Here is a 57,671-nt window from a genome sequence, read left to right as displayed (position 1 = left end):
ACCGACCACCCTTACGGACACGGCAAGGTAGAGTTTATTACCGCTGGCATTGAGGGGATGCTCATCGCTATCGCTGGAGTACTCATCCTCATCGAAGCTATTTCGTCACTTATAGAGGGAATACATCTCGATAAATTAGGCTGGGGGATTGCCCTTTTTGGGTCTACCGCCATAGTGAATTACACTATGGGGTATATTTCTTACCAAAAAGGGAAAAAAGAGAACTCTTTAGTACTAATGAGTGCGGGCAAACACTTGCAATCAGATACTTTTGCCACTTCAGCTATTGTACTGAGTTTGGTGTTGGTACACTTCACCGGTTGGTTATGGCTCGACCCTCTAATTGCTATTAGCTTTGGTAGTTATATCATAGTAATAGGGTGGAAGATTGTACGTAAAGCCCTTAGTGGTATTATGGACGAGCGCGACGAAGCCCTCTTTGCCGAACTCGTAAATATATTGCAAGCTAACCGCAAAACCGAGTGGATAGACATTCACAATATGCGTATTCAGCAGTTTGGGGCTCACTTGCATATTGATGCCCATATCACTCTGCCTTACTATTATTCTTTAAAAGAAGCACATCAAGAAATGGAAAAGGTGATTCATTTATTGGTAGAAAAAGTAGATAGAACTATAGAATTCAACTTTCACTTAGACTATTGCAAGCCTTTTTCTTGCAAAATATGCGCTATCGACTGTCCCTTTAGAGAAAAACCTTTTGTACAGACTATACAGTGGGACGTGAAAAACATCGCTGGAGTAGCGAAACATAAAATAAATGATCAATAAGAAATAAACAATATGATAGTTACTTTCTTTTCGGAAAACCTATGGTTTACAGCTTTTTTTGTGTGCCTCCTTTCATTAGGAGTAACTTACTTTTCTTTGCCAAGTGTTATCTATGTCGTAAAACAAAAAAACTTGATGGATAAACCCAATGCGCGTAGCTCCCACAAAGAAAAAACTCCTACTTTAGGAGGACTTTCTTTTTTTGTAAGCTTGATTTTTACCTTGTTCTTGCTTCGTCCGTTTGATAACGATAGTGTGGGGATTAATATTCTATCAGGGGTTGGTGTATTGTTTTTCGTAGGTTTAAAGGATGACCTCACAGGTGTAAACCCCAGTACAAAAATCATAGGTCAAATCATCGCTACTCTCATTCTTTTCTTTGGCTCAGGACTTAAAATCACCACATTAAACAATTTTTTAGGTATCACTGATATTCCTTATTGGTTTTCTATACTCATCAGTTGTGCTATAGTGATGGCTATTGTCAATTCTTACAATCTGATCGATGGCATTAATGGTTCAGCAGCAATGGTAGGCATTGTGATTTTTGGAGCTTTTGCCTATGTTTTCTACGATGCCGAAATGTACTTCTACTTTCTGTTATCACTGTTGAGCATCAGTTTTCTATTGGCTTTTTTGCGTTATAACCTATCGGCTAAAAAACGGGTGTTTATGGGCGATACAGGCTCTATGATTGTAGGGTTCCTCATTGCTGTATTGGCTATCAAATACTTTTCGCTCAATACAGAGTTGTTAGAAAGTGCTGTTATCACCCCTTCCAACAAAGTGTGGGTGCTACTCTCTATCATCTTCATTCCCTTTTTTGATACTACTCGCGTATTCACCACCCGCTTGTTGCGCCACGGACAACCTTTTAAAGCCGACCGCAGTCATATCCACCACGTGATGATAGATTATATGAAATTGTCGCACTCACAAGCAAGTTTGCTGTTAGCTTTGATTAATCTCGCTGTTTTTGTAACAATTTTATTTTTTAATACAAGAATATCCCCTTTGATGCTGGGAATTTTGTTTATAGCTTTCTCTATAGTTTTAGCTATTGTTTTATTTATTGTGAATCGAGGATATCACAATCTTAAAAACAAACAAAAAATTAGACATCTTATCAATGAAATTCATAAAAAGCACTGAAATAATTTATTGTTTTAAAAAGATATAATTATGAAAATATTTTATCATAGACCAACTTGTTTATTTATTAATGTGGGCGGTATTCTTGAAAAATTGTTAGAGGAATCAAATATCTCTAAATTTTATAGAATTATCAAATATGATATTTCCAAGAAAAAAAGAACCATTTCGAGTATTGTCAATAAGCTAAAAATAGCAATTATTGTTATTGAAACTTCAAAAATCAAAGAATATCCTGATGATATCATTAGAGAAATTATTGATTTGAGGACTAAAGGTATTATTGTTTATGAAGCAGAAGAATTTTACGAAAATATCAACAAGCGTATTCCTATCGTAAAATTAGAAGCTAAAAAATATATTGGCGATGATATTTTTTCTATAAAACAAAGAATTAGACACCGATTGATCAAACGTTTTTTTGATTTATCACTTGTTTTCTTAGCTCTTCCTATAGCATTACCTTTAACTATTATAGGAGTTTTTCTTACTCTTTTAAGTTCAAAAGGAGGTGCTTTCTTTGCGCAGACACGTGTAGGAAGAGAAGGAAAAACTTTTAAAATATACAAAATCAGAACTATGGTATTAAACAATGGAGGTTTTACTCAGGCAAATGACTCACGTATTACCCCTATTGGAAAAATATTGCGCTTTACTAAAATAGATGAACTACCTCAATTATACAACGTATTGAGAGGTGATATGAGTATTATAGGCCCTCGCCCTGAAATTCCTGAATATGTAGAAAAATACGCAGAACAAATACCTTTTTTCAAACTACGCCATATGGTAAAACCAGGAGTTACAGGTTGGGCTCAAATTCATATCCCAAAAGCCACTCCTGAAGATAGTATTAAAAAATTAGAATATGATTTGTACTACATCAAGCGATATTCATTATTCCTTGATATTAAAATAGTACTTGAAACTACAAAAATTATACTTACCTTAAATAGTAACTAATTTTTTTCGTATCTTTGCGCCCTATCTCATAAGAAATGCTCAAACAGAATTTACAACTTAAACTCTCACAGAAACTCTCACCTCAGCAAATACAGCTGATGAAACTCGTGCAACTCCCCACTCTTGCCTTTGAACAGCGCGTAAAACAAGAGTTGGAAGAAAACCCCGCCTTAGAATCGGGGCGCGAAGAAGATGCCCTCGATGAGTTTCACGATGAGTTCGACAACTCTGCCGATGAATATAACGACAACGATGTAATTGATATGGACGATATCAACATCGATGAATACCTTAGTGATGACGAAATTCCCGACTATCGTTTGCACGCTAATAACTACAGCGACGACGATGAGGATCGCGATATTCCTTTCAGTGCGGAGATATCGTTCCACCAATCCCTTATCAACCAATTAAACACCTTTACCCTCTCGGATGAAGATTACCTCATCGCTGAGTTCCTCGTGGGTAGCATAGACGATACAGGCTATATACGCCGCTCTATTCAAGACCTTACCGATGACCTTGCTTTTACCCAAAATATCTATACTGAAGAGGAACACGTAGAGCAAATACGCCAACAGATTATCTTCCAATTAGACCCTGCAGGAGTAGGCGCTGCCGACCTGCAAGAGTGCTTGCTCATACAACTGCGCCGCAAAAAACAAACCCCTGCTATAGAATTGGCAATCAAAATGCTTACCGAAGCCTTTGAGGCATTCACTAAAAAGCATTATACCAAACTGCAACAGCGCTTTTTGGTAACTGAAGAACAGCTAAAAGAAGCGGTACAAGAGGTGGAACGCCTGAATCCTAAACCTGGAAGTTCCTACGTGGGCAACAATGTGCATATAGAGCAAATTATCCCCGATTTTACCGTAAAGGTGGTAGATAACGAGTTGGAACTCTCCCTCAACGGACGCAATGCTCCTGAACTACACGTTTCTAAGGAATACAGCACTATGCTCGACACTTATAAGAAGAGTAAGGAAAAGAGCAATTCACAAAAAGAAGCAGTGTTCTTTATCAAACAGAAGTTGGATTCGGCTAAGTGGTTTATAGATGCTATTCGTCAGCGACAACAAACGCTCCTCATCACAATGGATGCTATTATGGAACACCAACGCGAATACTTCCTCACAGGTGATGAACTAAAAATCAAACCGCTTATTCTCAAAGATATCGCCGACAAGGTAGGTATGGATATTTCTACCGTTTCGCGAGTAGCGAGCAGTAAATATGTAACTACCCCTTATGGCACAAAACTCATTAAAGATTTCTTTTCGGAATCTATGAAGAACGACCAAGGAGAAGATGTTTCTACCCGTGAAATCAAGCAGATATTACAACATATCATCGCTAAGGAAGACAAGAGTAAACCCCTCCCCGATGATGAATTGGCACAGCTCCTCAAAGAGAAAGGTTACCCCATTGCACGCCGCACTATCGCGAAATACCGCGAACAAATGGATATACCTGTAGCACGCCTCAGAAAAGAACTATAGTCTAATGACGAGTTACGGTGCGAGCCGCACGGGCAAAAGTGCGAGCCGCACGGGCAAATATAAAACTCCAGTATAGTGAAAGACTGTACTGGAGTTTTTGCTATATGAAAAGTAAAAAATATTTATTCTAAAGTGAAATCTACTGTGCTTTTAATGTCGCCAGAAGAGGTGCCTACTAACGCTTTAAAAGTTCCTTTTTCGGCTACCCAAGCGTGTTGGTTGGGCTCGAAGAAGGAAAGGTCTTGCTTGGTGATGTGGAAAGTTACGGTTTTGGTCTCTCCTGCCTTCAAGAATACTTTCTCAAAACCTTTGAGTTCTTTATACGGACGTAACACTGAGGCTTCTTCGTCGTGCAAATAGAGTTGTACTACTTCAGCGCCATCACGTTTGCCGGTGTTCTGTACTGTTACCGAGAAGCTGATATCGCCGTTGGTGGTTTTCTTGTCGGCGGTGAGTTTGCCGTATTTAAAAGTAGTATAGGAGAGTCCGTGACCGAAAGGAAATAGCGGTTTTATCCCTTTGGTATCGGTGTAGCGGTAGCCTACCAAAATGCCTTCGTGATAGGTAACCTCTTTATCACCTGGGTATTCACCTAAGGCTATGGCTGCATTGTCCTCCAAACGCACTGGGAAAGTGAAAGGCAATTTGCCCGAAGGGTTTACATCACCGAAGAGTACATCGGCGAGGGAGTTACCCGCTTCGGAGCCTAAATACCAATCTTGTACGATAGCGGGTACGCTTTTCACCCAAGGCATCGCCATTGCATTACCCGAAATGAGTACTACTGCCAAGTTTTTATTGGCTTTTGCCAAAGCCTCAATCACAGCATCTTGTCCGTAAGGTAAGCCATATTGTTTGCGGTCGTTACCTTCGCAATCCTGACCGTCGTGTTTGTTGAGTCCTCCTATAAAGATAACTACATCAGCTTGTTTAGCGGTTTTTACAGCTTCGGCAAGGAGTTCTTGCGCCGGACGTTTATCGGTGATGTCGTTGGCAGCAAGCCCGTCTTGGTCTTTGTAATCGTCGCTGGCATAGCCACGAGCATAGAGCACTTTGGCTGTATTGCCTACACGGTTTTTAATTCCGTCTAAGGGGAGTATCTCGTGAACGGCTTTCAGTGAGGAACTTCCTCCACCTACGGTCATCATTTTGATAGCATTCTCACCTATCACGGCTATGGTTTTCGCTTTTTTAACATCGATAGGCAATATACTTTTATCGTTTTTGAGCAATACGATACCTTCTTGCCCTATCTTGCGGGCTATAGCAAAGTGTTCTGGTGAGGCGAATGACCCAAAGGGGCGATTGGCTGCCATATTGGTGCGGAATATGAGTCGGAGGATATTGCGCACCTTTTCATTTACTACTTCTTCTTTTATTTCTCCTGATTTCAGTTTTTCGAGAAAAGGTTGAGCAAGGAAGTAATGGTCGTAAGCATTGGAGCGGTTTTCAGCCATTCCGTCAGTCCACGTACCAAATTCCATATCCAATCCGTGGAGGGCAGCGCCATCGGTGTTGTTCACTCCACCCCAATCGGATACTACGGCGCCGTCAAAACCCCATTCTTTGCGCAAGATGTCTTGCAATAGGTATTGGTTTTGGCAAGCCCATTGGTCTTTGTATTTGTTATAAGCTCCCATTATGCTCCACGCTTTTCCTTCTTGTACAGCAGCTTTGAAAGCAGGGAGGTAAATCTCATACAGGGCGCGGTCGTCTACCTTTACATTCACAGTATGACGGTTGACTTCTTGATTGTTAAGCGCATAGTGTTTCACACAAGCAGCCACGCCATTGGCTTGCACGCCTTGTACATAAGGCACGACCATTTTGGATGCCAAATAAGGGTCTTCACCCATATATTCAAAATTGCGCCCATTGAGAGGGGTACGATAGATGTTCACCCCAGGACCTAAGAGTACGTTTTTGTTGCGATAGCGGGCTTCTTCGCCTATAGCTTTTCCGTAGGCTTTGCTGAGAGCGGGATTCCACGTAGCAGCAAGGCAAGTGAGGGCAGGAAAAGCGGTACATTTATCATTTGTCCACCCCGCTTGATTCCACTCGTCCCAGAGTACTTCGGGACGTATGCCGTGAGGACCATCGGTCATCCAGTTTTCGGGGATACCCAAACGGGGCACTCCAGGTGAACTAAACTTAGACTGAGCGTGGCACATAGCTACTTTTTCCTCTAAGGTCATTCGCGAGAGGGCATCGTCTATACGCTTCTCAATGGGTTGCGAAGCGTCTAAATAAACGGGCGTTTGCTGGGCTGAGAGCGTACCTACGGCACAGCAAAGCAGTAAAGTTTTTATATTTTTCATATTGTATTGATTTGTCGATTTGTCAATTTGACTTTGTCAAAGTCCCTAGACTTTGACAAAGTATAGGGACGCTTGTTAATTGTTAATTATCAATTGTTAATTGTTATTTCTTAACTGCTGTAAGATAGGGTTTGATAATAGCTGTCCATAGTTTGTAGCCTTCGGCGTTCATATGGAGGTTGTCTTCTTTAAAGATATCGGTGCGGAGGTTGCCCGCTTCATCGTACATTACTTTGGTGATATCAATATAAGTATAGCCTTGTGCTGTGGCATTTTCCTCTAAAAGAGCATTTACCAATAGCTGGTCTTTCAGTTGGTCGGCTTTGTGTTGTGAGGGTTTTAACGACACTACAAACAAGGGGGTAGTTGGGTAGTCCTTTTTCAATCGTGCGATAAAAATACGGAAAAGGTCGAAGCATTTTACGGCATTCACGCCTTCTTTGTGGCTTCCGAGATCGTTTTCTACGTAAAGAACAATGCTTTTAGGTTTGTATCCTTGTGCGATGGTGTTATAGTTATAAATCATATCGCGCAAGGTTGCCCCTCCATAAGAACGGCGGATGAGTTTCAGCGGTGCAAAATCTTCATAGATAGTATCCCATAGATTGATAGACGAACTACCGAGGAATAGCGCGTCGCAAGAGAGGTCTTTGAGGCGTTTGTTTTCCTTTTGGTAGTAGTTAATATCTCGTTGGTAGCGAGTAATCCAAGGAGTTTCATCGGTTTGTTCAAAGGGGATTACCGTCTTGATTACGGTAGTAGGGGTTGCGGTTTGCGCTTTGGCGAATGCTACAGAAGCAATTGCGAATAGTGACAATAATATTCTTTTCATTTGTATAATTAATTATTTTTAAGCCCCCGTCCCCCCGAAGGGGGACAATCCGTAGAAGAGGAGCTATTCTACTCTATTTGATTTGACTTTGAGAAAGTTTGTAATTTCTACTTATATTTTGGGTATCAAAAAGGATACCACGCTGTTAGCAGGCACTTCATAAGAGAAATAGTGCTTGCCGGTGCTTAGGGTCAGATAGGTTGCTTCTTTCTTTTTATTCAGCAACACACAAGCCAAAGAGCCGTCGGGGTTCTCGAATGCAGTACATTGTACGTTGTCGTCGGTGGTTTTCTCAACGCCTATACGGGTCGCTCCCTGCTTGATGACTGCCGAAAGATGACTTATGACATAGTAGTGCGAATTGCGTTGCATCGTCTTATAATCGGATGTTTGGATATCGACCGCACCAAAACAAGTTTTACAACCGCCTTCACGATTAGGAGCTCCGTGCTCGTTGAGCATCAAATTCCACACCATCACCGCCTTGCAATGATTGTTGAGGGTTTTGATACCGAGCTCTTGCATATCTTCGGTGAGACGGCGTTCGAGGTTGCGACCATCGTTCCAAGTACCTATAGAGCTTTCTGTAAAGATGAGTTCTTTATTGGGATATTGGTTATGAATGTTGCTCAATTCGTTGGGATTTCCCCCATAGTTATGGTAAGCAGCCCCCGCAACGTACTGAGAGGCATCGGCATCTTTATAGATATGCAAGGGGTATTGCTGTTGTGAAGGCTTATTATCGTAGTTGTAGTTATGATCGAAGAGGTAGATTTTAACCTCAGCAAAGCCTTTGTTGCGCAGAGTTTTCCCTAAGGCGTTTTTGATAAAGGCAAGCTGCTCGTCCCATCCCATATACATAGAAGCCGAGTTGCCTCTGTTGAGAGGTTCGTTTTGTATAGTGATGGCATTGACGTTCAAGCCATTGTCTTTCATCGCTTGCAACCATTTGGCAAAATAAAGCGCATAATCCTGATAGTGAGCGGGGTTTAGCTGACCGCTTGTCCATTGGTTATGAGGTTGCAAATCGGTAAGGTTATTGACCTTCATCCAGCGTGGAGGTGTCCAAGGAGAGCCTATGATTTGCACTTTGGGGTTGATAGCGAGAATCTCTTTGAGTATAGGAATCACGTATTGTGTTTCCTCTTTGGTGAGGGCAAAATGCTCTATTCCCTTGGTATCGCAAAGGGTGTATTCACTTAGAGAAAAGTCGGAACAGCCGATGGATATACGCACAAAATTCTGTCCAAAACCTTCAGTTTCGGAGAAGGTTTCGGTGAGGAACGCCTTTCTATCGGCGGGGGACATCTGCATCAAGTTATAGCAGGTAGAACCTGTAATAGCAGCCCCGAAACCATAGATAGTTTGGAATTTTTCAGCAGGTTTTAGGGTGATACTATAAGATGTGTTAGGGTTTTTGATGAGCTTTAGGTCGGTTTGCTCTTTGTAGAATTCTTTTTGGCGATTGGCTGTAGTCAGCAATACGCTCACTTTACCTACTGATGGCTCAACAACAGGGGGAGGAGTAGGTTCCTCCCCTGTGTTGGATTTTTTCTGGCAGCTGCAAGAAGCGATGCTCCAGAGTATTACAAGTAAAAAAGACGGGAATAATTTCATTAGTAACCAGGGTTTTGAGTGAGTTTTTTATTGTTTTCTAATTCAGTTTGTGGGACAGGGTAAATGGAACTATTCTCTGTTAGCGGGTATACTCGTGGTAAACGACCTTCATCACGTGCATTAAGTGTATTCATTGTTTCAATGGCTTTATCGTTACGCACCAAATCGAACCAACGGAAGCCTTCAAAAGCCAATTCAAGGCGACGTTCTTTGAGTACGGCTGCTTTCATTTGTTCTTGTGAAAGAGAAGAGGAAATAGCAGCAAGTCCTACCCTTGCACGTACTTGATTTACTAAGGCAGCCGCCTGAGCAGTTTGACCTAAAGCGGCATAAGCTTCAGCTTTGAGCAAGAGGATATCGGCTAAACGCAACTTGATGATACTACTGCCTCCTGAACGTATTTTGTACATAAAAGGATAGTGGTTAGAGGGGTAATAAATATTCCAAGAGGGTTGCCCGTAAACGATAGCTTGGTTTTTGCGCACAGTATCGCCCTCAGCATCAAAAGCAGCGATGAGATCGCGTGAAGGGGTTACCCATTTCGCCCAATTGTAAGTGCTATTGGGGTTGGTGTAGTTTAAGCCGAAGAGCCCTGGTAACCACGTTTGTCCGCCTTGAGAGTAGGTAATCTCAAAAATAGACTCAGCAGAATTACGCACTTTTACATCGGTTTTAGCATCGTTGATTTGAAATAAATCGGCGTAATTAGGCAAGAGGGAAAAACCATCGGCTTCTACGGCTGCGCAATACTGAATGGTTTTGTTGTAATCGCGTATAGGTTTTTCGGCATATACGTGTGCTAAAAGCGCATTAGCAACCGCGCGACTGAAGAAGAACTTATCGTTAGCCTTCACTGCAGGAGCATCGACGAGAGCCTCCTCAAGGTTGGTACGAATGATGTTGTACACCTCGGCAACAGATGTGCGTTCAGGAAAGAGCAATTTATAGGTTTGTTCTACATTTTCAGATGATATTTCAGGGATTTCCATCGCAGGAATAGGTATAGCACCCCAAAGTCGTGTCATATCAAAAAGCATCCACGCTTTAAATATTTTAGCCTCAGCTTTCCACTGTTTGCGTTCAGTGGTTGTAAGGGAAGCATCGGGCACTTTATCTACATTGGCAATTACTACATTGGCTAAGTTGATAGCTTCAAGATATTTTTGCCAATCACGTTTGATATAGGCATTAGCAGCATCTTGGCTATTTTGTTCAATAGAAGCTATATTTACAGAAGTTTTAATGCCTGCATATGAATTATCAGCACGGGTTTCGGCGTGTTGTAGAAAATCCAATGTCCAGAACTCTTGTGCTGATCCACGCACAAAGGCATAGAGAGCTTCATAGCGTGTTTTCATTTGTGCTTTGTTCTCTATAGCAGAGGAACTTTTGCCCTCGGTAGTTGTATTTTTTTCGTTGAACTCCGAAATAGGGTCTTTATCTAAACTGCAAGCTGTTAGCGTTGCTAACGAAAATGCAAGGTATATGTATCTTTTCATTTTTGTATAGGTATTAAAAATCAATGTTTAAGCCAAAGATAAAGGTTTTGGTTTGAGGATAGGTACCCCAATCGATACCCATCGTAGGACCTGAAAGCCCTTGGTTTACTTCGGGGTCAAAGCCTTTGTAGTTTGTAAGAGTCCAAAGGTTTTGAGCGGTGAAGTAAGGTTGTATCTTGCGGATACCATATCTCAACAATTCCTCATTGGAGAGGTTGTAGGCTAAAGTAAGTGTTTTAAGGCGCAAGTACGAACCATCTTCTACCCAACGAGACGATGCTTTGATATTATCGGTACCTTGTTTTGCACGAGGTATATCGGTAATATCACCAGGTTTTCTCCAGCGATTGAGCACGGCAGTTGATTGGTTTTGGTCTTTGTACATCCCCTCAGTTTCTATACGAGAGGCGTTGTAGATATCATTGCCATAAGAGCCTTGGAAGAAGACACTGAGAGTAAAGTTTTTATAAGCGAAGTCGTTAGTAAGCCCAAAAGTAAAATCGGGGTTAGGGTCGCCTATATAAGTTTTATCGGACACTGAGATTTTACCATCACCATTGAGGTCTTTGTACTTGATATCGCCTGTTTGAGGGTCTACACCTTCACTTATCAATCCCCAGAACTTGCCTAAAGGTTGTCCTTCGGTAATGCGCACCACTTGTTCAGTAGTAGCATCGGAGGTAGTGGCGTAGTAATACACTTTTTGAAGGGTGAGTTTGGTAAGTTCATTGCGGTTGAACGAGATATTGAAATTGGTATTCCAAGTAAAATCACCTGTGAGATTGCGTGTATCGAGCGCAAATTCAATTCCTTTGTTAGTCATTTCACCTTCGTTGCGATAAATAGAAGGTATGGGTGAAGTAGAAGGAAGAGGTACATCCATTAGCAAATCGGTAGTTTTTTTGAGGTAAGCATCGACTGCTAACGAAATACGATTTTTAAACAATGAAAGGTCGAGCCCTATATTGCTTTGAGTGGTAGTTTCCCAAGTGAGGTTAGGATTAGAAAATGAATTAGGACGCAAAGTTACCATTGCATTACCTTTGCCTGCCTCCCACCAGTTTTGACGGGTGATAGAAAAGCGTTGCAAGTAGCCGTAATCGGATATACCCGCTTGGTTACCTGTTTGTCCCCAGCCACCGCGCAATTTGAGTTCGCTAAGCCAATCTACATTCTTCAAGAAGTTTTCTTGTGAAAGTCTCCACCCTACAGATACTGAAGGGAAGTACCCCCAGCGTTTTCCTGGTGCCAATTTTGAAGAACCATCAGCGCGGAAATTAGCCGTGAGAAGGTATTTGCTATCGTAGTTATAAGAAATACGACCTAAGTAGGACATAATCGCCCATTCGGCAGCATTCGAACCACTACCTTGTTCTATTTTATTGGCTGCGTTGAGGGTTTTAATATCTGAAGTAAGGAAGTGTGAAGCATATAAATAGCTTTCGTTCCATTTAGATACCGTTCCTGAAGTACCCGCCAAAGCAGAAAGATTGTGTTTTCCGAAGCTCTTGTCGAAAGTAAGCAAGTTGTCGTAGGTCATCACGGTGTTATTAGTACGAATATCGTCGGCAGAACCGAAGAGCTTACGTCCATATTCGGTGAGTTTAGGGTCTGTCCAATGGGTTTGAGTGCGTCCTAAACGGTCGATACCTACTGTAGATTTGAACTTCAAGCTAGGGAGGAAAGTTACGATAGCCGATACACTTCCTACCAAGCGATTGCTCTTAGAGGTATTGTCGGCATTACGAGAGATGTTCTCTACAGGGTGAGTGAGGTTAGCTCCATAGAAATTGTAGTAATACCAACCTTCTTCGCCAGATTTATCACTCCAGATGGGGGCGTATTTAGGCGTATTGATTACCGAAAGCACTACCCCAGCACGGTTAGAGCCTGTACCAGTAATAATACCATTAGACGAGTAATCAGCATAAGATAGATTGGTTTCAAAAGTGAGCCATTTACGCATTTTAGTTTCTAAGTTGAGACGCAAATTATAACGTTCAAAATAAGAAGATCGGATAACCCCTTCATCTTTAGAAGTTCCTGCTGAGAGGTAATACTTTGTATTTTCGGTTGCATTTGAGATAGAAAGTTGCGTGTTGCGTATCAGGCTCTTGCGGAAGGTTTCATCAAACCAATCAGTTTTATCAGTAAGCCCTGAAGGAAGAGTAACAGCACCTGTTTCGTCCATTAGTTCCTTGTATTGAGCCGTATTTAAGGACTCGATGCGTTTGGCTACCTGAGAGATTCCTACATACGTATTAACTGATATTTTAGGTTCATTGCGTTTACCTTGTTTGGTAGTGATAAGCACTACCCCGTTGGCGGCGCGTGAACCGTAGATAGCTGCTGAAGAAGCGTCTTTGAGCACTTGCATACTCTCAATATCGGTAGGGGCAATCCCGTTGATGTCTTGCACAGGGATACCATCTACTACATATAGAGGGTCGTTGGACGCGCTGATAGAGGTATTTCCACGGATGCGTACTGCCAAACCAGCACCTGGAGCACCATTAGGTTGCACTACTTGAATACCCGCTGCACGCCCTTGAATGGCTTGTGCCGCTGAAGTTACAGGACGTTGGTCGAGGTCTTTAGTTTTTACTGAAGTGATTGCCGTAGTTACATCACCTTTCTTTTGAGTACCATAGCCCACTACTACCACCTCATCGAGGTCTTGAGTAGCTTCGGAGAGCTTTATTTTTAAAGAAGTGCCAGAGGCTTTTACATCAAGGGTTTTATACCCCACTGATGAAAACTCTAATACAGCACCTTTTGGCACATTGTTAAGTGAAAAGTTACCATCAAAATCGGTAGCGACCCCCTTGGTAGTACCTTTTATTACTACGGAAACACCAGGAAGAGGCATTCCTTTGTCATCGGTTACAGTACCTATTAGCTGACTAATATTTTGTGCTTGGGCAAAACCTACATAGCCTACTAACAGTACCATCATTAGCATTAAATGTTTTTTGAGTACTTTCATAAAATAAAAACGTTACATTTGTTAGTTTTTTCTTTGTTGCTTTTCGGAAAGTTATTTTTATCTTTCCAACGCCCCAAAAGTATAGCAAAAAAACATCAATATTTCATCAGGTATTAGAAAAGTACTTTTTAAAAAAGTTATTTAACTGAATATTAACAAAATAAGTTCTGAAAAAGCCTTAAAAAAGTACTGAATTTTCAGTTATTAGTCGCAAAATAGCCCCTAAATCTCAGAAAGGAGATAATCAAAAAAGTATGTTTTTACATAGAAAAAACGGTTTTTATACATTTTTTTGATCAGTCGCGTATTTGTTTAACTTTTTCTTCAAAAGTATCGCGTTCACCTTTCGCTTTATTCCGTACTTTAGTGCGATAGTTGTACACCGTACGAAGAGAATAGCGCAAGAATTCGGCTATCTTACTGCTATCGGTGATGCCTAAGCGAATGAGGGCAAAGATGCGCAATTCGGTATTCAGTAGTTCACCTTTTTTAGGGAAGATTTGCTCTCCTTCTTCTAAAAGAGCATTGAAGTGGGTTACAAAATGTGGATATATGTTGAGGAAGATAGTGTCGAAATTCTTATAAAGTTCCTCTAATTCTTGTTCTACCACAGTGGTAGATTTTAGCACCTTGGTAAGGTCGTCAAACTGATGTTTAGCCGCCTTTTTGTAGAGTAGTTTTCGGTAGTTTTCAATCTTATCGATATAAGCTGAACAGAGGTTGAAGAAATGAGCAATATACTCTTCTTTGATGAGATTTGCCTCCTCGAGGTTGAGGTTTGCCTCTTCGAGGTTTTGGTTCATCAGTTGTAGGTCGGTGTTGAGTTTTTCGAGTTGCTGATTACTGTAAGAGAGTTCTTTACGTATCTTTATCAATCGCTTAACTTGTTTGTACACATATACCAAAGCGATAATCAAGGCTACTGATAATACGCTGATGAGTACCAAATACAATTGTAATTCTTTCTTTTGTTTAGCTTCTTTCTCTTGATAGGCGGTGTTGATGATGGAATAGAAAGAGGCTCCTTCTTCGGCGCGGTGTCGCACATTACAGAAGGCAGCATCATCGATAGCCATTTTGATAAACTGATAGGCTTTGCTTATATTCCCTCGTTTGTAGTAAGTAAGCGCTAAGCTCTGTAAGGAAGCGTTATCTTTGATTGCGTTTTTGATGTCGGCGATAGCAGAAAGGGCAAAATAGTATTCTTGAAGGTCGTCATTTCCTTTTTCTCGTTCTACAAGACCTAAATAATAAGCTATTATAGCACGTTCAGGTTCCTCTTCGGTAGTTTGAGGCAATAGTTGCTGAAACTGTTGCATAGCACGGTTTTTGTCTCCTGTAAAGAACTCATCGATAGCGCTGTTCACCTTAAAGGTAAGCGACTGTTTATCAGTACACAAGAGCAGAGAATCACGGTATTGATTGGAGGCACTTAGATAAGTGCTATTATTGATGCTTTGCCCGTAATGACTGCACAGGGCATAAAACGAATCGTAATATTCACACAGTGATTCCTTGGGTAATCGGTGTTTATCGATAGCATTTAGCAGTTGCAACGCTTCTACGTACATTCCTTTTACCGAGTAGACTTTAGAGAGCAAAATATGGGTTTCATCCAGTTTTTCGGTGTTGTTTATATCATTTGCTATCTGCTCGTTTTTCAGCAAATAGGCTATAGCCGAATCGACCTTAAATTTTCGGTATTCGGTATACAATTGTTTTTGCAGGTCGTATTTTTCTGTTGGTTGAGAGGCTTTTTTAAGCGCTTTTTGCAAGGAAGTAATACGCTGTTCTTTGGCTTGTATATAAGTAGCACTCTGCTCAATGGTTTGGTTGAGCCGGTGGAGCACAGCCTCTTTGCTCTCTTGTGCCACGGCTGTATTCCTTCCCAACAACAATATGATAAAGAGTGTGATATAGTTTTTCATAAGGTTTGTTTTTTAAAACGTCGGACATTATTCGGACATTATTCGGACATTTTGCCCGCTTTTTGCTCGCTTTTATTTTAGTTCATAATAAGTGCTTACACTTGCTCCAAGTTGTCTAATCAAATTATTAACAACTTTGCTAAAGGTCGTAGCACAACAAGCAATTAAAAACTTTGGCAAAGTGTATGATGCATTAAAATTCTAATTCTGTTTGGGTGCCGTCACTCTCATTTTCAGAGGGAGGAGGTACGATTTCTTCATCGCCGAGGTCTTCTACGGGTTCCTCTTCTTGGGGTTCTTCGTAGAGGAGAGATTCAAGAGTGTTTACAGTTTTCACCTTGTCGGTGGTGAGCTGGTTGCCCAAGGCTTTGATGCCTTTTACACTGATGAACTCTTCTAAATTCACAGTGAGGTTCTCTTTCTCCTTACCTTTTTCTTTGGTGAAGACCACTTCAGCCATAGGTCGCCAATCGGCAGAGACGAAGAGCAATTGCGATTTAGGATGTTCGGTAATAACTAACTCTTCGCGGTTTTCATTCTCTACCACAAAGCGTTTTACAAATACGCGTTCTTTCTCGCCGTCGTAGTAAATCACCGAAATAGGTTTCTCGGGCAGCCATTTCTCCATTACGGCGATATTGTTCTCGAAATGCAGACTCAATTCGGGGATAATGGTTTTCACAACCCCCTCTTTGGTGATGAGAAGTATACGGTCATCACCTTTGAAAGCCCCAAGTAGCGTACCGCGTTCTTCGGTGTTGAGGCGTTTTACAATATCGTCGAACCATATCTTGCGCGGTTTGAGGGTTGATACGCCTTTTTCTTTTAGCTCGATGCGCTTGATAGCGTATTTGCTCACGAGGTTTCCTTTCACGCCACGCCCTTTGATGAGGGTATCGGCAAAATCGATATCCCATCGCAGTTTGCGCAAAGTGCCTAACTGACGTAAGTTCACGGTTACCACTTCGGCTTCACCATTAGGGTTGGCTGTAAAATAGAGCACACGCGACTCTTTGTGTTGTGGAATGAGCTCATACTTCTTATCGCGGGTAATACCCGTAACGTTGAAGCGCTTGATATAGGAGAAGCCCGTTTGTCCGTCCTTATAAATCATATTGTACACGGTGCGCTTATCGTCTTTCTTAAAGACCGCTACGTGTATGATGTTTTTCTCTATATATTGTTTCTCAGCTACTTTGGTAACATACATCGCACCGCTTTCGGTAAATACAATCACATCGTCGATATCACTGCAATCGCCTACATACTCGTCTTTGCGCAAGCCTGTACCTACAAAACCTTCAGCTCTGTTCACATAGAGTTTGGTATTGCGCACCACTACTTTGGTCGCCTCGATGGTATCGAATACGCGCATTTCGGTTTTCCGTTCGCGCCCCTTACCATAAGTCTTTTTGAGTCGTTCGAAATGGGCAATCGCATAGTCGATAAGGTTTGCGAGATGGTTTTTCACTTCCTCGATATCAGCTTCAATTTTGAGGATATTTTCATCAGCCTTATAAGAGTCGAAGCGGGTGATGCGAATCATTGGTATTTGGGTGAGTTTAGCCAAATCGTCATCGGTAATCTCACGGAGTAAATCTTTTTTGAAAGGCTCAAAACGCTGGTACAAGTACTCGTACAAACTTTCTCTATCGGTGTATTTCTTGAAGTCGATATACATCTCTTCTCTGATGAAAATCTTTTCGAGCGAGGCGCTGTGCCATTGCATTTCGAGTTCAGAAAGTTCAATTTCGAGCTCTTGTTTGAGTAGACTCACAGTGCGGTCGGTACTGCGACGCAACACTTCTGAAACGGTGAGAAAATGCGGTTTGTTGTCCTCAATCACACAGGTAATGGGCGAAATAGCTGTTTCGCAGGCAGTGAAGGCGTAGAGCGCATCGATAGTCTTATCGGGCGACGTGCCGTTGGGCAAGTGCACTAATATCTCTACATTGGCAGCTGTGTTATCGTCTACCTTTTTGATTTTTATCTTGCCTTTTTCGTTGGCTTTCAGTATAGAGTCGATGAGCGAGGTAGTGGTGGTGGTAAACGGAATTTCGGTGATGCAAAGCGTACTCTTGTCTAGTTGCGAAATCTTGGCACGCACCCGCACACGTCCGCCTCTTGCCCCATCGTTATAGCCACTTACGTCCATAATACCCGCAGTAGGGAAATCGGGGTATAACTCAAAAGGTTTATTTTTGAGGTAAGCTACTGATGCCTCGATGAGCTCGATGAAGTTGTGAGGTAATATTTTGGTAGAAAGCCCCACGGCTATCCCCTCGGTACCTTGTGCCAAGAGGAGCGGGAACTTCACCGGCAAACTGATAGGCTCCTTTTTACGACCGTCATAGCTTGATTGCCATTCGGTTACCTTGGGGCTAAACACCACATCGAGGGCAAACTTAGAAAGGCGTGCCTCGATATAACGAGGGGCTGCGGCATCATCACCTGTGAGGATATTCCCCCAGTTACCTTGCGTATCGATGAGCAAGTCCTTCTGACCGATTTGCACAATAGCATCGCCTATACTCGCATCGCCGTGAGGGTGATACTGCATTGTATTCCCTACGACATTAGCCACCTTGTTGTAGCGACCATCATCTAATTCTTTAAGCGAGTGCATAATACGGCGTTGTACGGGCTTAAAGCCATCTTCGATTGCTGGTACAGCGCGTTCGAGGATTACGTACGAAGCATAATCCAAGAACCAATCTTGGTACATACCTGTGACTTTAATGATGCTATCTCCTTGATTTGTATTATTTTGAGGCGTATTGTCTTCCATCGGTACAGATTCTTTTTGAAAGGGCAAAGGTAAAAATAATTTGTCAATTAGACAATTGGCATATTAGCTAATTAGAAAATTAGCCAACTTCTTGTGATTAGTAGGTTTCTTTTCTTGTTTTTCTGCCAAAGGCAAATAGGCTTCTACTACTGCTTTTTGGAAAGCCTTTACTTTGGGGTCGCGAGTAGGGATATCCAAAAACTCTATAAAGCGAGCAATGGGGGCGTACTTATGGGCTAAGAACGTCCCGATGGCTTCGGCGAGATAGGTGAGCGTTTCTCCTCTTTGGAGTGCTAAAAGAATATATTCGGTAGCTAAGTCGCGCAGAGGTTTTCTTTCGGCTAAAAGACAAGTAGCGACCATTAGCCAACCACCGTGATAAATAGACAAGTTGTGCTCAAGGAGCAGACTCATCACGCGAGTGGCTTCTGTGAGGGATTCCCCTTCCACACCTTGGGCATAAGTGAGCAGGTATTTGCACAGCCAACCATCTATATAGCGGGGGTTTAGACTGAGTTGATAGTCGATATCCTCATCTTTCCCCTTGCTCATTGGTGATACGTTGTAATAATTAGCTCCAAACTCGTTGTAATACACATAAGTGGCGTAGGTTTTATCCCAATTATCTTCCAAAATGATTTTATTTCGCTCTACTCCTTTGATTTTGGTAGGTTTTACTTCGTATTTCAGATAAAACGGACGTACCAAGCCTTGTAGATTGGGTTTTTGTGGGATTTCCAATTCAGGGAATACTCCATCGATGTCTTTTAGGCGTAACACCTGCCCCCAGAGTACCCGTGTAGCATCGGTTACAGTTATTTGTTTGTTTACCTCAAAATAATATTGCAAGGCAGGAGCATACTCACCTGTGAGTGAAAGAGCTAATTGCTTTTGCTCTTTGGTAATTTCTATAGGTAGCAAGCGATTGAGCCCCACGACAACCTCTTCTAACATCGGGGATTTTCCAGCTTTTTCATATTGTGTAATACGTTCTAAAAAGGTAAGCGGGTCTATATAAAACGGAGCGTGAGTAGGGGTGCTTACAAAGGGCAGTGAGTTACCTTGCTTGATCTTTAGGAGCAGTCGCTTGGTTTTCTCTCGGAGGAACGGTGTAGGATTATAGAGTTTCCCACCGAAAATATCATCGGAGAGTGAGGCTTTTCCCTCCCAAACATCAATCACCCAGCGCATACACTTTCGGTAGGTAGTAAATTCAAAAGGCTGGTCGCCCAACTGCTTTTGGTAGGGACTTATCTGCTGAGAGAAATTTTTGGGGATTTGCGCTTGTAACTGGTTCAAACCCTCAAAGAAAAGATCTAAAACAAGGGGCGAGCGCTCACGAATGCAGTCGCCAATGAGGAAGAGCAGATCGTCCCAAGTGCGAGGTGAAGGGGCTATTTGGAAGCTGTGGGAGGTGCGAGCCGCACAGGCAGTTTGGGAGGTGTGGGAGTTCTCGGAGTTCTCGGAGTTCTCAGAATTTTCTGATGGACTTAGGGTTGCAAGAAGGTCTTGGGCTTTGCCTTTTAGGTAATCGCGGTAAGGGGCGATGACTTCGGGGAGACCTTCGTGGTTAAAATAGGTGGTGAGGAGGTTGGCGACTTTCTCTTGGAGCTTTGCATCGGGGACGGTGAAAAGTACCGCTAATTGCTCACGGTAGTCGGGATTGGTAGGAGGTTGTTTTTTGTAATGCTTTGCTAAAATATCCAAACCTATGAGCTGTGATTTGGCTATCTTTTGGGTAGTAAAGCATAGGGCAAAGTTATCGGCGAAAGCTTGGAAGTCAAAGTCCTTTTCACCGGCTATCTCTTTGATGAGCTTCATCACAAAGTTCACCACTGATGTCTTGTCGCTACTGAGCAGGGAAAAAAGGGTGTTTTGATGAGATAAAAGCTCTTGAGGGGTGGGGTCAAATGTTTCAATAATACGGCAATAGAAGTCAAGCACATTCTTTTTGTAAGGATTTAGGAGTGCTTCTATATGACTACCAACTATACTACGATCCGAGAAATATCCTTTAGCTTGTAAGATATGGTATAACTCTTTCCAAGCATCAGAAGGATAGGGTACCTCTTGGGTGATATGTTGGGGGACTATAGCAAAAATCTTCTTACTGATTTCCTTGTTTTCTAATAAGAAATTTACAAAAGGTTCATCGGTGATATGCCTATAGTTCCAAAAGAAGAATTTTTCTATAAATAGGTCTTCATCAAAGGCAATAAATCCTTTTTGGTACAAAGTCCAAAGGTTCTGAAAAGTAGTGTCTTGCAAAAACTGATTTTTTCTTAAGGATTGTAGTGAGGCAGTAAGGTATTGCCCTTCTTTGGTTGTAAGCAAATCCAATAAAGGAGTAAAAAAGAACTGCAAAAAGTTAGCTACTATATCCTTATCAGATTTGTAGGTCCCCTTTACGGCTTTTTTGAGTTCTTGGCTACTGCGAGAAACACACAAAAATATGTAGGAGAAACAAGCTTTATCCAAATATTCTAAGTAAGGTGCTCGCTTGTTCGTGTTGTGATATAGTTGTTCCCAACGGGCTGTTTGCAAGGTGTGTATAAGGCTATCGCGCTCTTCTTCAGACAGCGCAAAGCAAATATTGCGTATGGCGGTAAAATCGTGTGCCTTAATGGCGGAAAGCAAGTTTTCTTTCATAAGTGAAAAATTAAAAGTGAAAAATGAATAGTAACTAATCAATAAAAGCTGCTAACTTTTTGTGGTTGCGTGGGAGTTTGTCCTGCTTCTTGACTTCTTCTAAATAGAGCTGTACTACTTCTTTGCCAAAGGCTTTTACGGCTGGTGGATTAGGGCGGTCGAGGAATTCTATAAAGCGCGGTATAGGCAGATAATCCCAAGCGAGTACATTGGCAAGGTAAGTTTTCAAGTGAGTTAGGTCTTCCCCACGAGCAATCGCCTGACAAATATATTCATACGCCAAATCACGTGAGGGGCGTTTTTCAAAGAGCAAACACGCGCCTATATACAGCCAACCGCTGTGGCGTACACGCAGGTCGTAGCGCAAAACAGCTTCCAAAGGCAAAGACATATCGCGCACTTGGTCTGCCTCATTCATCGTTGCCCAGAGCGCTATGTAAGCACATAATATCGCATCGGGATAATGTGGGTTGAGGCTTAGTTTATACTCTGCCTCTTGAGCCGAAGTGCATTCTCCTTCATTGGCATTGTAATAGTTGTAAAGGGCAGGACGGCTTTTCTTATTCTTGTATTTGTAATAATGATTGCAGTGATAGGTGAACTCTTCGCCTACTTCGCCATTGGCATAAGTTCTTTTCTCCCAACCATAACGGATATAGAAAGGCTTCACCACGCTAAGGATATTCTTTGCCTGAGTATTTTCAAATACTTTGAACTCCTCATTGGGGTGTTTTAGGCGAGTGATTTGCGTCCATAGTGGTAGAAGTGCTTCGTTTAATTGTATCTTATCAGTAAGACCTAAGTAATACTGAATAGCAGGAGCATAGTCGCCTTTGAGCTGTTGAGCTTTTTCTTTGGCTGCTGCCGAAACCTCCCAAAAGAGCAGGCGATTGCAGGCGACAATCAGGTCGTCGAGGTCGGGGGCTTTGCCTTGGGCTTCGTATTGTAAGAGCTTATCGACCAACACTTCCGCCTCTATATAGAAAGGTTCGTGTGTAGGGGTAGAAAGGAAAGGCAAGGTGTCTTTCTCTTTGAGCTTTTGGAGTGTGCGTGCTATTTTATTAAACAGATAAGGGAAGGCTTCTTTTGCTTGATTAGCACCTTCGTGTATTGCTCTTATTCTACCAAGTTTGTCGGCTTGTGTATATTTATGTTCTTTGTAGAGTTTTTGAATTTCTTTCCATTCCTTATCGGTATTATAGACAAGGGGTGTAGCACTTTGGTTACTCCAAGAGTCTAAAAAGTGGTACAATAGTGGCATCGTTCCTACAAACCACTCTCGAGCGAGAAGCTGCTTGAGGTAAGGTTTTATCTGCTCAGCATAATCCGCGGGGATTTGGTCTTGCAAGCGCACGAGAGCATCAAAGAAAACATCAATAGTAGCGGCTGATTTCTCGCGGATACAATCACCAAGGAGGAAGAGGAGATTTTCAGGTGTCAGGGGACAGGGAATAGGTGTCAGGGTGCGAGCCGCATAGGCAGAGTGAGCCACATAGGCAGTTTGGGAGTTCTCGGACGAGGCTGAGCTGTCGGACAAGTCGGACGGGGCGGACGATTCTGAAGGACTTAGGGTTGCAAGGAGGTTTTGGGCTTTGCCTTTTAGGTAATCGCGGTAAGGTGCGATGACTTCGGGGAGACCTTCTTGGTTGAAATAGGTGGTGAGTAGTTCAGCTACAGCTTCTTGTAGTTTTACATCGGGTTGGGTGAAGAGGACTGCTAATTGTTCGCGGTAGCTGACATCGGTAGGAGGGTGCTTTTTGAACTCCTTTGCCAAAATCTCTACTCCTTGAAGGAGCGCTTTAGGTTGTTTCTCTACGGTAAAGGCAAGCGGGAATTGCACGCGGAAGCCCTCAAAATCAAACTGTGGCGCATTGGCAATAGAGACGATGTATTCCATAACGGTTTTCACTACACTGCCTACCCCAGTGCCTAAAACAGCAAAGAGCGTTTGTTGATGAGCCAAAAGTTCCTCTTGGGTAGGGGCAAGCCATTTGAGCAAACGACAATGCCAATCGAGGTGGGGTTTCTTCCATTGGTTGAGCAATGATTCTAAAAGCTGTCCTACAAAGCTACGAGGGATTTGGTAGCCATAATGTACCAATAATTCAAATACCTCATCCCAATAGGTAGTTACTTTGGCAACACCAGAGGTACTGATTTTGCTTGAGGGGTTATCACTTTTCCACTTGGAAAGGTCGAGTACTTTGGTCTCAATACGGTAGAGCTGTAACAGTACTTTTTCAATGGCTTCGGGGTATTGGAAGAGGAATTGGGCATCGGCAGTTACTGAGCGGCTACCCATATTAATTTCTAATAAATCCTTTACAAAACGCTCTTCTTCAAAGGGAATCCAGCCTTTTTTGTAGAAATACCATTGGAACCCAAAGGAGAGTCCGTTATATTCCTTAGTATATCTGTCTTTGAGTACTTTTTTGATATAGTTATCTGGCGGAAATTGTGTAAAGTAGTTTATTACAGGTTCAAGATAAAAAGAACCTAAGATGGCATAAGGAGTTACTTGATAAGGTTCACCAAAATAATTCTCTTTATCAATCATCACTTTGGCGATATCGCTTTCTTCGCGCACCATAGTAATAAGGGTGTAGTTATGAGCTTGAAAAACTTTATAGTTATGGCGGTAAGTATTCTTTTTATCAATATTCTTTCGCGGGAAGTCTTTTTCCGAATAGGGGTCTAATACCTTAATAGTAGCGATGGTGTTGTAACGCTCATTATCAGTAAGCTGGCTTGTAATGCTTAGGATAGCCGAAAAATCGCCTTCAGCAATGGCGGTGATGAGGGGTTGATTCATTTTTATTTTTGATTTTTATTATCGAACTTATAATGATGATTAGCGAGCAAAGATATGTATTTTAGTTATGGAAACGTTTATAGAGAATACTTTCCTTTTCGCTACTACCTCTCTCGAGGATTTCTTTGCAGAAACGCATAGCTACTGCTTTGTTGAAAAAGCCTGCTTCTTTAAATACTTCCAAAGCGCCTTCCTCTAAGGCTTCCGACCATTTGTAGCTGTAATAACCTGCGGCATAACCTCCACTAAAAATATGTGAGAAAGCAGGAGAAATACACATCACATCAATAGGCGGATAGAGTTGTGTTGCTTTGGTTACTGTCTGTTCAAAAGTGCGAACATCTTCAAGGCGTTCCAAATGAGGATAGGTATGCCATTCCATATCTAAAAATCCAAAATTTAACTGACGCACATTCAAAATGCCTTTCATAAAATCTTCAACAGCTTTTACTTTCTTCACCCATTCTATAGGTAGAGGTTCACCCGTTTGGTAATGAGTGGCAAAAAGGCGCAAAGTTTCTTCTTCATAACACCAATTTTCCATCAGCTGACTGGGGAGTTCTACAAAGTCGCGGGCTACATTGGTACCACTGAGCGAAGGATAGGTTACCTTGGAAAGCATTCCGTGAAGGGCGTGCCCGAACTCGTGAAAAAGAGTCGTTAGCTCGTTGAAGGTAAGCAAAGAAGGGGCGGTATCTGTTGGGCGGGTGAAATTACACACTATAGAGATGTGCGGACGAGAATCATTACCCTGTTCATCTCTATACTGCTCCTTGTACGAGGTCATCCACGCCCCATTGCGCTTGCCTGCACGAGGGAAAAAATCGGTGTAGAAAAGGGCGAGATAATTGCCGTTTTCATCGGTTACCTTGTAAGTTTGTACTTCGGGGTGGTATTTTTCTACCTCATCGGTAAGGGTGAAGTGCAAGCCGTAAAGCTTATGTGCCACCGCAAACATTCCTTCCACTGCCTTATCTAATGCCAAATAAGGTTTGAGGAGCGAATCGTCTATTTGGTAGCGCTCTTGTTTCAGCTTTTCGGCATAATAAGCAAAATCCCACTGCTGAAAATTGGTGAGACCAGAGAAGGTTTTGAGCTCTTCTAATTCCTTAATAGCTTGAGGTTTATCTTTTGCTAACTGTTTGTTGAGGAAAGCTATCACCTTTTCGGGAGTTTCCGCCATACGCTCTTCCAAAGCAAAGGTAGCATAATTAGGGTAGCCCAACAAAGAAGCACGCACTTGTCGCAATTGGGCAATACGCAACACATTGTCTTCATTGTTATAAGCACTCTCTCCTGCACAACGGCTGTGATAATCGGTAAAGAGTTTCTGACGCAAGTCGCGGTTATCAGCATATTTCATTACGGCTGTATATACGGGCAAATCCAGCGTAATAACCCATCCTTGTACATTGCGTTTTTTAGCTTCTTGCGCGAGCATTTCAAGGACAAAATCAGGTAGCCCACTGAGGGTATTTTTATCGGTAATCACCCATTGGTAATGTTGAGTCTCTGCCAATACATTTTCAGAGAATTTCAGTTTTAGGGTAGCCAACTGCTTGTCAATCTCACGCAAACGCCCCTTATCATTGAGTGATAAATTAGCGCCATTGCGGGTAAAACTTTTGTAAGTTTTCTCTAAAAGCGTTTGTTGTTCAGCTGTTAGCGAAAGCTGCTCACGCTGGTTATAGATTGCTTTCACACGCTGGAAAAGGGCTTCATTTAGGCGGATATCATTACTATATTCGGTAAGCAAGGGCGAAATGCGTTGAGCTTCGGCTTGCAGAGCTTCGTTAGTCTCGGCACTGTTGAGGTTGAAGAACATAGCCGTGAGTCGGTCGAGTTCTAAGCCAGTGTAAGCCAAGGCTTCTATTGTATTTTTAAAAGTAGCAGGTTCAGGATTTTGGGCAAGACTTTCGATTTGGGCAAGGCTTTCGGCGATAGCTTTTTCAATAGCTGGCAGATAGTCGGTAGGAGTAAAGCGCGAAAAGGGCGCCGCGTTATAAGGGGTTTGAAACATATAATTATCTTTTAATTAATGAAAGGGCAAAGATAGTTTTTTATATACATAAAACAAAAAAAGCTGCTTGATTTCTCAAACAGCTTTTCTATTTTCTGATACCTGATGCCTACTTATCTTGCATCGCAAATACTGATTTCAACAAAGGAGTAGTACGCGCTGCTATATTAGTGCGTATTTCCTTTTCTTTGTCGCCTACTTTCACGAATAAACCATTGATAGCTTGTTCTGTAACATATTTGGTGAGATTTGCCTCAACAGGTTTTACCAATGGAATTTGGTTATACTTATCAATGATATTTTCCCAAACTTTATCAGCGCCTACTTCGCTAAGCGATGATTGGATTTTAGGAGCAAAAGCACTTTCCAAAGCATTGTAAGTAGTGTTTTTCAAATAAGTAGTGGCGGCAGTATTATCACCTTTGAGGATGTTCATCGCATCGGTAAAGGTCATATTTTGTATAGCCGAAAGAAAGATAGGTTTCGCCTGACTCACCGCATTTTCAGCAGCTTCGTTCAGCACTTTAAGCCCTTGATCGGCTAAAGAGCCCAAGCCGATAGAACGCAAAGTTTTATCTACTTTTTGGAGTTCTTCGGGCAAAAGGATGCGCACCGCTTGGTCTTTAAAATAACCACCGTCTTTGCTCAATAGGTCTACCCCACTGCTCACGCCCAATTCGAGCGCTTGTTTGAGTCCGCTGGCGACGTTAAAACCACTGCCACCTTGCGAAGTGTTATTCAAAACTTGTTGCAGTTCATTACAACTATTCAACGATAAAGAGCCCATAGCTAAGAGCCCTAAAAACATTAGTTTTTTCATAGATTATTATTGTTATTTGGAGTAATTCCTCTTTCTTCGGCATAAAGCGCATAGAGAGTAGCAAACAAAAAGGGCAAAGAAAAAATAAGTCCGATGCCAAAAAGAAGAACGCCTAATACAGCAATAATTCCTCCCACTAATCCTGAGAGAAAAACTGTACCAAAATTGCGCATCACACGTTCAATACTCCCTCTTACTGCTTGTTCAACTGATTGATTCTCAAATATAATGATAGGCACCGCAAAGGTTAATAGAAGAGAAGCAAAAATATTAAAAAGGGTACTCAATATAGGAAGTCCTAAAAGATTTACCAAAAGAGAAAACAGTGAGGTAGCTACTGTAAACAATGTAGCATAGGTTAGTAAACGCGCTGTGTACGGCGAGTTGTAGTGCGTAAAGAGATTATTAACCGAGGCAGGTTCTCCTTGTTCTACTTTTTTAAAATTCTCATAGAATCCAGCTGATAATGGTGTTATAGCACAGCTGATAAAGACTCCTAACACCATTAATTTCAATTGTACAATAGGTGTTGCCATCATTTCTTGAAGATAATAAGGAGATCTCATCACCTCAAAATCACCGAAGTCTCCTCCTAAAATTATAGGAAAAAACAACATATAGAACAAAACAAACACAACAATGAGGAGTAAAACTCCTACAATAAGGCTTGCAAAGCTACTCTTATAGAGCTTGCCTGCGCGGTCTAAAACATTGGATACTGACATAATATAAAAATATTTTAATTTGTTACTTATTTGTTACTTGTCGCTTGATAAATACTAAAAATGCCTGCTAACAAATAGGAATAAGTGACTGTTACTCCTATTCCAAAAGCAAAAAAACCTACCAATAAGCATACCATTCCAAAGGCGGTAATGATAAGTGCTGTAAAAGGAGCCAGCATTATTCGCTGATAGCTGTGCCTCATTGCCTTGAAAAGCGACTTGCCTTCCAATACAATGATGGGAACAGTGAGTACAAACACTAAGGATATAATTGTAGAAAGTGCTAAACCTAAAGCCGCTGTTCCTATAGCGATAGCACCTACTGACACTAAGGTTTTTAAGCACATTTGCAAAATCACGTGTCCTAAAATATCATTGGTTTCACGCACGTGATAGTAAGCAAAAAGGTTGCGGAAGGAAGGGCGGCTACCAGCTATCACCTCGGCGTAATTTTTATAAACTCCCGCTGTGAAAGGGGTAATAATTCCATCGATTAGCAGACAGAAAAACCAAAATTTTATCAGGAAATGAGGTTGATTTACGTAAGCAGTTAATCTTTCAGGGTCTTTACTGAGTTCCACAATTCCCTCAATAGGCATTCCAAAAACGGTGGTGAGTAGCAAAGCGTATATAGTGAAAACCACTACAAAGAGGAGGAGAGCTCCTAAGAGGTGTATACCAAAAGTAGCTTGTACTAATCTCAATGCATTGATGAATATATTCGATAATTTCATAGCGTTAGGTTAAAACGATTGCGCGAGCACGAAATTCCGACGGATGAGCTGTTCATCCATTCCCGCTGCAAAGTGTTGTTTATGATATTTTATGAGGTATATATAGCGTACGTAGTATTTTACTTTGCTGTAGAACAGTGCAGTAGGGTCTACTTCGCCCGTGATATAGATAGGTACTTGCTCGGTATCGATATCTAATTGTTCAATAGAAAAGAGGATGTAATATAGGAAATCTTCAATGGTTTCATAGCTAAAACGATTGAAGTAGTATAATTTTTTATTTCTGAAGACTACAAAGTAGAAAGAGCCTACTTCGGCATAGATATACATCACCTCCAAAGCGTGTGAGGAGTAGTGTTTTAGGAACATTTTGAGCAGTGAGGTAGCGAAATGCTGATAGTCGAACCTGCCATAGTAAGAGAGCAAAGCATTGTTTACAAAAGTGTTAGGTACGTAGGCATTTACCGTTTCAACAGAGAGAATCTTATCGATTTCCACAGTTTCGGGGGTTACATTGTTTATGTCGATGCTGTACTTAAGATAGTCCAACATCTCGTCCTTACCGCCGTACAGGGGTTGTGGTATAAGGGCAAAAAGAGGGGTGTTGTGCAAAACCCTGATGGTGGTAAAATCTTGGCGGAGGTCTTCTTCACTTTGGATTACACGTTCTACTTGTTCATTTATTTCTTCCTGAGTTTTATAGCTAAAATTCACAGGAAAATTGTAGATAGATTCCACGCAGGTAAGCACAGGGTTAAACACACAAAAAGAAAGTCCATCCAAGTTGATTTGAATGGACAATTCCTTGAAATACGTTTCTAAATGTTTATTGTTTTGCGATTTTTGCGTCATAAGAAGTTGGCCAGTTACCATTTACGGTGATTTCTTTTAGTGAACCTACTTGGATATTAGGACCTCTTACATCTTCTACTGAAGTTTTTTGAATTTCTTTAGCTACTAAGCCTTCATCTAAACCTTCTAGTATATCTTTTTTAGGCACATAAACTTGGAAGACTGATGATTTTACACCGTTTTTATCGGTAATTTCACCTGTTTCCATTATAAATTTACCTGGTTTCACACCTTTGAAAGTAGGTAAATCACCCATAGTTTTGTAACGAGTATCGTTTTTAAACAACGAATCTTTTACTGATACGTATCCTAAGGTATCAATACGCACTCCTTGACGCATCACGTCAATGTTAAAACCTTTGTCGAACTCTACCCAGCTGGTATCGCGTTGTGAAGTAATGGTAAAACGTGCATTTTCTACAAACTTAGTAAGTTCGTCGAAATTTTTAGCATAAACGCCATTAATTTTCAAATAAGCATCTTGAACATTGCGAATGTCCTTCAACTTCTTGATCACTTCAGTGTAGCGATTTTCCTTAATTTTGTTAAATTCAATAGGACCTGTGATAGATCTGTAAATTAGGAAGCAGAACACGAATCCTAATAGATAAAATGCAATTTGTAAGATTTTTTTCATCGTTTTAATATTATATTAAATAAATTTTTTTTTGACTGGCATAGCGCAAAACTACAATCTTTTTTTGAAACTAAAAAATTATTTTAACTTTTTTTTATATTTTTGTGCGCTCAATACTTTTTACAATGGACGAAAAAGCCTTTCTTAACGCTCTCTTTCAGGCGTTTAAACATATTCCTACCCCTTCACAAGAAGTTGCCTTACAAATGCTCACTAAGTATCTTTTAGATACTGATGCCTCCGAAAAAGTATTTTTATTGAAAGGATTTGCAGGGACGGGAAAGACCTCTATCACGCGCTGTCTCATTGCTACACTCCCCTTGATACACCACCAAGCGGTACTTTTAGCACCAACGGGCAGGGCAGCTAAAGTGATGTCGCATTTCGCTAAAAAACAGGCGTTCACTATCCATAAGTACCTTTACTACACCACAACAATGGGTACTGAAATATCCTTCAAACTGCGTGCCAATAAACACTACAACACCTTATTTATAGTAGATGAGGCATCGATGCTTGCCGATATTGACGATTTGATGCGTTTTGTCTACTCGGGCAAAAATTGCAAGTTGTTACTCATAGGCGATACAGCTCAGTTACCTCCTGTGGGTACTGAGGTGAGTCCGGCGTTGAGTGTAAGTCATTTAGAATATCAATACAACAAAGAGGTGCTCACCACAACTCTTACTGAGGTGCTGCGCCAAAAAAATAAATCGGGGATTTTGCGCAATGCTACCCGCCTGCGTAAAACGCTTTTTGGACAAGCCAAATCACCAGATTTTCTGTTCAACCTCAAAAATCCCGATGTTATCCGGCTCACGGGTAGCGAGGAAATTTCGGATGCTATCAATGAGAGTTATGAGCTCTACGGAAGTGAAGAAACTGCTATTATTGTGCGTTCTAACAAGCGTGCTGTAGGGTGGAATGCTTATATACGCCGCACTATTTTGGATATAGAAGATGAAATAGCAGCAGGCGACCTGCTAATGGTAGTGAAAAACAATTATTTTTGGTGTAAAAACAACCCCGAAGTGAGCTTTATTGCCAATGGAGATATTATAGAGGTACTCCATATCTACAGTTTTTACGAAGAATACGGTTTTAGATTTGCTGAAGTTTCTGCACAACTCATTGATTACCCTAACCAACCGCCGTTTGATACTGTAATTCTCCTCAACACCCTCTACAGCGAAGCCCCTGCCCTTACCCCCGCTGAAAACCAACAACTTTACGAAGAAGTGCTCGCCGATTATTACGATGAACCCTCGTCGTACAAAAAGCACCAACAACTGAAAGAAAATCCGTACTTCAACGCTTTACAAGTGAAATTCTCCTACGCTATCACCTGCCATAAAAGTCAAGGGGGGCAGTGGGATGCTATTTTCATTGAAAAACCTTACCTCCCTAAAGACTATGTAATTGATGAAAGTTACTACCGCTGGCTCTATACTGCTCTTACCCGCGCCAAGCAACAAGTATATTTGATAGGATTCCCTGAAACAGACTTTAATTAGGTAAGAGGTAAGAGATAAGAGGTAAGAAATTTTAAAAAAATCTCTAATTTAATCACTACGCTTTAGAACCTTATAAAAAACACATATTCAATTACTTAGTTAATTACTTCCCCCTACTCTACTAAAAATTATCAAAAAAAAATTAGTACTATGTATTGCATATTACTATTTTTTACCATAACTTTGCCCTCGAATTGATAAATCTACAGAATTATGGAAGAAATCAATACTGAAAAAATTAAAACACAAATGCGCAAAGGTATCTTAGAGATGTGTATACTCTCGGCTATCAACAAAAGTAAAGAAGCCTATGTTTCCGACCTCATAGAAGCCCTCAAATCTGCCGATATGATTGTGGTAGAAGGTACGCTCTACCCACTTCTCACCCGACTGAAGAACGCTGGACTACTCGCCTACCAATGGAAAGAATCGACCTCGGGGCCTCCACGCAAATACTATGTGCTTACCGAAGGAGGCAAACGCTTTCTTGAAGAAACTGTAAAAGCGTGGCGTGAATTACAAACTATGATAAACAAACTCATTTAGATTATGGATAAAGTAAAAAACATCAGTTTGGGTGGTTTTTCTTTTACAATTGAAGAAACTGCCTACAACGCTCTCAACACCTATCTTGTTGAGGTGCATAAACACCTAAGTACCAATGCCGATAAAGACGAAATTCTATACGACATTGAACAGCGTATGGCTGAACTGCTCAAAGAGCAAATGAAAGGACGTGAAGTGGTTATCAGCCAAGATATTCAATACCTAATAAGCGTTTTAGGTCGTCCTGAACAATACGTTGATGATGAGGAAAATAGTGCCTCTACCCCCCAGTTTTCTAACTCTTTTAAAGGTAGAAAACTCTACAGAGATATAGATGACAAAAAATTAGGTGGTGTACTTTCGGGCATCAGTCATTATTTTAAATGGGATGTTACGCTACTGCGTATTGTTTTTGCCTTACTCATTTTTGCTAATATTTCTTTTTTTGCTTTCAGCGTTAATGGCAAAGGCATTTCGTTTACTTCTACCCTTATTGTATTGTATTTCATCTTTTGGGGTGTAGTTCCAGCAGCTGTTACAACTTCTGAAAAACTTGAAATGAAAGGTGAGGAAGTAAATTTAGATACCTTATCTAACTTCAAAACAAGCTTTCCTTCACAGAGAAGAGAGTGGACGAAAAGCCTTACTGACAAGAAAATAGCGGGAGTTTTAGGGGGACTTGCTCTTTATCTATCTATCAATAGCACTTGGTTACGCATTGCTTATGTAGCAGTAGTTTTATTTTCTTTGCCTATTTTTCATCAAATGGGTGTATTGGCAATTATCGGCTATTTTATCTTAGCGGCAGTACTTAAAAATCCTACTTTAGCTACTGAAGAGGTTCATTCTTTAAAAACTTCGGATACAGCAATAACATCTCCTCAGCGAAGTAACTTTTTCTTTATGTTACTCAAAGGTGTTTTCTATTTCATAGCTATAGTGATATGTATTCCTCTGTTTATAGCACTTATAGGTACGATTATCAGTATCTTTGGCGCAACTATTGCTGGCGGTGTTACCCTGCTTACCCTAAGTGATTACTTACCTTATCTATTGGCACATCAATGGCAAGTTGTTGTATTATACCTCGCTTCAGGTTTACTGTTGTTAGTGCCTATCTCATTAATAGTGTTATTAGCTCTTAAACTTTTTACCAAAGGATTTCGTACGCCTAAAGCGTGGGTAGTGGCTAATGTGCTCTGTTTAGTGATGGGGATAATGCTTTTACTCACCGTATTAGGAAGTGTAGGTAAAGAATTTGTAACAGCAAGTGAAGTAGAAACAAAAATACCCATCACCTCTACCGCCGATACTTTGGTTATCAGTGAAAAAGCCTCTACACCTTATGATGGATTTGTATCGCTACACGAAAGAGGGGTTGATTTGAGAAATAATATATACTTCACTGATATACAACCCACTAACGATTCACTACCCTACCTTTTAATCACTAAAAAATCTAAAGGGAGAACTGTGAGTGAGGCTACCGAAAACGCTTCTCGGTTAGAGTTTCCTATAGAGTTCAACAAGAATGTAATAGAGTTTCCTAACCATTATACACTGAAAAAAGGCAATGTGTTTAGAGATCAAGAAGTGAAAGTAAGTTTATGTGTACCTGCGGGCAAATACGTAAAAACTATTGCCAATAGGCAGTTCTATATGTTTCGAAAATGGCATCCTATTCTCGAAAAGAATGCTCTATACAAAGTTACTAAAGACTCCATTATTCAGGTAACAAGTAACAATTAAGAATTAACGATTACAGCGGCTTGGGTGGGGCATACACCGTTGATTTTATCACCTATACCTACATAGCGCACTTCGTACTGAGGATAAGGTGCGAGTACCTCACTAATGAAAGCGCGAAACTCTTTGTCGTTCCACTCAAAATGGTGGTCGGCGTGGCGGATAGCATTCTCAGGGTCATCAAAATAATACTTGTTGAACCTGCTATCGGGGGTGGTGATAATCATCTTGTGAAAAGGGATTTGCAAACACTTATCCACTAATGCTTTTGCATCGCTGGGGGTATTGTGCTCAATCACTTCAGTAAGGAGGATATTCACCGGTTTTTGGTAAGCAAAATCGTCTAAACTGCGCAAAAACACAAGGTTATCGGTATCCATTTTGTAAGAAAGACTCTTGGCATACTCGGCTACAGCAGGATCTATATCGGTAGCAAAATAAGGGTGGTTATAACTGTAGTTTTTGCGCATAAAACGACGATAATACTTCAGTTCACCACAACCGATATCCAAAATAGGGAAATCGAAACCAAACTCCTTCACCGCAAACTCCATACGGCTGCCGTGAGTATCGGTAAATTGGAACTCAATATTGAGCCCTTTAGTTTTGAAATAGGCCTCGAAAGCAGGTTTTATTTCATTGAGTTGGCGTTCGCTCTTCACGGCGCGCTTGATAAAGAGGTAGAACACGAAATAAGGTACATCGTCTATATTGGTGAGGATACGTGCGTATTTTTGGGCGAAAAAGTCGTCGATATAAGTATATTCGCCATACTCGTTGGTAATATGCGTAATCACGGCTATAAAGCTGAGTAAGTTGAGCGCCTCGAAGATAGTTTTCCCTTCTACTTTAAGGGCTACATTATTTCCGATAAGAGGGGTGATTTGGCAATTTTTGAAATAACGTTCCATCAAAAAGTGTCCGCTACTATACCAAGAAGAATTGATATAGAGGTTCTTCACTTCAATAGTACAGGGCTGGTTGTCCACCTCGCGGCGTGTTTTTCCTAACCATTTGATTTCCTGACTAAAGTAAGTTTCTTTTTCCTGTAATTGGTCTTTAAAAAACTCATTGCAGCAATGCAAAATCACCAAAGGTGAGCAATAACTTTGAAAATCTATCTGATTGCTCTCTTCGGGTAGGTAACTATAGCGTGTATCTTGGAATAATACGTCATACTGATGCGCACTTACTGCATTACCTATGAGTTGCCCATTGCGAAGGGATTTGGCATAGATACTAAAATCGGTATTAGGGTTTTTGTTGAGAACATCCAATAAATGAGGATTGTTGGAACGTATTTGTATGATCATAAATTACTAATTCACTAATGAAATGACAAAAGTAAGAACTATTTGGTTAATTCACAAATTATTCTTATTTTTGCGCCTGAATTTTAAAAAGATACATAAAAATGACAGACACTCAACTCACTCCCGAACAATACGAACTTTTCAAAAATATAGAAAAGCGTCTTAAACAAAAGAGACTTTTGTATATCCATTTTTTTGTAATGGTTTTAGGCTGCATATTTTTTGCAGTAGCCAATAAAGTATTAGACTATGGGGTAGACTACAATTGGTATATATGGGCAAGCCTCCTTTGGCTTTTCCTCTGGCTATGGCACGCGATGAATGTATTTATTTTTAATCGTTTTTTGGGTAAAGAATGGCAAGAAAAACAACGTGAACATCTCGTTGCTGTTCAACAAAAGAAACTTATTAAAATAGAAGCTGCTGTAGAAAAAGAATTTGCGGCACAAAAGGAACAAGCGCAACGCGAATTAGCAGCTGAACAAACCGCACAAAGTTCTGCTTCCAATTCAAATCCTACAGTGTAAATTCTATGATTACTCTTATAGCTGCCGCCGATAAGCACAATGCTTTAGGTAAAGGAAGCGATTTGCTTTGGCATTTGCCTGAAGATTTTAAACATTTCAAACGCCTCACTACAGGGCATTGCATTATTATGGGGCGGAAGACGTTTGAGACTTTCCCTAAACCCTTGCCTAATCGCACCCATATAGTGATTACGCGTCAAAAAGACTATATAAAAGAAGAAATTATAGTAGTCAATTCCTTAGAGGAAGCTATTGAAAAAGCGCTTGCTATAGACCCCAACCCTTATGTGATAGGAGGTGGTGAAATCTACGCTCAAGCATTGCCTCTTGCCAATGTGATAGAACTCACTCGCGTAGACCATATTTTCCCCGAAGCTGATGTGTTCTTTCCTGAATTTAACACTGAAGAATGGGAGTTGGTAAGTTCTGAACCCTTTGAAAAAGACGAAAAACACGCTTATAGATTTACTTTTGAGAAATACTTAAAAAGGTAAGAGGTAAGAAATAGTTATTTTATCTCACTTGGATAGACTGTAATATATGAACTCAAACTATCCCAATAATCAGGAGTACTTTCTATTACAAAAATTTCTTCTTTCCCATCTCCTGTAATATCTATTGCATTACACCCCCATATTTTAGTACGCTCAGTATCTTTTATATAATGGGGTATATTTTTATAATTACAATCGATTTTCACAAAACTGTTTATAGGAACTTGAGTCATTTTTGCCATTTCTCGCAGATATAAGTAATGTTTTTCTGTAGGGACTACCTTTCCTTTTAGAGCAATGGTTGTAGTGCTATCAATGATTATTTTTTCAGAATGGGCTACTCCATAATGTTTTATAATAAGCAAACTGTCATTGATATAAATCTTTGTATCAAACTTTGGATCTCCATAATCACTACAATGAAATGAAAATAATGGAGTTATAGAATTATCAATCTTGTCTCCTTGTTGTTTAGAGAGGCTATCTGTACACTCACATAGTACTATAATAACCAAGAATAAGAGTTTTTTCATTGTAAAGTGTTTTATTTTAGGCAAAGATAACAATTAAATTCTATCTAAAAAGTTTTATTTTTTGTGTAGGCGTTTGCAGCACATACTCAGCTATTGCTGACTTTCCTACATAACATACTTCAAAAATTATTGATTATCAGGTTTATAGACTTTGTCAAAGTTTTGGGGCTTTGACAAAGTGTAGTGGCGCAAATAAAAAAGCTGTCTAAATAGACAGCTTTTTTATATTACAAAGGTTTTTGTTTTGAACTTCTGAAGTATTGAATTATTACAACTTTCTGTTCCTCAATAACATCATAGTAAACAACAAATCTTTTATCTAAGAAATACTTCTTATATAATTTTAATGTGCTACTATATTTAGCCAAAAAATAAGGTGTTTCAGAAAGTTCTATTTCCAATGCCTCTACTGCTCGAATTATTTTAAGAGAGTATTCAAAAGAACCATTATGTTCTTCCCAATAATCAAGGGTATTGTAAAAATCTTGCTTAGCCTCTAAATTCCATCTTACTTCCATATTTTTCTTTCAGCTCTTTATGAAATTCTTCACTACTTACAGTCATTCCAAGCCTTGATTGCTCTCTTGCTTTTTCTATTTTCTGTAATTCTTCAGCCGATAATTCATAGTAAAAATCATCTTCCTCATCAATAGGGGCTACTTCTACATTATATTTTTTAAAAAATGTTTCAAAAGCAGGCAAGTCTGTTTCAGGAAATTTTATACTATAACTGAGCATTTTCACCCCCTCTTCATTATAATTAGTGGTTGTTCTCATAGGTATCATATTTTTTTTGCAAAGGTATGAATATTTAATTAATTAGAAAATAAAAAGAGGTGTCTGAAAAGTTTTGTTTTGTAAGGGCGTTTGCAAAACGCCCTTACAATGTAACTAAAAACTGAGCGTTACCCCTGCTAAGTAATTGGCTTCGGCAGCGGGAATATACACCATTCCATAGCCGTTATCGCCGTAAGGAGTGTATTTGGTATTGAAAATATTATTACCCATTACCGAAAACAATACCGATTTGAAAGTGCTTTTAGGCTTCCACTCGTATTGCAAACTGAGGTTATTCACGAAATAAGCATCGAGCTTTGCTTCCTCACGCTCGGTGTTATCTACATATTGTGCACCTACATATTTAGAAATCAACCCTATTTGAAAACCCTCAATAGGTATAAAAGTAATCGTATTACCGAGCACTACATCAGGAGAATACGAAATGCGGGTGTCGCCCCAGCTAATGGTACGAGTCGCAACCTCAGCATCTTGACTCTTATAATCTCTGTTTATATTTTTGCTAAAAGCTACGTTAGGCGACCACAACCAACGCTCCGAGAGTTGCACCATCGCATCGGCTTCAATTCCTGCACGATAGCTCTTACCCACATTCTCACGAATAGGATAACCGGTGCTGTTGAGTTTCCCTAAAAGCACCAATTGGTCTTGGTAAGCCATATAATAGCCATTGAGATTTAAACGTACTTTGGGGGTGGTGAGTCGCCAACCGAGTTCTATATCGTTGAGTTTCTCGGCGATAGGTTTTTTAGCATTAGGGTCGTCCTGCAAAGCTTCGTAATAGCTCTTGTAATCGGAGCGATTAGGCTCTTTGGTAGCACGTGCATAAGAGAGGTAAAGGTCGTTTTGTGCATTCAAGAAGAAGGTAATACCCGCCTTAGGATTAAAACTGTTAAGACTTTCATCTATCTGATATTTATTCGTCTTATACCCTACATGACGGAATTGTACATCGGCAAAAAGGCTCCATTTAGGGGCAAATTGCCAAGTGAGTTTGCCATAACCTGCCGCTTCTTCTTTGGTATTTAGACCTTCGTAACTATAGCGATTGCCATACACAAAAGGCGCTTTTTCTGCCCATAACAAGTCTTTGTAATGCGACCCTTCATAGCGATTGAGCAATCCTCCAAAGAGCAATTGCACACCATCTTTCTGATAGTTAGCCGAAAATGTAGTACCCCAGAAATCGTTGTTCAATCCTTGTTGGTGAATGATGTATGCTTTTTGCTCCTTGCCTGCCCCGTCGAGCACTTTGGGCAAGCCTATTTTAGAGTATTTTTTCTTCTCATAGTTCTCCCAATAGCCTTTACCTTTGGTGTAGTGGAAGGAAAGTTGTGTATGCCACGCCGTATTCCACTGTTGCGTCCAGTGCAGTTGGGCGTGGTCTTGCTGGTAGTTATCGGTTTCGTTTTCATAGAAACGTTTGTTACCAGCGGTATCTTTGTATTCACCCGCAGGATTATGACGGCGATTGCTATTCAAAGTTTCTTTATCTACACCCAAATAAGTGAGATAGACACTTTGTTTGCCTCCAAATACCAATCCTTTGATGAGCGTACCCCCGTGGCTATAAGCACCTTGTAAGAAGTAGGATTTAAGGTCGGAAGAAGCGCGGTCGCGATAGCCATCACTCTTGATAACAGAAAAGCGTCCGCTGAGCTCAAAACGGTCGTTGAGCTTTCCGGTGGAAAGTTTGAGGCTGTGTTTGTGAGTATTATAACTGCCATAGAAGTTGGCGAGTTCTCCTGATGCCTGCTCTTGTACAGCATCGGTGAGAACGTTTAGGCTTGCGCCAAAAGCTCCTGCCCCATTAGAAGAAGTACCCACTCCGCGTTGCAACTGTATGCTCTCGGCAGAAGAAGCAAAGTCAGAGAGATTATACCAGAAAACCCCTTGCGATTCGGAGTCGTTGAGCGGTACGCCGTTGATAGTTACATTGGTACGGTACAAATCGCTCCCACGTACAAACATATTGCTACTACCGAAGCCCGAACCATCTTCGGAATAGCTCACCACATTAGGTAACTGACCTAACAACAAAGGCAATTGTTGACCGAAATTTTTGGTCTTAATTTCCTCTTTAGAGAGATTAGAAAAGGTTACGGGAAGTTTTTTGGTAGCCCTCACGGACGATACTAATACTTCGTCTAACTGAATGGGCTTAGGTGAAGGGACTATAGAGTCAGGCTCTATTGCCTGTTGTGCCATTGCCGATGTAGTAAGGCAAATAGCAGTGTACAAAAGTACATTTTTCATTGTAAAATAAATATTTACAAATAAAAGAGGCTATTATTTGGTGTGTTAATAAAATAAAAAAAGCCTGTTTATGCTACCCAAAAGCAAAAACAAGCTCCAATTGCTTAGTTTCATTCCTTCAACGGGATTATCCGTTCAAGTTCAATGGGTATAATCTCAGCCTGTTACAGCACCCCTTATGAGACGGCGCAAAAGTACAAAATAATTACGAAATACGAATGATGAATGACGAAAAAAATTGCCAAAGATGTGAAGCACACGGGCTATTTACATCTTTGGCAAAGTATTATTAGCTTGTTAGCTATTCGTTAATTAGGCTTGCCCGGTTATGCCAAACAGAGGGATGGCGTGACGGTCGTCGCTGTTAGAGATTGCTCCATTAGCTTGTTCAAACTTTTGGATATTATCATCTAAAGCAAATAGCAATCGTTTGGCGTGCTCAGGGGTAAGGATAATGCGACTACGCACTTTTCCTTTAGGCATCCCTGGCATTACGCTCACAAAATCTACTACAAACTCGGTAGATGAGTGGTTGATAATCGCCAAATTAGAGTACACTCCTTTAGCAATTTTATCGTCGAGCTCGATGCTCAATTGTCCTTCTTTTTCTTCTACTTCGTCCATTGTTTATCGTGATTTTTTCTTTTCGACTACAGATTGTTCCATATCCGCTTTAGATCCGACGATGATTTTCTCGTATTCTTTAAGTCCGGTACCAGCAGGGATACGGTGACCAACGATTACGTTTTCTTTCAAGCCATCGAGGGTATCTATTTTACCACTTACTGCTGCTTCGTTCAACACTTTAGTAGTTTCTTGGAAAGAAGCTGCTGAGATGAACGATTTGGTTTGCAATGAAGCGCGTGTAATACCTTGTAACACTGGCATAGCGGTAGCAGGGATGATATCGCGAGCGATAACCAAATTCTTATCGGAGCGTTTAAGGAGTGAGTTTTCATCGCGCAATTCGCGGAGGCTCACTATTTGTCCTGCTTGTAAGTTTTCGGAGTCACCAGCATCTTCTACTACTTTTTTACCGAATAGGCGGTCGTTTTCTTCGATAAAGTCGTCTTTGTGAACCAACTGACCTTCGAGGTAGAGGGTATCTCCTGGGTCTTGAATTTCGACTTTACGCATCATTTGTCGAACGATTACTTCAAAGTGTTTATCGTTGATTTTCACCCCTTGGAGACGGTATACCTCTTGTACTTCGTTTACTAAGTACTGTTGTACTGCTGAAGGTCCTTTGATACGCAAGATATCATCAGGAGTTACAGAGCCATCGGAGAGCGGTTTACCTGCACGTACAAAGTCGTTTTCTTGTACCAAGATTTGGCTTGAAAGTTTTACTAAGTACTTGCGTTCCTCACCTGAACGAGAAGTAACGATAACCTCTTTATTACCACGTTTGATTTTACCGAATGATACTACCCCGTCGATTTCGGATACGATAGCAGGGTTCGATGGGTTACGTGCTTCGAAGAGCTCGGTAACACGAGGAAGACCTCCTGTAATATCCCCAGCTTTGGCAGAGCTACGCGGTATTTTCACGAGTACTTTACCTTCTTCAATTTTGCTATTGTTATCCACCATAATGTGAGCTCCCACAGGCAAGTTATAAGAACGTAGTGTTTCGCCGTTTTTATCGACGATAAGCAAGGTAGGAATCAGTTTTTTATTACGTGATTCAACAATCACTTTTTCTTGGAAGCCTGTTTGCTCGTCGATTTCTACTTGGTAAGTAACCCCTTGTTCTATATCTTCGTAAGCAATTTTACCAGAATATTCGGAGATGATTACGGCGTTGTACGGATCCCATTGGAAGAGCAAAGTGCCTTTTTTCACTTCTTCTTTGTCTTTTACAAAGATGTGAGCTCCATAAGGGATATCGTGTGTTTGAAGCACCATTTTAGTAGTGGGGTCAAGAACGCGGAGTTCAGAAGAACGAACCACCACATCTACAGGGTTTTGTTCATTATCTTTACCGCTTACCACACGCAAATCTTCTACTTCGATGATACCATCGAAACGCGCTTCGGTTTTGTTTTCTTCGGATACGTTACCGGCAACCCCCCCCGCGTGGAAAGTACGCAAGGTAAGCTGAGTACCAGGCTCACCGATAGATTGGGCAGCAACTACCCCTACGGCTTCCCCTTTCTGTACCATACGACCGGTAGAAAGGTTTCGACCGTAACATTTTGCACAAATACCGTGTTTAGCTTCACAAGTAAGTGCAGAGCGCACTTCTATCATATCAATAGGAGCGGCTTCTATTTTATCTACTATTTTTTCAGTAATTTCTTCACCAGCACCCACAATAAGTTCTTCGGTGAGAGGGTTGTAGACATCGTGGAGCGACACACGTCCTAAAACGCGCTCGCCAAGAGTTTCTACTACTTCCTCGTTCTTTTTGAGGGCACGTACTTCTACCCCGCGCAAGGTACCACAATCTTCGGTGTTGATGATTACGTCTTGAGATACATCGACCAAACGACGAGTTAAGTAACCTGCATCGGCAGTTTTCAAAGCAGTATCGGCAAGACCTTTACGAGCCCCGTGGGTAGAGATGAAGTACTCGAGGATTGACAAACCTTCTTTAAAGTTTGACAAGATAGGGTTCTCGATGATTTCGCCCCCTCCAACGCTTGATTTTTTAGGTTTAGCCATCAAACCACGCATACCGGTAAGCTGACGAATCTGTTCTTTAGAACCACGCGCTCCGGAGTCGAGCATCATATACACAGAGTTGAATCCTTGTTGATCGGTACTGATGCGTTTCATTGCCAATTCGGTGAGTTGTGCATTGGTAGATGTCCAGACGTCAATCACTTGGTTATAACGTTCGTTATTGGTGATGAGCCCCATATTATAGTTCATCATAATACCATCAACGAGACCGTTAGCTTCAGCAATCATATCGGCTTTTTCTTGTGGGATGATGATATCCCCTAAACTGAATGACAATCCACCTTTGAAGGCAAAACGGTACCCCATATTCTTGATTTTATCCAAGAAGTCACCTGTTACAGGGATGCTGGTTGCTTTGAGGATACGACCGATGATGTCGCGGAGAGATTTTTTAGTAAGTACTTCGTTTACATAGCCCACTTCCAAAGGCACGAGCTCGTTGAAGAGCACACGCCCAGTAGTAGTTTCTACTACGGGGTAATACACATTGCCATTTTCGTCAAGGTCGCGTACTTTCACTTTGATGAAAGCGTTGAGGCTCAATTTGCCTTCGTTGTAAGCGATATTTACCTCTTCGGCAGAATAGAAAGTGAGACCTTCGCCTTTGACAGGATACTCAGGGGTAGATTTACGACCTTTGGTGATGTAGTAAAGCCCCAAGACCATATCTTGTGAAGGTACAGTGATAGGTGAACCATTGGCAGGGTTGAGGATATTGTGAGAAGCCAACATCAAGAGTTGAGCTTCGAGGATAGCCTCAGGGCCAAGAGGTAAGTGCACCGCCATCTGGTCACCGTCGAAGTCGGCATTGAACGCTGTACACACCAATGGGTGCAACTGGATAGCTTTCCCCTCGATGAGTTTAGGCTGGAATGCCTGAATACCCAAACGGTGCAATGTAGGGGCACGGTTGAGGAGGACAGGGTGACCTTTGATCACGTTCTCCAAGATGTCCCATACTACAGGTTCTTTTTTGTCGATGATTTTTTTAGCTGATTTCACCGTTTTTACGATACCGCGCTCGATGAGCTTACGGATTACAAACGGTTTATAGAGTTCGGCTGCCATATTCTTTGGCAAACCACATTCATACATTTTGAGTTCAGGACCTACCACAATAACGGAACGCGCAGAGTAGTCCACACGTTTACCGAGGAGGTTCTGACGGAAACGCCCTTGTTTACCTTTCAATGAGTCGGAAAGGGATTTGAGCGGACGGTTAGATTCGGTTTTTACCGCTGATGATTTACGAGTGTTATCGAAGAGTGAATCAACAGACTCTTGCAACATACGTTTTTCGTTGCGCAAAATCACATCAGGTGCTTTGATTTCCATCAAGCGTTTGAGGCGGTTGTTACGGATGATTACACGGCGGTATAAGTCGTTGAGGTCGGAAGTTGCAAAACGACCTCCATCGAGCGGTACCAATGGGCGCAATTCAGGTGGGATTACAGGAATCACCTTCATTATCATCCATTCAGGTTTGTTTTCGCGGTTTTTTTGAGATTCGCGGAACGCTTCTACCACTTGTAAGCGTTTAAGCGCTTCGGTTTTGCGTTGCTTAGAACTTTCGTTGTTGGCTTTGTGGCGCAAGTCGTAAGAAAGTGCATCTAAATCCAAACGTTCGAGGAGTTCGAGGAGACACTCAGCTCCCATTTTAGCGATAAACTTATTGGGATCGGTATCTTCTAAGTATTGGTTATCAGCGGGAAGACTCTCGGTAATAGCGAGGTATTCTTCTTCTGAAAGGAAGTCTAAGTATTGTAAATCTTCACCTTCTGGGCCTTTGGCAATCCCAGGTTGGATAACTACATAGCGCTCGTAGTAGATAATCATATCCAACTTTTTGGAAGGAAGCCCTAACAAATAGCCGATTTTGTTAGGCAGTGAGCGGAAATACCAAATGTGAGCGATAGGCACTACGAGGTTGATATGACCCACTCTTTCGCGGCGTACTTTTTTTTCGGTAACTTCGACGCCACAACGGTCGCAAACGATACCTTTATAGCGAATGCGTTTGTATTTACCACAAGCACATTCATAGTCCTTTACGGGACCGAAAATACGCTCACAAAACAACCCGTCGCGTTCAGGTTTGTGAGTACGGTAGTTGATAGTTTCGGGTTTAGTAACCTCGCCGCGTGAAACGGCTAAAATAGATTCGGGGGAGGCTAAACCGATCGAAATTTTATCAAATTTAGGAACAGCTGTTGTTTTTTCTCTTGCCATATTGTTATGGTGAATATAATAAGTTTATGTGGCCTCATTGGGGAGTCCCCACGAAGCCTATTTACAAAATATCGTGCAAAATTACTACTATTTTTTGAAACGGCAATAGTTTTTTAGAAATATTTTTTAAAAAAGTTTTTAAGTAGTTGAGGGTTGGGGAATTAGGGGAATTAAAATCTGTAATAATTTTTCATTCCATAGGTATTGAGAATTTCGTAGGGGTTGTCACGGAATTTAGTCATAGAAACGACTTTTTTGACATCGGACGGGTTCAAGGTGCGGGTGGTAATGAGTTTATCTATCATTATTTCTAAATTGGAGTCGTGAAGGACGGTTTGCCAAGCAAGAGCACTATAAACATTTTCGATAAAAACAGGAGATTTAAAAGAGGTATGTAACACTTTTTCATACTGCTGTTTATAGGTTTCTAATAGGTTTTCGAGTTTTTTAGCGTCTATTTTTCCAGTAGCTACTTGATTTTGGACTTCGGTTACTACATCTGTTCGAAACTGGAGGAGTTTTTGATATTCGTCAAAAGCCTGACGATCGGGTTCTGTTCTTATGAGCAAACTTTTTGCTTGTTGCAGTTTTGGGGTTATCATTGCGAACAAAGTTTTTTCAGTAGCTAAAAGTTGCTGACTTTGATCAGCAAGGATTTCAATAGATTTTTTAAGTTGGTCTTTAGTATTGTACAGAGAAGAGCTGCGCTGGATTTCATCAATAATTAAATGGCGTCGTTCATAGCAGCTTTTAGCTTGCAAAATCAGGCTATTATAGAGTTTTTGCACGGTATCGGGTTCTATAAAGTCAAAAGGCGTTAGTTTTCTCAAGCTACCCTGCTCTATGTCATACCATATACGGCTTTTGGTAGAGGGAACAGTTGGCACAGTGTCCAAATTTTGACTTTCCACCATCAATTTAATATCTAAATAGTCTCTAAGCGATTGTATTTCATCGGGATTTGTGAGTTCTTCTTCATAATAACAAGTAATCTCATAGCAGAGATTGTAAAAAGCGATAACTGCTTCATTTCCTCGAGGAATCATTTTGAACTGAACGTGATGTCGTTCATTGAGTGTATAAACCAATTGAGTATCCTCAGATTCTTTTTGGGGTAGGGTGTTAGTTTCACATTTTCTGAATAAAGGAAGGATTATTAATAAGATTATGAAGAATGATCCTCCCCAAAAAATATAGCCTTCCCAAAAGATTGGTAGTTTAGTTGAAGAAGTATCTTGGCTTATAGGTTGTATTTCTTGCTGTGGAGAGAGCGGTTGCTCTTGAGTTTTTTCGCCAACGGAAAAAGGTTGTTTTTGCTTGTTTTTCTTTTGGTAGCGCCTTCCGATGTTTTTAGTTGAAGTTGTAGGAGCAGGCGGGATTGCTACCTCACTTTTACGAGCAGGCAGGGAATCTTTGGGGAGATTTTTTTTGATATAGTTTCTCATTGTTAGGAGGTAGGGGTCAGGGGTCAGGTGTTAGGTAAAATCAGTAATAGAGATTCCTCCAAAGCGACCCTGCAAGTAAGCGGTGGCAAGGGAGGGCATATCGTTGATTTTGAAATCGTTGAGGGAATACATACGGCTGTTGCCTTGTTGTTTCTCGGTGAACCAGACTTCATCGGGACGGAGGAGGTCTTGGGTATCGAGTAAGGAAACGCAGTGTGTAGTGGAAATCAATTGTCCGCCCTCAGGGTTATTGGCGTAATAACGAATGAGTTCGGCGAGTAAGGCTGGGTGCAGTTGTGCATCAATAGCATCAAAACAAACTACTTTTCCTTGTAGTGCTTGATAGAGTGCAAGGAGGAGGCGCAAGAGTTGTATAGTACCCTCGGATTGGTCGTCATAATAAAAATCAGTGAGTCCTCCTTGATCGTCCTCTTGTGAGAAATATAGTTCATCTTCAATTTCTTGTCCTTTAGCTAAAGGGGTCTCAAAAGGTATATCCATTATTTCTACCGTATCTATTTCTAAACCAGCTTTATTCATCATTGTACTTACGAAATCACAGAGAGGTTCTGTTAGCAAAGGGTTTGCATAGAGGCTACTGAGAGTAGTTTGTTTATTGACTACCAAAAGTTGAGAATTGAACCATTGGTAGGCAGCTTCTAATTCTGGAGCATTTAGTATAGGGAACTTATGATTTAGAGACAAGAGAGAAGCATAAGGATTACGAGAAAGCAATTGAGTAACAGCAGTTTCATTAGTGAGAGGAGTCCCGCTGACTTTTGTGTTTTTTCGCTCAAAAACTAATCTATCAGAAAAACTTCCTAAACCTGAAATATACAGACTTTCATTAAGGCTTTTCGGATAAATTTCTACTCTATAGATATAACCTTTTTGCTGGTACAGGAATTCTATTTCGAGGGAGATAGGTAGTTTTTTTTCGTTATCTTCTGATTCAACATATCTTCTAAAAGTATAAGAAGAGAAATCATTCTCTTGGAGGAAATCGCCGTTGCACACCAAGTTTTGCAGGAAAGCAATCGCCTTGATAAAGTTAGATTTTCCTGAACCATTGGCACCATAGATAGCAGCTTGTTTGAGCAGAGGAATAGGCAATTGGGTATAGATGTGATGTGGTAGTTCCTCACGTTTGGGATTGGGGAACATATCAAAAGAGGTTTCTTTTTGGAAAGAAAGGAAGTTTTGAAGGGTAAAACGTAAGAGCATAATAATTTGTTAATTTATCGGTTTAGTAATTGTAATATTCACGAGCGCGTGCAGCACTGATGATTTGGTAAGGATTGGTGCGCCATTTGGTTTGTTGTCGCATTTCTTGAAATTCTTCAAAGCATCTTTGTTTGTCTCGGTAATTCATATCTATAGCTCGGCGAATTACCTTTGTAAAATCAATACCGTGAAGCACTGTCCACTGGTAAAAATTAGTATTAAAACAGCTTTGTGAAAACTGTAGTCGTACTAATGGTAATTCGGTTTTACAATAATTTTCGTACTTTTTGTTCAGCAGTTCGCGGTTGTTCTTTTTTTGAGTGTACTGTAGGCAAATTTCATCATTAAGCGCTTTTAGGGCGAGTGCATTTTTCTTATAGACTTCAAAATTATCTCTATCGTAGGCATCGGTTACCAAGCGGTAAGCAGCTTTGGAGGTGAGTTTGTTCAGCTGAGAGAACAGTGCTTTTTCGGCAGTGAGAAAGTGGTACTGCTGCTTTTTATCAGTAGTTTGTAAAAGTTTTTTAGTTTCGGCGACAAGGGTGTTGTAGCGGGTTTGGAGGCTATCGGCATCAATACCTGTGAAGTGTTGTGGAATTTGTTTATCGAGAGCCCCTGAAGCAAGTGCTTGTTTAAAATCGGTAGAAACTAAGAGGGTATCAATCATTGCATTATGACCTTCGTAGGCAATATCGTAGCACAAGCCATAAAAGGCGATGACAGCTTTTTCTCCGCTTGGCACTTCGGGAGGGGGAGGATTGCGTTCATATTCCTGATAAGCACGCCCCATTTCTTGTAATTCTTTTTCTCTTAAATCTTTGTTTTCTATAAACTTACGCACACCTAACACTATAAAAAAGAGTAATAATAAACCTGCCGCAGTTATGAGTGAGATTTCTATCTTTTTATTAATAAAAACGCCTTTAGCATTTTTAGGAACATCGTTAGTTTGAGGCTCAGTAATTAGTTCTTTTTTAAATTTTTCTTGAGATTCTTCTTCAGAAAAAGGTTGTTGAGAAGCCTCTTCCTTCTTGTAGCGCTTATTGATGCCCTTATAGGTAGGAGCTGGCGGAGGCGGTAAGGTTGTTCTACTTTCACTGGCGGGCAGAGAGGTATTCTGCGGGTCTTTTTTATTGTAAGTTCTCATTGGCAAATCTACTCATTAGCGAATTGTTTCATTGTGTACAATATCAATTCGGTAGTGCTTTTTTCGGTGACTACCCAAATAGACTTATCGTAATCTACATCTATAGCGATGGGAGAAATAGACTCTACGGGAAAATCTTTTAGCAAGTTGCCTTTTTCGTCGTATAGATAGGCTTTTTGAGTATTCTGTTCGGTTACTGATACGTAGTTCATTCCGCGAATGCGAAACAATTTAGGACGGCTATACTTACCTTCGGGGAGTTCGATACGCTGATTACCGATAGTGAGTATATTTCCTGAAAGTGAGGTAAGTACATAGCGGTTGCCGCCCCAATAAAAAGGTTCGGTAAGCGATAGGTTTTTGCGGGTCATTCCACCTTTTTCATCTATAGAGATAAGCGTACCATCACTATTAGTGAACATAAAGAGGTTACCTAACACCAAAGGTGGATTGTTAGAAAAACTATAGGCACCTTTCACGGTAATACGCTGCTCGCCATTGCGGTGCAAGATGTTGAAAGTGCCATTGTTAGATGAGTAAATGAGATAGTCTTTTCCATTGAAACGATAGTGTTTAGGGGTAAACAAAGGTTTGCCATTAGCGCGCTGGTTAAAGCCTTTCACTTCTTGACCTTTCTTATCTAAAAGGTGAAGAGTATTACCTTCGGCAAATAGGAATCGATATTCACGATTACTTTCGTAATCAAAGACTTCTAAGGGGGTGATAGGATTTTTATACTGCAAAGGGAAAGGGGCTACCTCCTTGCCATTGCGATCGACGACCCAAATAGATTTTTCGGTAGTGAAAGCCATTTGCAGGAAGCCATTTTTAAATAAATCTACTTGATAAATAGGGCTTTGTATTTTCCCGTCTAAGCGTTTTTTCCACAATAGTGAGCCGTTATTACCTATGAGATAAAGGTAGTTATTCTCATCTTGCACAGCGATTTCCAATCGCTTGGTGCGGTGATTTAAGAGAATGACGGGCTCGCTTGCCATAACATCGTCTAAGGCAAAGCGGAAACGCTCGCGCATCTCATCAGAAAGGGTGCTTTCAGTTTGTTTTTCACTTACAAAATTCAGCACGTAATAGTCGTTTTGAGGTGTTTGTTGGAAGAGAGCCCAACGGTAATTTTCGGCTATTGCAGGAAAACGACTGCTAAATGAAGGATTGTCGTAAAGATTGACAATGCGGGAGAAAGTAACATTTGAAGCGCTGTTTTCCTCTAATAAACCAAAGGCTTTATTCGCTGATAATACATTACCTCGCTGCATATCATTCACTACAGAGATGAGGAGTTCTTTGGTTTTGGTGAGTACCAATTGCTTTTGATACACGCCTGCATAACGCGGAATGAAATCTTTTACAAATGAAGTGAAGAAACCGACGGGCAGGTCGGGGTTGAGTTCGTACATCGGGAAGTTGTACTGGAAATCCTCGGAGAGCACGGGTAGCTGTTGGAGGGTTTCATCTACATCAAATGAGGAAACAACTGCAAATTGACCTTCGGTTACGCGCCCAAAAGCAACCCCATTGATAGAAGTTCTAAAGGGACTTTCTTGTGCTATACTGTCGTTTTGTGTTAGTTTTTCGGCATCGTCAAAAGTATAAGCATCGATGCTGAGCACGCGGGCAGGCATTAGACTTAACGCATCGTTTTGATAGGGGACAGTGTGGAGCATCACATCGGTATTTGCCTCTTTATCAATAGTGGTTACCCCGCTGAGACGCACATTGTTTTCTTCTAAAAAGAGATCAAAAGCTACCCAGTTTTTACAATTTGCAAGTGGTTTTTCACCAAAGAAAGGTTCGAAATAATCGTTGGCAGCGTTTTTTTGTAAAAATAGGTTTGCTACACATTCAGTACCGCTAATTTGTTGTAGTTTTTCTAAATCCTGTTGAGCATCGCTCTTGTTTTGTTTGTTTAAAGAGGTGTACTCAGAAAGTTTTTCGCCATCGCTGATAAGCAAGTAATCACCATAAATTGTATAGAACCACTCTTTGCCAAACAAGGCTTGTTTTTGCACTTGTGCAGAGGCGTTTTTCCAAATAGCTGATTTCTCGTTATTTTCTTTTTTACAAATAAAAAAGCAATTGCCTTCAGTAGAAAATGCTACCCATATATCATCATTTACGGGTAAAGTTCCTAAGAGTTTTACTTCGTGCAAACGCAATATACGAGGGTTATGAGCTTTCCAAAAGCTATTGTTCGTAAGGGCACTCAGGAAGTTGTCGCGGTTGTTGATATGATAGATGAGCTCAGTATTTTCGGGGAAAGTAAAAGGAGTGAGGGTTGCTTTTTTTTCTTTAGAAGTACAAGCAACCAAAAAGAGCAAGGTTATTATGTAGAAACAATACTTCACTACTTAAAATTATTGATGATGAAAGTGCAAAGATATGTAATAATTGGCAAATTAGCAAATTAGAAAATTAGCGAATTACGGATGATGAAAATACTCATAGACTTTTTTTCCTCTAAAACCTACGACTTTTGTGAGTTCTGCTAATGTAGCCTCACGGATGCGTTTTACGGATTTGAAGTGTTGGAGGAGCGTTTCTTTGGTTTTATCGCCTATCCCCCCTACCCCATCGAGTTCGGATACGATAGCTGATTTGCTGCGTTTTTGGCGGTGGAACGTAATACCAAAACGGTGTGCTTCGTCACGCAATTGCTGAATTACACGCAGGGTTTCGGAACGCTTATCTAAATACAAAGGGACACTATCTTCGGGGAAATAAATTTCCTCTAACCGCTTGGCAATGCCTATAATAGCTATCTTACCGCGCAATTCTAACTGTTCTAAGGCTTTTAGAGCTGATGAGAGTTGCCCTTTACCTCCATCGATGATAATGAGTTGAGGCAGCGGTTGTTGTTCGTCTAACAAACGGCGGTAACGGCGATATACCGCTTCTTCCATAGAAGCAAAATCGTTAGGACCTTCGACAGTTTTTACATTGAAATGACGATAGTCCTTTTTGCTTGGTTTGGCATTTTTAAAGACTACACAAGCTGATACAGGGTTCGTACCCTGAATATTAGAGTTATCGAAACACTCTATATGCACAGGAGGTACTGAGAGGTGCAAATCGCGTTGCATCTGGGTAAGGATGCGGTTTGTATGGCGTTCAGGGTCTAGTATTTTTTCTTGTTTGAACCTATCTTGACGGAAGTGTTTGGCATTGCGCAAAGAGAGTTCCAAAAGTTGTTTTTTCTCACCTGCTTTAGGGATGGTGGCTTGCAAACCGTCGGGAAGGGTTACATCAAAAGGTACGATAATTTCCTTAGATACAGAGAAGAAGCGTTCGCGAATATCAATAATAGCATATTCTAAAAGCTCTCTATCAGTCTCGTCCAATTTCTTTTTAATCTCCAAAGTATGAGCGCGCACAATCGCTCCATAAGCCACTTGCAAGAAGTTTACATACCCATATTCTTCATCGGAAACGATAGAGAATACATCGACATTGGTAATTTTACTACTCACAATAGTAGATTTAGCTTGGTAGTTTTCCAAACTTTGTATTTTCTGTTTGATGAGATGTGCTTCTTCAAAACGCATTTCGGCAGCTAATGTCATCATTTCTTCTTTGAAGTGCTTAAGCGCGTCTTTGAAATTTCCTTTGAGAATTTCGACTATTTGCTGGATATTATTGTTATAATCTTGTTCGCTTTGGTATCCTTCACAAGGTCCTTTGCAATTTTTTAGATGGTATTCCAAACACACTTTAAACTTGTGATTAGCTATGTTTTGGGGTGACAAATCGTAGTTGCAATTGCGCAAGGGGAAGAGTTCTTTTATCAAATCTAAAAGTGTATGCACCGTTTTCATACTGGTATAGGGGCCGAAATACAAAGAGCCGTCTTTCACTACTCGGCGTGTGGAGAAAACGCGCGGAAAACGTTCTTTTTTCACGCATATCCACGGGTAACTCTTATCGTCCTTTAAAAGAATATTGTAGCGAGGTTGGTATTTTTTAATAAGGTTGTTTTCGAGTAGTAAAGCATCGCTTTCGGTAGCTACCACGATGTGCTCAATACGTACGATTTTGCGCACCAAAATGCGTGTTTTAGCATTATCGTGTTCTTTTTGGAAATAAGAGGAGACGCGTTTTTTGAGATTGACAGCTTTGCCTACATAGATAAGGGTATCGGAGGCGTCATAAAACTGGTAGACGCCAGGGTTATTAGGCAAGGTTTGTAATTGAATATCTATGGACATAAGGGTCAGAGATAGAAAAGAGGCTACCGAAAGTGGCAGCCTCTTTTTTTGGTTTTATAAAGATAAAAACGTTCCTAAAACTATTTTACCAAGTTGATTTCAACGCGGCGGTTAAGTTCTCTACCTTTCTTAGTTTTGTTAGAAGCGATAGGTTTTTCAGGACCAAAACCTTTAGCAGTAAGACGAGCAGGGTTTATACCTTTATCAATTAAGTAAGCTTTAACTGAATAAGCTCTATCTTCAGAAAGTTTTTGGTTTTTAGCTTTGTTACCACTTGTATCAGTATAACCTTCTATTGAGAATTTAGCGTTTTTGTATTCGTTTAATACTTCAACGATATTGTTCAATACAGTAGCTGATTCAGGACGGATAGTAGCTTTGTTTACATCGAACAAGATAGTTTTTGCGAAGTCGTTCAATTTCTTTTGAACTTCTTGAGTTACTTCAGGGCAACCGTTGTTAGAAGCAGGACCTGGTTTATCAACGCATTCATCGTCTTTATCAAGTACACCATCACCATCGGTATCAGGCCAAGGGCAACCGTTATTTTCTTTAGGACCAGCTACGTCTTTACATTGGTCTACGTTATCTGGCACACCATCACCATCGGTATCAGGGCAACCGTTGAATTCTTTAAGACCAGCTTCGTCTGGGCAAGCGTCATCTTTGTCAGCGATACCGTCACCATCTCTATCAGGGCAACCTTTTAATTCAGGGAGACCAGCTTCGTCTGGACAAGCGTCGTCTTTATCAGCAATACCATCGTTATCGCGGTCAGGACAACCGTTCAATTCTTTTTTACCTGGTTCGTCTGGACAAAGGTCATCTTTATCGGCTACGCCATCTTTATCGCGGTCTTTTTTACCGAATTTAATGGTAATACCAGCAGCGTGTTGGAAGTAGTCTTCTTGAGAATCAGATTTGAAAGTTGGGTTGTAGGCAGTTTGCAAGTTGATACCGATGTTTTCGGTAAACCAGAAGTTTACACCACCGCCGCCTAAAGCGCGGAATTTACCTTCGTTATCGATAGCGGCATATCCACCACCTACTTGTAAGAATGGGTCAAACCATCTTGCGGCTTTCCAAAGAGAGTTCAAGTGGTATTTCACAGCTAAATTGGCAGCCCAGAAAGACAAATCTACTTTATTATCAAGATCTTTGCTATAACCGAAACCTTTTTCGATTTTGTTCAATGATCCAGATAATTCAGCAGAGAAACCGGCACCAATGTATCTACCTACAGAAAGACGAGAAACAGCAGGAAGGATGTTGATATCACTTGGTCCACCCCAGTCTTTCATCAAGTCCCCAAAAGCATCTGGAGTACGTATATCAACTGTATTTACTCCAAATCCTATCTGCCAAGGACTGTTTTCATCTTGCGCTTGAACTCCTACTGAAAAAGCAGCAGCCAAAGCAAATAAAGTTAATTTGATTTTCTTCATACTTAAAAATGAATTTTGATTACTATTTAAATTTGGGGGCAAATATAAGTATTATTTTAATATCTATAAATTTTTAAGGTTATTTTTTTTTGTTAAAATTGATAAGAACTAAAAAAAAGACTTAAAAACAGAGTGTTTAAAACAGTATTATATTTTGCCTCGTTTGTTGTTATTTACTTGATTACGAATTAATTAAAAATGTTTTACAACCATTTTACCAAGGCAAAATCTTGGCGGTGTGGCAATAAATTATTTTTAGGGAAAATACGTATTGCTAAGTGTAAAGCGCCAGGATATTCGGAAGCTATCTCTAATTGATAGGTAGCTTTATTACCTTCTTGAGCTACTACAGAGAACTCACTAGTAGAGAGGACTTTAAACTTATCGTCTTTTTGTTGAGCGACGACGAGTTCTACACCTACATCTTCAGGGCGCAATTCGCCTAATTCTAAAGTAATTTCGCCTTTATAGTTTTTTCCTATAGAGATGAGTTGTTCGTTTCGATTAGGGACTTTGAAATTGACTACCTTTATATTATCCCATTCTTGGGTTACTTTTCGTTTCCAATTAGAGAGCTCGATAGCAGTTACAAACTGATTGTCTTTCAGTTTATTTACGCGTTCGGTCATAGGGTAATAGTATTGGTTTTCGTAATCGGTGAGCATACGCGTAGTGGTGAAATTCACAGCGACTTTGGCGATTGTATTTTTGATAAGGGCGCACCAGCGAGATGAAACACCATCTTTATTCTTATCGTAGAATATAGGTGCAATTTCGTCTTCGATGATATTATAAATGGTTTCAGCGTCCATTTCGTCCTGATATTGTTGGTTTTCGTAGGAACGTTCCATTGGCAGTGCCCAACCGGCATCTTCGCGGTAGCCTTCTACCCACCAACCATCGAGTACGCTGAAGTGCATAGTACCATTCATTGCTGCCTTTTCACCACTGGTTCCTGAAGCTTCGAGCGGACGTGTAGGGGTGTTCATCCATACGTCGACTCCTTGTACCATGTGGCGTGCAAGTTCCATATCGTAGTTAGGGATGAACAATATTTTACCTAAGAATTGTGGTAATTTAGAGATTTCGACAATATTTTTAATCAAATCTTGTCCTGCTTTATCGGCAGGGTGAGCTTTACCAGCGAATATGAATTGTACAGGGCGTTCAGGATTATTTACGATTTTATCTAAACGTTCTATATTGGTAAAGAGCAAGTGTGCGCGTTTGTAGGTTGCAAAGCGGCGTGCAAAACCAATGGTAAGGATGTCCTCGCGCAAGTTTTCTTTGATTTCGACTAATTGGCGAGGAGAGAAATAGGGAGTATTTTTCTCTAAGCGCAATTTTTGTTCGACGCGGCGCAAGAGTTTAGAGCGGAGGGCTGTTTTAATTTCCCACACGCGTTGATCGGATACTTTGTAGATACCTTCAAAGCTCTTAGGGTCGTAGTGGTGAGTTTTGTAGTCTTTACCAAAGACTTCGTTTTCCACTTCTTTCCAGAGACCGGCTGTCCAGGTAGGTTGGTGCACTCCGTTGGTCACATAGCTAATATGCGATTCTTCAGGCATATAGCCAGGCCACAAATCTTTGAGGATTTCTTTGCTCACCTCACCGTGTAGCCAGCTCACGCCATTGACTTCCTGAGAGAGGTTGGCGGCGAGGTTACTCATTGAGAATTTCTCGTGAGGGTCGCTCAGGTTGATTTTACCGAGAGCGAGGATTTGTTCCCAATTCACGTGCAATTTATCGGTATAATTACCGAGATAAGCGCGCAATAAACCTTCTTCAAAAGCATCGTGACCTGCAGGTACAGGAGTGTGCGTAGTGAAGAGAGAAGAAGCGCGTACCACCTCCATTGCCTCAGAGAAAGTAAGGTTGTTGTGTTCGATAAATTCGCTAAGACGTTCCAAACCGATGAAAGCAGCGTGTCCTTCGTTGCAGTGGTAAATATCACTATCGATACCTAATTTTCGCAACATTTTGATACCGCCTAAGCCTAAGAGCATTTCCTGTTTGAGTCGGTTTTCCCAGTCGCCACCGTACAAGTGGTGTGTGATAGAACGGTCGTCTTCTCGGTTATTTTCGAAATCGGTATCGAGGAGATAGAGTTCTATACGACCTACATCAACGCGCCATACGCGGGCATAGAGGGTACGCCCAGGGAGATCGATAGAGACCACTATCCACTTACCTGTTTCGGGGTCGAATACAGGAGTTACAGGGATTTTAGAGAAATCTTGTGCCTCGTAGTCGGCTTCTTGGTTACCTGCTGAGGAGAGTTTTTGGGTGAAATAGCCATAGCGGTATAGCAATCCAACCCCAGTGATTTTTGTAGCTTTGTCGCTGGCTTCTTTCAGATAGTCGCCCGCCAAGATACCCAAACCTCCTGAGTAGATTTTCAAAGAAGAGTGCAAGCCATATTCCATACTAAAATATGAAATAGAGGGGCTTACCATTTCGGCTTTTTTAGCCATATATTCTTGAAAATCACCATATACTTTAGAGAGGTTACGCATAAAAACAGTATCGTTTTCCAACTCTTTGTAACGAGAGAGGGAGATGCTATCGAGTAGAGCGATAGGGTTTTTGCGCACTTCTATCCATTTTGCTTTATCAATATATTTGAACACCTCGTAAGCCTCATCATTCCAGCACCACCAAAGGTTTTTGGCGAGTTCTTCAAGGGGTTGCAAGGCTTCAGGGATGGCGCGGTGGATGATCACACTACGCCAATTAGGAGTGTTTACCACTTTGGATTTTTCTAAATAAGCTACACCATCGGTTTCTACTGGAGGGAGGCTTTCTACTCTATCCTCTATATTTTCGAGGGTGAGTTCGTAACATTTGATATAATACTGTACTAAGTTTTTCCAAAGGGCTATTTCGGAGACTTTAGCGGCAGTTTCGCGCAAAGCTTCGAAATCGTCGTCTTTGCTATCTAATAGATTTTGTATGTTTTTAGCGATGGCACCTACTACTTCGCCATAGTTGCTATCGGTACGATTGACTACTTCTATAGCTTTTTGTTTTTGAGGATAGTAGTCGTTTACCCACTTGCCAAATCCTGCTAAAGTAGTGGTGACGGTAGGTACTTTGAAAGCCAAACTTTCGAGCGGGGTATAGCCCCAAGGTTCATAGTAAGAAGGGAAAGCGGTACCATCGAGACCGAGTAGCAAATCGTAATAAGAGAGGTTGAACACGCCGTCGTTACCATTGAGGTAGCTTGGGCAGAAAATCACTTTCACCTTATCTTCTTTACGGTTGAAGAGTTGTTGTTCGTTGATGCGTTTTACAATGGCATCGTTATAGACATCGGGGAGGATGTGAGTGAGATGTTTTTGTTCGTTAGGGGTTGTTTGTTCGGGAGATTGGAGGTTATTGAGCAATCCTTGGTTAGGAGCGTCGTAGGCTGTAGGGATAAGTATATAAGCCAAGAGCTCTTTTTTGTTTTTAGGGTTGCGATTGAGAGCACCTAAGGCATCAATAAAGGCATCGATTCCTTTGTTGCGGAACTCATAACGACCGCTGATAGCAACGATTTTGGTATTCTCACTAATAGGTTGAGTTACCAACGCTTGTGCGACGTTGATGAGGCGTTCTTTAGCTATTTTGCGTTTTTTATCGAAATCTTTATCGTCGGGGACAATAGCATCGTTGAAGCCATTAGGGGTGATGATATCGGTTTTTCTACTGAGGAAATGCTGAGCTTCTTGAGCAGTAATTTCGCTTACAGTAGTGAAGCAATCGGCAACTTTAGTAGTTTCTTTTTCGAGGAAGTGTTTGTGTTGTACCCCGAAACGATAAGCCATTTCTTCGGGGTTGTAGTTTTTCATATCGTTGTAGAGGGGGTAGCCATTGCCAGCGATAGCACGACCTACGACGGTGGCGTGAGTAGTGAAAACAGAGCCTATTTTAGGCAT

The 57,671-nt window shown here is 41.0% G+C and carries 38 protein-coding genes (2 of these 38 cut by a window edge); 9 read left to right on the top strand and 29 right to left on the bottom strand.

All coding sequences use genetic code 11. From position 1 onward, the window contains the following. The 4 genes in view from I7X29_RS09150 to rpoN are tightly spaced (at most 35 nt apart) and all read left to right on the top strand, a layout consistent with a single transcriptional unit that may run on beyond the window. Nucleotides 1–792, top strand: partial view of a cation diffusion facilitator family transporter gene (locus tag I7X29_RS09150; protein ID WP_198474190.1) — the 3' portion only. 186 nt of this gene lie to the left of the window's left edge; the window shows 792 of its 978 coding nt (coding positions 187–978); its start codon lies off the left edge, out of view; the stop codon is at nt 790–792. Between the two features lie 12 nt (nt 793–804). Continuing rightward, complete coding sequence (locus tag I7X29_RS09145; protein ID WP_198474188.1) at nt 805–1,944, top strand: glycosyltransferase family 4 protein; 1,140 nt, start codon at nt 805–807, stop codon at nt 1,942–1,944. 30 nt (nt 1,945–1,974) lie between these two features. Beyond that, nucleotides 1,975–2,907, top strand: a complete 933-nt coding sequence (locus tag I7X29_RS09140) for a sugar transferase (protein ID WP_198474186.1) — start codon at nt 1,975–1,977, stop codon at nt 2,905–2,907. Between the two features lie 35 nt (nt 2,908–2,942). Beyond that, nucleotides 2,943–4,409 (top strand): RNA polymerase factor sigma-54, encoded by a 1,467-nt coding sequence (gene rpoN, locus I7X29_RS09135; protein ID WP_088593795.1) that lies wholly within the window; start codon nt 2,943–2,945, stop codon nt 4,407–4,409. A gap of 122 nt (nt 4,410–4,531) precedes the next feature. Here rpoN and I7X29_RS09130 read toward each other — a convergent pair whose 3' ends face one another. From I7X29_RS09130 to I7X29_RS09060, 15 genes are all read right to left on the bottom strand, one after another. Next, on the bottom strand, nt 4,532–6,727 hold the full coding sequence (locus I7X29_RS09130) for a glycoside hydrolase family 3 C-terminal domain-containing protein (RefSeq protein WP_198474184.1): 2,196 nt from the start codon (nt 6,725–6,727) through the stop codon (nt 4,532–4,534). A 103-nt stretch (nt 6,728–6,830) separates the two neighbouring features. Beyond that, nucleotides 6,831–7,559 (bottom strand): GDSL-type esterase/lipase family protein, encoded by a 729-nt coding sequence (locus I7X29_RS09125; RefSeq protein ID WP_198474182.1) that lies wholly within the window; start codon nt 7,557–7,559, stop codon nt 6,831–6,833. A 111-nt stretch (nt 7,560–7,670) separates the two neighbouring features. Next, nucleotides 7,671–9,176 (bottom strand): glycoside hydrolase family 30 protein, encoded by a 1,506-nt coding sequence (locus I7X29_RS09120; RefSeq protein WP_198474180.1) that lies wholly within the window; start codon nt 9,174–9,176, stop codon nt 7,671–7,673. Beyond that, on the bottom strand, nt 9,176–10,675 hold the full coding sequence (locus tag I7X29_RS09115) for a RagB/SusD family nutrient uptake outer membrane protein (RefSeq protein WP_198474178.1): 1,500 nt from the start codon (nt 10,673–10,675) through the stop codon (nt 9,176–9,178). The genes I7X29_RS09120 and I7X29_RS09115 overlap by 1 nt, the downstream gene beginning before the upstream one ends. Nucleotides 10,676–10,688: 13 nt before the next feature. Further along, nucleotides 10,689–13,661, bottom strand: coding sequence for a SusC/RagA family TonB-linked outer membrane protein (locus tag I7X29_RS09110; protein WP_198474176.1), 2,973 nt, complete (start codon nt 13,659–13,661; stop codon nt 10,689–10,691). A gap of 296 nt (nt 13,662–13,957) precedes the next feature. Continuing rightward, nucleotides 13,958–15,589 carry a DUF6377 domain-containing protein gene (locus I7X29_RS09105; RefSeq protein ID WP_198474174.1) on the bottom strand — a complete coding sequence of 544 codons (1,632 nt, stop codon included), beginning with the start codon at nt 15,587–15,589 and terminating at the stop codon, nt 13,958–13,960. Between the two features lie 193 nt (nt 15,590–15,782). Further along, on the bottom strand, nt 15,783–18,377 hold the full coding sequence (locus I7X29_RS09100) for a DNA gyrase/topoisomerase IV subunit A (RefSeq protein WP_198474172.1): 2,595 nt from the start codon (nt 18,375–18,377) through the stop codon (nt 15,783–15,785). 63 nt (nt 18,378–18,440) lie between these two features. Next, nucleotides 18,441–21,026 carry a DUF6493 family protein gene (locus tag I7X29_RS09095; RefSeq protein WP_198474170.1) on the bottom strand — a complete coding sequence of 862 codons (2,586 nt, stop codon included), beginning with the start codon at nt 21,024–21,026 and terminating at the stop codon, nt 18,441–18,443. A gap of 34 nt (nt 21,027–21,060) precedes the next feature. Next, entirely contained in the window at nt 21,061–23,838 is a 2,778-nt protein-coding gene (locus tag I7X29_RS09090) for a DUF6493 family protein (RefSeq protein ID WP_198474168.1), read from the bottom strand. 61 nt (nt 23,839–23,899) lie between these two features. Next, on the bottom strand, nt 23,900–25,858 hold the full coding sequence (locus I7X29_RS09085; RefSeq protein WP_198474166.1) for a M3 family metallopeptidase: 1,959 nt from the start codon (nt 25,856–25,858) through the stop codon (nt 23,900–23,902). Nucleotides 25,859–25,967: 109 nt separating this feature from the next. Continuing rightward, a complete protein-coding gene (locus I7X29_RS09080; RefSeq protein ID WP_009412451.1) occupies nt 25,968–26,678 on the bottom strand; it encodes a DUF4197 domain-containing protein in 711 nt (236 codons plus the stop codon). Next, nucleotides 26,675–27,403: a DUF2189 domain-containing protein gene (locus I7X29_RS09075; protein ID WP_198474164.1), complete on the bottom strand. Its 729-nt coding sequence runs from the start codon at nt 27,401–27,403 to the stop codon at nt 26,675–26,677. The genes I7X29_RS09080 and I7X29_RS09075 overlap by 4 nt, the downstream gene beginning before the upstream one ends. A 26-nt stretch (nt 27,404–27,429) precedes the next feature. Further along, nucleotides 27,430–28,137, bottom strand: coding sequence for a beta-carotene 15,15'-monooxygenase (locus I7X29_RS09070; protein WP_198474162.1), 708 nt, complete (start codon nt 28,135–28,137; stop codon nt 27,430–27,432). Nucleotides 28,138–28,146: 9 nt separating this feature from the next. Then, on the bottom strand, nt 28,147–28,989 hold the full coding sequence (locus tag I7X29_RS09065) for a DUF3822 family protein (protein ID WP_198466631.1): 843 nt from the start codon (nt 28,987–28,989) through the stop codon (nt 28,147–28,149). Continuing rightward, nucleotides 28,964–29,626 (bottom strand): hypothetical protein, encoded by a 663-nt coding sequence (locus I7X29_RS09060; RefSeq protein WP_009412447.1) that lies wholly within the window; start codon nt 29,624–29,626, stop codon nt 28,964–28,966. The genes I7X29_RS09065 and I7X29_RS09060 overlap by 26 nt, the downstream gene beginning before the upstream one ends. Before the next feature lie 125 nt (nt 29,627–29,751). Between I7X29_RS09060 and I7X29_RS09055 the strand changes: the two genes are divergently transcribed. The 3 genes from I7X29_RS09055 to I7X29_RS09045 all read left to right on the top strand — a co-directional run bounded on the left by I7X29_RS09055 (nt 29,752) and on the right by I7X29_RS09045 (nt 33,435). Then, the gene (locus I7X29_RS09055; protein ID WP_198474160.1) at nt 29,752–31,140 is read left to right on the top strand and encodes an ATP-dependent DNA helicase; all 1,389 of its coding nucleotides are present in this window, start codon (nt 29,752–29,754) and stop codon (nt 31,138–31,140) included. A gap of 213 nt (nt 31,141–31,353) precedes the next feature. Beyond that, nucleotides 31,354–31,686 carry a PadR family transcriptional regulator gene (locus I7X29_RS09050; RefSeq protein WP_198474158.1) on the top strand — a complete coding sequence of 111 codons (333 nt, stop codon included), beginning with the start codon at nt 31,354–31,356 and terminating at the stop codon, nt 31,684–31,686. Nucleotides 31,687–31,689: 3 nt separating this feature from the next. Beyond that, nucleotides 31,690–33,435: a PspC domain-containing protein gene (locus tag I7X29_RS09045; protein WP_198474156.1), complete on the top strand. Its 1,746-nt coding sequence runs from the start codon at nt 31,690–31,692 to the stop codon at nt 33,433–33,435. Here the strand turns inward: I7X29_RS09045 and I7X29_RS09040 are convergent. Then, the gene (locus I7X29_RS09040; RefSeq protein ID WP_198474154.1) at nt 33,432–34,745 is read right to left on the bottom strand and encodes a methyltransferase domain-containing protein; all 1,314 of its coding nucleotides are present in this window, start codon (nt 34,743–34,745) and stop codon (nt 33,432–33,434) included. The genes I7X29_RS09045 and I7X29_RS09040 overlap by 4 nt on opposite strands. Before the next feature lie 101 nt (nt 34,746–34,846). Here I7X29_RS09040 and I7X29_RS09035 point away from each other — a divergent pair, with 101 nt between their 5' ends. Then, the gene (locus I7X29_RS09035; RefSeq protein WP_198474152.1) at nt 34,847–35,272 is read left to right on the top strand and encodes a 2TM domain-containing protein; all 426 of its coding nucleotides are present in this window, start codon (nt 34,847–34,849) and stop codon (nt 35,270–35,272) included. 5 nt (nt 35,273–35,277) lie between these two features. Further along, on the top strand, nt 35,278–35,766 hold the full coding sequence (locus I7X29_RS09030) for a dihydrofolate reductase (RefSeq protein ID WP_198474150.1): 489 nt from the start codon (nt 35,278–35,280) through the stop codon (nt 35,764–35,766). A gap of 14 nt (nt 35,767–35,780) precedes the next feature. Here I7X29_RS09030 and I7X29_RS09025 read toward each other — a convergent pair whose 3' ends face one another. The 13 genes from I7X29_RS09025 to glgP all read right to left on the bottom strand — a co-directional run. Continuing rightward, a complete protein-coding gene (locus I7X29_RS09025; RefSeq protein WP_198474149.1) occupies nt 35,781–36,299 on the bottom strand; it encodes a hypothetical protein in 519 nt (172 codons plus the stop codon). A 227-nt stretch (nt 36,300–36,526) separates the two neighbouring features. Beyond that, complete coding sequence (locus I7X29_RS09020) at nt 36,527–36,817, bottom strand: type II toxin-antitoxin system RelE/ParE family toxin (protein WP_198474147.1); 291 nt, start codon at nt 36,815–36,817, stop codon at nt 36,527–36,529. Then, nucleotides 36,789–37,076, bottom strand: a complete 288-nt coding sequence (locus I7X29_RS09015) for a hypothetical protein (RefSeq protein WP_198474278.1) — start codon at nt 37,074–37,076, stop codon at nt 36,789–36,791. The genes I7X29_RS09020 and I7X29_RS09015 overlap by 29 nt, the downstream gene beginning before the upstream one ends. 114 nt (nt 37,077–37,190) lie before the next feature. Further along, nucleotides 37,191–39,353 carry a TonB-dependent receptor gene (locus I7X29_RS09010; RefSeq protein ID WP_198474145.1) on the bottom strand — a complete coding sequence of 721 codons (2,163 nt, stop codon included), beginning with the start codon at nt 39,351–39,353 and terminating at the stop codon, nt 37,191–37,193. 312 nt (nt 39,354–39,665) lie between these two features. Continuing rightward, on the bottom strand, nt 39,666–39,977 hold the full coding sequence (locus I7X29_RS09005) for a DUF3467 domain-containing protein (RefSeq protein ID WP_009412436.1): 312 nt from the start codon (nt 39,975–39,977) through the stop codon (nt 39,666–39,668). Nucleotides 39,978–39,980: 3 nt separating this feature from the next. After that, nucleotides 39,981–44,270, bottom strand: coding sequence for a DNA-directed RNA polymerase subunit beta' (gene rpoC, locus I7X29_RS09000; protein ID WP_009412435.1), 4,290 nt, complete (start codon nt 44,268–44,270; stop codon nt 39,981–39,983). 170 nt (nt 44,271–44,440) lie between these two features. Further along, a complete protein-coding gene (locus I7X29_RS08995) occupies nt 44,441–45,715 on the bottom strand; it encodes a hypothetical protein (protein ID WP_198474143.1) in 1,275 nt (424 codons plus the stop codon). A 30-nt stretch (nt 45,716–45,745) separates the two neighbouring features. Beyond that, nucleotides 45,746–46,939 (bottom strand): AAA family ATPase, encoded by a 1,194-nt coding sequence (locus tag I7X29_RS08990; RefSeq protein ID WP_198474140.1) that lies wholly within the window; start codon nt 46,937–46,939, stop codon nt 45,746–45,748. A gap of 22 nt (nt 46,940–46,961) precedes the next feature. Beyond that, nucleotides 46,962–48,086 carry a hypothetical protein gene (locus tag I7X29_RS08985; RefSeq protein ID WP_198474137.1) on the bottom strand — a complete coding sequence of 375 codons (1,125 nt, stop codon included), beginning with the start codon at nt 48,084–48,086 and terminating at the stop codon, nt 46,962–46,964. Between the two features lie 8 nt (nt 48,087–48,094). Further along, nucleotides 48,095–50,449 carry a hypothetical protein gene (locus I7X29_RS08980; protein WP_198474135.1) on the bottom strand — a complete coding sequence of 785 codons (2,355 nt, stop codon included), beginning with the start codon at nt 50,447–50,449 and terminating at the stop codon, nt 48,095–48,097. A 75-nt stretch (nt 50,450–50,524) separates the two neighbouring features. Continuing rightward, a complete protein-coding gene (gene uvrC, locus I7X29_RS08975) occupies nt 50,525–52,306 on the bottom strand; it encodes an excinuclease ABC subunit UvrC (protein ID WP_198474134.1) in 1,782 nt (593 codons plus the stop codon). An 80-nt stretch (nt 52,307–52,386) separates the two neighbouring features. Beyond that, nucleotides 52,387–53,751, bottom strand: a complete 1,365-nt coding sequence (locus tag I7X29_RS08970) for an OmpA family protein (protein WP_198474132.1) — start codon at nt 53,749–53,751, stop codon at nt 52,387–52,389. 203 nt (nt 53,752–53,954) lie between these two features. Then, on the bottom strand, nt 53,955–57,671 hold the 3' portion of the coding sequence (glgP, locus tag I7X29_RS08965) for an alpha-glucan family phosphorylase (RefSeq protein ID WP_198474130.1). 528 nt of this gene lie beyond the right edge of the window; the window shows 3,717 of its 4,245 coding nt (coding positions 529–4,245); the start codon falls outside the window, past its right edge; it ends in the stop codon at nt 53,955–53,957.

It is taken from the genome of Capnocytophaga periodontitidis, assembly GCF_016126015.1.
In the GTDB taxonomy this organism is placed as follows: Bacteria; Bacteroidota; Bacteroidia; order Flavobacteriales; family Flavobacteriaceae; genus Capnocytophaga; species Capnocytophaga periodontitidis.
The sequence above is the reverse complement of the archived record's forward strand: the minus strand, read 5'-3'. Positions and strand labels throughout refer to the sequence as shown.

Coding starts and splice junctions, on each gene's coding strand:
- I7X29_RS09145 (WP_198474188.1), top strand. CDS start 805: ATGATAGTTACTTTCTTTTCGGAAAACCTATGGTTTACAGCTTTTTTT.
- I7X29_RS09140 (WP_198474186.1), top strand. CDS start 1,975: ATGAAAATATTTTATCATAGACCAACTTGTTTATTTATTAATGTGGGC.
- rpoN (WP_088593795.1), top strand. CDS start 2,943: ATGCTCAAACAGAATTTACAACTTAAACTCTCACAGAAACTCTCACCT.
- I7X29_RS09130 (WP_198474184.1), bottom strand. CDS start 6,727: ATGAAAAATATAAAAACTTTACTGCTTTGCTGTGCCGTAGGTACGCTC.
- I7X29_RS09125 (WP_198474182.1), bottom strand. CDS start 7,559: ATGAAAAGAATATTATTGTCACTATTCGCAATTGCTTCTGTAGCATTC.
- I7X29_RS09120 (WP_198474180.1), bottom strand. CDS start 9,176: ATGAAATTATTCCCGTCTTTTTTACTTGTAATACTCTGGAGCATCGCT.
- I7X29_RS09115 (WP_198474178.1), bottom strand. CDS start 10,675: ATGAAAAGATACATATACCTTGCATTTTCGTTAGCAACGCTAACAGCT.
- I7X29_RS09110 (WP_198474176.1), bottom strand. CDS start 13,661: ATGAAAGTACTCAAAAAACATTTAATGCTAATGATGGTACTGTTAGTA.
- I7X29_RS09105 (WP_198474174.1), bottom strand. CDS start 15,589: ATGAAAAACTATATCACACTCTTTATCATATTGTTGTTGGGAAGGAAT.
- I7X29_RS09100 (WP_198474172.1), bottom strand. CDS start 18,377: ATGGAAGACAATACGCCTCAAAATAATACAAATCAAGGAGATAGCATC.
- I7X29_RS09095 (WP_198474170.1), bottom strand. CDS start 21,026: ATGAAAGAAAACTTGCTTTCCGCCATTAAGGCACACGATTTTACCGCC.
- I7X29_RS09090 (WP_198474168.1), bottom strand. CDS start 23,838: ATGAATCAACCCCTCATCACCGCCATTGCTGAAGGCGATTTTTCGGCT.
- I7X29_RS09085 (WP_198474166.1), bottom strand. CDS start 25,858: ATGTTTCAAACCCCTTATAACGCGGCGCCCTTTTCGCGCTTTACTCCT.
- I7X29_RS09080 (WP_009412451.1), bottom strand. CDS start 26,678: ATGAAAAAACTAATGTTTTTAGGGCTCTTAGCTATGGGCTCTTTATCG.
- I7X29_RS09075 (WP_198474164.1), bottom strand. CDS start 27,403: ATGTCAGTATCCAATGTTTTAGACCGCGCAGGCAAGCTCTATAAGAGT.
- I7X29_RS09070 (WP_198474162.1), bottom strand. CDS start 28,137: ATGAAATTATCGAATATATTCATCAATGCATTGAGATTAGTACAAGCT.
- I7X29_RS09065 (WP_198466631.1), bottom strand. CDS start 28,989: ATGACGCAAAAATCGCAAAACAATAAACATTTAGAAACGTATTTCAAG.
- I7X29_RS09060 (WP_009412447.1), bottom strand. CDS start 29,626: ATGAAAAAAATCTTACAAATTGCATTTTATCTATTAGGATTCGTGTTC.
- I7X29_RS09055 (WP_198474160.1), top strand. CDS start 29,752: ATGGACGAAAAAGCCTTTCTTAACGCTCTCTTTCAGGCGTTTAAACAT.
- I7X29_RS09050 (WP_198474158.1), top strand. CDS start 31,354: ATGGAAGAAATCAATACTGAAAAAATTAAAACACAAATGCGCAAAGGT.
- I7X29_RS09045 (WP_198474156.1), top strand. CDS start 31,690: ATGGATAAAGTAAAAAACATCAGTTTGGGTGGTTTTTCTTTTACAATT.
- I7X29_RS09040 (WP_198474154.1), bottom strand. CDS start 34,745: ATGATCATACAAATACGTTCCAACAATCCTCATTTATTGGATGTTCTC.
- I7X29_RS09035 (WP_198474152.1), top strand. CDS start 34,847: ATGACAGACACTCAACTCACTCCCGAACAATACGAACTTTTCAAAAAT.
- I7X29_RS09030 (WP_198474150.1), top strand. CDS start 35,278: ATGATTACTCTTATAGCTGCCGCCGATAAGCACAATGCTTTAGGTAAA.
- I7X29_RS09025 (WP_198474149.1), bottom strand. CDS start 36,299: ATGAAAAAACTCTTATTCTTGGTTATTATAGTACTATGTGAGTGTACA.
- I7X29_RS09020 (WP_198474147.1), bottom strand. CDS start 36,817: ATGGAAGTAAGATGGAATTTAGAGGCTAAGCAAGATTTTTACAATACC.
- I7X29_RS09015 (WP_198474278.1), bottom strand. CDS start 37,076: ATGAGAACAACCACTAATTATAATGAAGAGGGGGTGAAAATGCTCAGT.
- I7X29_RS09010 (WP_198474145.1), bottom strand. CDS start 39,353: ATGAAAAATGTACTTTTGTACACTGCTATTTGCCTTACTACATCGGCA.
- I7X29_RS09005 (WP_009412436.1), bottom strand. CDS start 39,977: ATGGACGAAGTAGAAGAAAAAGAAGGACAATTGAGCATCGAGCTCGAC.
- rpoC (WP_009412435.1), bottom strand. CDS start 44,270: ATGGCAAGAGAAAAAACAACAGCTGTTCCTAAATTTGATAAAATTTCG.
- I7X29_RS08995 (WP_198474143.1), bottom strand. CDS start 45,715: ATGAGAAACTATATCAAAAAAAATCTCCCCAAAGATTCCCTGCCTGCT.
- I7X29_RS08990 (WP_198474140.1), bottom strand. CDS start 46,939: ATGCTCTTACGTTTTACCCTTCAAAACTTCCTTTCTTTCCAAAAAGAA.
- I7X29_RS08985 (WP_198474137.1), bottom strand. CDS start 48,086: ATGAGAACTTACAATAAAAAAGACCCGCAGAATACCTCTCTGCCCGCC.
- uvrC (WP_198474134.1), bottom strand. CDS start 52,306: ATGTCCATAGATATTCAATTACAAACCTTGCCTAATAACCCTGGCGTC.
- I7X29_RS08970 (WP_198474132.1), bottom strand. CDS start 53,751: ATGAAGAAAATCAAATTAACTTTATTTGCTTTGGCTGCTGCTTTTTCA.